We start from the raw sequence: 57,671 nt of genomic DNA on the forward strand, positions 1-57,671 counted from the left end.
ATATTTTATAGCGATTTTCATAAAAGCACTCGATTATTTAAAGCGCCTAGATTTTTTACTATTGATCTAAAGGTGGTAATTTTTTTGCTTTACCAGGATGATAATTATTTCGACGTTTACCAGTCATATCACTTACTGTAAGTTTAAATACGGATGTGGATTTCATCATATTTGTATTAAATTGAAAGTCTTCACTATGATATTGTCTCATTAATATTTTTAGTGCTTCGTATTTTTTATCTGCTTCAATAAATTCAATTGTTCCATGACCAATTACGCTTTCATATCCCATTGTACAGCTCATTCTTTCTTCATACAGAATAAATTGATGATTACAATCCATTTCAAATGTTGCTCGTGGGTCTTGTTTCATTAATTCAATCTTTTTTCCTTCTAATGCTCCATGAAAATAGAGGACAAGTTGATTGTTTTCAATGTTCATACCAAAGTTTAAAGGAATGATGTAGGGTAAATCATCATCTTTTAATGCTAGTCTACAGACATCACATTTTTTTACTATTTCAATTATTTCATTAAAATCTGTTATTTCTCGATCTTTTCTACGCATAATTTCTTCTTCTAAAAGAAACAGTCTATATGAGAATTGATAAAAACTTGCTGGTAATCTTTTAAATCTTCTTTATAGAGTGCTTTTTTATTTTTTAATGTATAAGGACGATGAAGTAAATTATATTTTTTTTCGCCAAATTGATGAAATGGAAGTAATTGTACTTTTTTGATTCCTATATCATTGAATAACTGACAAAATCCTTTAGCATCTTGCAATGTACAATTAAATTCTGGAATAACCGGAATACGAACTAGAATATTCAACCCTTTCTTAGTTGCCCATGTTAAGTTTTCAATAATCATTTCATTATAAACACCGGTTCCTATAAAATGTCTTTTACTATCGTAATGTTTGCAATCAAATAGTAATAAATCAAACATTGGCGCTAATTCTTTAAATAATTTAGGTTCAATGTATCCTGTTGTTTCAATAGCTACATGAAGATGATGCTGTTTTAACTCAGTGACTAATTGCTTTAAAAATGCAGGTTGACTCATACCTTCGCCACCAGAAATTGTGATACCACCTTGTGATTCTTCATAAAAATCATAATCTTGCATACAGGTTTCAACAATTTCCTTAATAGATTTATATTCACCTTCAAATGATAAAGCTTGGAAAGGACAAGCATGGACACATTCAAGACAACCCATACATTTACTATTGTCTATTTCAATCATATCATTTTTTAATGACAGGGCATTGTTTTTACAAGTGTGGATGCATTGGAGACAATGTTGACATTTGATTTGATCATGTAAAATTTGAATTGATGTAAATTGTGATTCAGGATTAGAACACCATTTACACTTTAAAGGACATCCTTTAAAAAAGACAGTGGTTCTGATTCCAGGACCATCATGTAAACTGAATTTTTGAATATTAAATATGATACCTTTCATTATTATTTCTCCTTATTGTCATCTTATCATAGTTATTATTAAATGTAAAATTTTAAATTACGAACGAAAGTTAATCTTATTACAAAAGCAATAAAACAATTGACATTATACTAACTATTCTTATAATAGAAACTGTAAATAAGTAAAAATACTTACGAATGAAATAAAGGAGAATTCAAAATGAAAAATGTTGAACATTTTGGTGATTTAACACCACGTATGAATCATTTTAGAGATGCAGTCTTAGAAAAAAAACCATATATTGACAGTCAAAGAGCAATGCTTGTTACAGAAGCGTACCAAGAAAATCAAAATCAGCCTGCAGTTATGAAAAGGGCTTTAATGTTAAAAAAAATACTTGAAAAAATGAATATTTATATTGAAGAGGATACGCTTATTGTTGGTAATCAAGCATCATCTAATAGAGATGCACCTATTTTTCCTGAGTATACAATGAAATTTGTTTTGGATGAATTAGATACTTTTGAAAAAAGAGATGGCGATGTATTTTATATTACAGAACAAACCAAAAAAGATTTACGTTCAATTGCTCCTTTTTGGGAAAATAATAATTTAAGAGCAAAAGGCGAAGCCTTATTACCAGAATGTGTTCAAGTCTTTATGGAAACTGGCTTTTTTGGGATGGAAGGTAAACTTAATTCTGGAGATGCGCATTTAGCTGTAGATTACGATACTTTATTAAAACAAGGTTTAGTAGGTTATCAAAAAAGAGTTTTAAAATTAAAAGATGAATTAGATTTATGTGTGAGCGAAAATATTGATAAATATGTATTTTATAAAGCAGTATTGATTGTTATTGAAGCTGTTAAAACATTTGCAACACGCTTTAGTCAATTAGCCAAAGAAAAAGCGCAATACGCTAATGAACAAAGAAAAAAAGAATTATTAGAAATAAGTGAAATTTGTTCAAAAGTTCCTTTTGAACCTGCTACTTCATTTAAAGAAGCAATTCAATCAGTATGGTTTATTCAACTTATTTTACAAATCGAATCTAATGGGCATTCTTTATCTTATGGTCGTTTTGATCAATATATGTATCCTTATTTAGAAAAAGACTTACGTCTAAATAAATTGACTGAAGATCAGGCAATCGAATTATTAGATAACTTATGGATTAAAACACTTACAATTAATAAAGTAAGAAGTCAAGCTCATACATTTAGTAGTGCCGGAAGTCCAATGTATCAAAATGTAACAATTGGAGGACAGACACCTGACAAAAAGGATGCTGTTAATAAATTGTCATTTTTAGTATTAAAATCAATAGCTCAAACACGTTTACCACAACCTAATTTAACAGTGCGTTATTATAATGGTTTGAATCCTCAATTTTTTGATGAGTGTATTGAGGTAATGAAATTAGGAACGGGAATGCCAGCGTTTAATAATGATGAAATCATTATCCCTTCTTTTATTGATTTAGGTGTTAAGGAAGAAGATGCTTATAATTATTCAGCTATTGGATGTGTTGAAACTGCTGTTCCTGGTAAATGGGGCTATCGTTGTACGGGAATGTCATATCATAATTTCCCACGTATTTTACTTGCGGTCATGAACGATGGAGTCGATGTGACCTCAGGTAAAAGATTTGTAAAAGGGTCAGGACATTTTAAAGATATGACAAGTTATGAACAATTACAAAAGGCTTGGGATCAAGCTATTCGAGAAATAACAAGGTTATCAGTTATTGTAGAGAATGCAGTTGATTTAGCTTCAGAACGTGATGTACCAGATATTTTGTGTTCAACATTAACTCAAGATTGCATTGGTCGAGGTAAGACAATTAAACAAGGTGGAGCTGTTTATGATTTTATTTCTGGATTACAGATTGGTATTGCTAATATGGCAGATAGTTTAGCTGCAATTAAAAAGCTGGTATTTGAAGAAAAAAGAATCACACCAGCTCAATTATGGAAAGCTATGCAAGATAACTACACAAGTGAAGAAAGCAAACGTATTCAAAATATGCTTATTTATGATGCACCTAAATATGGTAATGATAATGATGAGGTAGATTTATTAGTAGTTGATGCATATAACAGTTACATTGATGAAATGAAAAAATATCCTAATACACGTTATGGTCGTGGACCAATAGGAGGTATCCGTTATGCCGGTACATCAAGTATTTCTGCTAATGTTGGTCAAGGTTATGGAACAATGGCTACCCCTGATGGTAGAAAAGCGAAAACTCCTTTAGCTGAAGGATGTTCTCCAGTACATGCAATGGATAAAAATGGACCGACAGCAGTATTTAAATCTGTGTCAAAACTTCCAACCCATGAAATTACAGGTGGTGTTTTATTGAATCAAAAAGTGACACCACAAATGTTATCAACAGAGGAAAATAAGCAAAAATTAGAGATGGTGATAAAAACATTCTTTAATCGTTTAAAAGGATATCATGTTCAATACAATGTGGTTTCAAAAGAAACCCTCATTGATGCTCAAATTCATCCTGAAAAACACCGTGATTTAATAGTCCGTGTAGCGGGTTATTCAGCATTCTTTAATGTCTTATCAAAAGCAACACAAGATGATATTATTGGTAGAACTGAACAGACTTTATAAGATGATCATTGATCATCTTTTTATTTCTTAATTTTGGAAATCAATAGTTTCTTATAATGAAGAGGGTTATTGTATTTTTGAAAGGGTGGAATGAATATGAAAAAAGTTGCAGTAATTATTGCTCCAGGTTTTGAGGAAGGAGAAGCATTAACGATTGTAGATATTTTACGTAGGGGTCATATCCAATGTGATACCATTGGCTTTGATCAAAATGTTCAAGGTGGACATGAAATTGTCTTACGCTGTGATTCTGTTTTAGACGAATCATTATTAGACTATGACATGGTTGTTTTACCAGGAGGTTATGGTGGTGTCGAAACAATGAAGGAAAATAAACAGTTTCTTTCTTTACTTCATAGAATGAATAATGATCGTAAATATATTTGTGCTATGTGCGCTGCACCGGCTGCTTTAGAAAAAGCAAATCTTTTAATCAATAAAAAATTTACGGCTTATCAAGGGTATGAAAATAAAATTAAGCAGGGAGTTTTTTTACAAGATAAAGTTGTAATTGATGACAATCTTGTAACAAGTAGAGGACCAGCAACGTGTTATGCCTTTGCTTATAAACTCTTAGATTTACTTGGAGGAGATTCTTTAGCTGTTAAAAAGAGAATGGTTTATTTTAATGCATTTGATGTAAAGGAGGACGAATAAAATGAAACGAGTTGCAGTATTGATGGCAGAAGGTTATGAAGAAGGGGAAACTTTAACAATCGTTGATTTACTTCGTCGAGGAGAAATTGAGTGTCATACGTTTAGCTTTAACAGAGAATATGTAAAAGGAATGCATGGAATGAACGTCAAAGCGGATAAAATATTTGGTGAAGAAATTAAAGAATATGATGTCCTGGTTTTACCTGGAGGAAGACCAGGAGGACAAAATTTAAGAGAAAATCCGGAAGTTATTTCAATGATTCGTTATTTTAATGAACATCATAAATATCTAGGAGCTATGTGTTCAGGAACAATAGCTCTAGAAACAGCAGATGTCATTAATGGGAAAAAGGTAACGGGTTATACAGGATATGAAAATAAACTTTTAAGTGGAAATTTTGTTGATGAGGTAGCTGTCTTTGATCAAAATATCATTACGAGCCAAGGACCAGCCACAGCTTATCCCTTTGCTTTTAAAATCTTAGAAGTTTTAGGAAAAGATGTTACTGAAATGAAAGAAAAATTAATGTATACTTTTGCTAGAGGAAAGTAGATGAGATTATGCTTTATGATAAATTACCTATTGTATTTTTAAGTACTTTAGCTAGCGAAAAGAAAGACTCAACGAATAGTCAAATTGCTTCTTATTTATTAGATCATTTAGAAGAGATTAAAGATATTGGAATTCGGGATATGGCAAAAGAATGTCATGTAGCGATGAGTTCTATTTCAAGATTTTGTAAGGAAATTGGGCTTCATGATTTTAATGAATTAAGAGAATTATTGGTTTCTACAAATATGAATTTCGAACAAAATTCGTTGTCTTCATCTTGTGATGAGAGATTAAAAGCCTATAGTTCAAAAGTCAAAGAAAGTATTGAAATGGTTGAAAATTCTATTGATATAAAACAAATTGGTTTATTATGCAAAGAAATCAAACATTATGAAAAGGTGGCTGCTTTTGGCTTGCTTAAAGCAGGAACAGTGGCCTTTAATTTACAAACAGACTTATTGATGCTGGGAAAACAAATTTATTCAAATATTTCCTATAAACAACAATTGCAATACATTTTATCAGCAACAAAAGACGATTTAATTATTATCTTTTCTTATACAGGATGTTACTTTGATTATCCTGATTTAAGAGCTTTAAAAAATAAACTTAATGCTCCACAAATTTGGTTGATTTCAAGCAAGCAGGAAACATATCCTAAATTTATTGATCATGTAATTACTTTTGATTCTTTACAAGACCAAAATAGTCATCCTTATCAACTTCAATTTATTGCAGGACTTATTGGTCAAGAGTATGCAAGGATAGTCTAAAAGGCTATTCTTTTTTCTTAATTTAAGAAATCAAATGCTTTTAATTAAAGAATGATTTATGTTTTTATCAGGAGGTAAAAATATGGTTAATAAAAGTTATAAACATTGGCTTATTGTTTTATTAATGTGTTGTTTAGCAGCAAGTTCGATAGGTTTATGCACTAATGCAATTGGTGTTTTTTATGTACCTGTTTCAAATAGTTTACATGTATTGAAAGGAACATTTGCTTTGCATGCGACACTTTCTACATTAACAACTGCTTTGACATCTTTAAAAATGTCAAAAATCATAAAAAAATATAATTATAAAAGTGTTTTATTGATAGGTGTATTAATGACAAGTATATCTACGTGGTTGATGTCTTATAGTTCATCTATTTATTTGTTTTATATTTTAGGAATTGTAAGAGGAATAGGAGTAGGAATTTATGGGATGGTGCCTCTTACGATAGTCATTACTAATTGGTTTGATGAAAAACATGGACTAGCAACTAGTCTTGCACTAAGTTTTAGTGGACTTGCAGGAGCTATCTTTTCTCCTTTGTTAAGTTTTTGGATTGATAGTTATGGCTGGCAAACGACCTATCGATTTATGGCAATTATTATTTTTGTTTTGGTTCTTCCTGCTTTAAGTGTCTCTTGGAAAATAATGCCACAAGATGAAGGAATGTTACCTTATGGTTATCAAAAGAAAGAGACAGTCACTGTATCAAAAAATAAAATTAATCTTTTAACTCTTAGTTTTGTATATATGTGTTTATTTACTATTTTACATACATCCATCACAGGTATCTCTCAACATTTATCAGGTATTGCCTTAAGTATTCAACTTTCTACAAACATAGGAGCAACTTTTATGTCACTTACCATGATTGGTAATATTTGTACAAAGTTGTTGATTGGTTTATTAAGTGATTTGTTTACACCGGTTAAGGCTGTAGTCATTATGATTTTAACAAATTGTTTTTCTTTGATTTTATTATTTGTTGGTGTTTTACAACAACAAGTTCTTTTGTTAACTATCGGTTCATTTATTTTTGGCTCTATTTATTCGGTAGGAGCAGTAGGAATACCAATGTTGACACGGTATTTTTTTGGAAGTGAAAACTATGGTCAAACGTATGCTGTAATTGGTTTTTTAACGAATGTAGGGAGTGCAAGTTCTTTAACTTTGATTGGTTATTTATATGATTTTACTAAGAGTTATCAAATTGTCTTTATCATTGCCTTGTTATTTCATCTTATTAATTTAATATTATTATTGGTGATTTGTTCACGCCATAATAACAAAGATGATAGAAATGGAATGTTGTAGGGAATGTGGTATTGATGGAGAGGTTCTTTATTGTTCAACATGTAAACAATTTTGCTTTCCAATGTTTAATAGTACTATTTCCACAATTATCTTTAATCTAACAAAAAGATCAGATTTTAATGTATTAGTTACTGGACATATTACAAATGATGATAAATGACGTTTAGCAATGTTGGGTATCATCCTTTTCAATTATAATTTATCTCTAGTCTTATTTGTTAGAATATGTATACAGGCATAAGCTATAAAGCTTATGCCTTTTTTATTTTTTCTATTTCCTCTTTAATTTTATCAATGCTTTTTTCTAATAAATCATAGTCATCTTCTTTATTTTCAATCTTTTCATTTTGATCTTTAATAAAGGAACAATAGGTGCTGTTTAAAGAAATCATATCTCCTAATGTTGTTAGATAAGCACCTATAACAGCAAGTTGTTCCTCACTAAAACAATCTATTAAAGAACAACTAATAAGAACGAGACTTTGATTTAATAAAAGAGGATGGATGCAAGGTTCATTCATATGATCACCAATGTATTTTATGTATCATATATATGATAGTGATATATATTCATATATTTAAAAAATAAACTTGCTTGACACATTAAATAACAGTGTTATAATAACGCTGTTATTTAATGGTGGAGGTTATAAATGAGACAAGAATCAGCAGGGGTAACTGAAGCCCTTTTAAAAAGTGCAACAAATGAATTTTTAAAAGAAGGTTTCTTAAAAGCAAGTCTTCGTAAGATTTCTGCTGATAGTGGTGTCAGCACGAATTCAATTTATACACGTTTTAAAAATAAAGCGGGTTTATTTGATGCTATTGTGGGTAAGTGTGCTCAAGGATTGATGGATATTTACTTGGATTGTATAAAAAAAGCTTCATTGAGTGATGATTTATCTTTAGCCAATCAAGAAGGAGGACAAGGAACAAATCTAGTTCTGGAATATGTTTATCAACATTTAACAGAGTTTAAATTGATTTTTTGTTGTTCTTCAGGAACAAAGTACGAGCATTTTCTTGATCAATTAGGGGAAATTGAAGAAGCGTATTATCGTGAGTTTGTAAAAAAATACGGAAAAGAAGGGTATCGAGTTGATGATTTTTTTATCCATGTTTTTTGTCGAAGTGGTTGGCAACTCGTGTATGAAGTTGTTGCACATGAACGTACGTATGAAGAAGCGCAATCATTTATGAATAGCACCATTTTATTTAATATTGCTGGCTGGAAAGCTGTTATGGGAATTGATTAAAATATGAGGCAGTGGAAACTGCCTTTAATAAAAGTCAACAGTTAGCGATATCTAACCAAAAGGAGGGTATCTATGAAAGAAAAGAAAAAAAGTACATTATCTAAATTAATGCAATATGCAGGCAATCATAAATACTATGTTTATGCTTCATGTGTTTTAGCAGCGTTAAGTGCTGTTGTTGCATTAATTCCTTTTTATGATATTTGGCGTATTATTAAAGAGGTATTAGAAGTAAGACAAAATTTTAATGAAGCTATCCATATTAAAAGTTATGGCTGGCAAGCTGTTTTCTTTGCTTTACTAGCAATGGTATTTTACATTGCTGCTTTAATGTGTTCGCATAAAGCGGCATTTAGAGTGCAAGCAACAATGAGAACGAAAATGATGGAACATATTATGAAACTTCCACTTGGTTATGTTGAAAGCCAAGGGAGTGGAAAAATAAGAAAAGTTGTTATGGAATCAAGTGCAGCGACCGAAACGTTTTTAGCACATAATGTGCCAGATAAAGTAGTTTCTAAAGCAACACCAATTGGTTTACTTATTATGATGGCTGTTTTCGATTGGCGTTTAGGTTTAATGAGTTTAATTCCTGCAGTTATTGCTTTTGTTTTGATGTTTACAGCAATGATGGGACCTAAAATGGCTCAGGATATGAAACAATATCAAAATGCTTTAGAAGATATGTCAAATGAAGCAGTAGAATATGTAAGAGGAATACCGGTAGTTAAAACATTTGGACAAACTATTTTCTCTTTTAAAAGATTTAAAGAAGCTATTGATGAATATGAAAAATGGACTTTGGATTATACGGAAAGTATGATGAAACCAATGGTTTGTTTTACAACTTTTGCGAATGCAATCTTTGCGGCATTGATTATTGCAGCTTATTTATTTGCAGGAAGTCAAGTTACTGATCAATTTGTTTTAAACTTATTTTTCTATATTTTAATTACAGCTATTCTAACAACAACTTTAATGAAAGTAGCTTATGCAGGTGAATCACAAATGCTTGTTGAAGATGCTTTAAATCGTATGGATTCGATTATGAATGTTCAACCATTACCTGAAAGTCAACAAACACAATTACCAAGTGATGCTTCTATTGATTTAGAAAATATCAGTTTCACTTATCAAGATGCTTCTACTAAAGCAATTGATAATTTAAGCATGCATATTAATGCAGGAGAACATATTGCATTAGTAGGACCAAGTGGTGGTGGTAAAACAACAGTTGCATCGCTTATCTCTCGTTTTTGGGATGTTAATGAAGGAAGTATTAAAATCGGTCATGTTAATATTAAAGATATTGAACAAATTGAATTAATGAATCAAGTATCTTATGTTTTTCAAGACAGTCATTTACTTAAAATGAGTATTTTAGAAAATATCCGTATGTCTAGACCGAACGCATCAGATGAAGAGGTTATACAAGCTTTAAAAAATGCACAGTGCCAAGATATTATTGATAAATTCCCTGATGGAGTTAATACTATTATTGGCTCAAAAGGAGTTTATGTTTCGGGTGGAGAAAGTCAAAGATTATCTATTGCTAGAGCCTTTTTAAAGAATGCACAAATTCTTATTTTAGATGAAGCAACAGCTTTCGCAGATCCTGATAATGAAGTTCTTGTACAAAAAGCTTTTGAAAAACTTTCAAAAAATAAAACTGTCATTATGATTGCTCATCGTTTATCAACAGTAAGAGATGCTGATTGTATTTATGTATTAGAAAACGGTCGTATCGTTGAAAGTGGTAAACATGAAGACTTGTTAGAAGCAAAGGGTGTTTATGAACATATGTGGAGTCAATACAATCAGTCAGTTAAATGGAAAGTACAAAAGGGGGAAGAAGAATAATGATAGAAAGATTAAAACATAAATATGCTTTATCTAATCAAGGGGCAAAAGATATGGTAAGAGCATTTGTAGCAGTCACACTTTCTAATCTTGTTTTAATGTTTCCGGTAGGATTACTTTATTTGCTAGCATCTTATTTGTTAGATCAACGATTACCTAAGGGAAAATTGATGTTTTTTATGATTGCGATTGTGACAATTTTAATTTGTATTGCGCTCACAACAATCTTTCAATATCGTTCTACTTTTTTATCAACATATGTTGAAAGTGGTGTTAGACGAAGAACTTTAGCTGAAAAACTGAGAAAATTACCTTTGTCTTATTTTGGTAAAAAAGATTTAGCAGACCTTACAAATACAATTATGTCCGACTGTGCTCTTTTAGAAACAGCAAGTTCACACTGGATTCCTGAATTAATTGGAGCTATGATTTCAACGACAATTATTGTTGTCAGTTTATTCTTTTTTGATTTTAGAATGGCGCTGGCGGCTATTTGGGTTATGCCAATTGCTTTTGCAATTGTTCTTTATTCAAGAAAAGCATTACGTCATACTTATGAAAAAACAAATCAATATCGTATTGATTGTTTAGACGGTATTCAAGAAGGCTTAGAAACATTGAGAGATTTAAGATCAAATAATATGTGTGATACTTATATGGGATCTCTTAATAAAAAAATTAAAGCAGTTGAAAACCATGCTATCTTTGCTGAATTTACAAATGCAGCATTTGTATGCAGTGCACAAATGATTTTAAAACTTGGTATGGGTACAGTAGCAGTAGTAGGAAGTTACTTACTTGTAAAAGGAGAAATAAGCGTTCTTACATTCTTTATGTTTTTATTTGTTGTGACACGTATGTATGAACCTTTACAAATTTCTTTACAAAACTTATCAGCGATGATTAGTTTAGATACAAACTGTAAACGTATGGATGAAATTTTATCTCATGATGAACAAACGAGTGTCGATACGCTTACAAATGAAGGCTATGATATTGTTTTTGATCATGTGGCTTTCTCTTATAATCAAAAAGAAAAAGTATTATTGGATGTTTCATTTACTGCTAAACAAGGTGAAGTGACAGCTTTAATTGGTCCAAGTGGTGGCGGTAAAACAACAATTTCTCGACTTGCTGCTCGTTTTTATGATATCGATAGTGGAAAAATCACAGTGGGTGGCATGGATATTTCTAAGATTGATCCTGAAAAATTATTAGAACTTTATTCAATTGTTTTCCAAGATGTAACATTATTTAATAATACAGTAATGGAAAATATTCGTATTGGTAAAAAGGATGCCACTGATGAAGAAGTTATTGCTGCAGCAAAATTAGCACACTGTGATGAATTTGTTGAAAAAATGCCTGATCAATGGAATACAATGATTGGTGAAAATGGTTCGGAATTATCAGGAGGACAAAGACAAAGAATTTCTATTGCTAGAGCATTTCTTAAAGATGCACCAATTATTTTAATGGATGAAGCAACTGCTTCTTTGGATGTTGATAATGAATCTATGATTCAAGAAGCTATTTCTAAATTGATTAAAAATAAGACAGTTATCATTATTGCTCATAGAATGAGAACAGTAGATGGCGTTGATAAAATTGTTGTTTTAAAGGATGGTGTTGTATCTGAACAAGGTAAACCACAAAAACTTAAACAACAAAATGGAATTTATAAACATATGGTAGATATGCAAATGTTATCAAGTCAATGGAAATATGAGTAGATCCTATATAAATAATGATTTTAAAGCACAAATTCAATTTTGTGCTTTTTTTGTACAATCATGAGGTTTACCTCTTATTACTACGTTGAAGCACCTATTCATGGTGCTCCAGAAGTAATTAAATTTTTAAAGGAAGACACAAAAGACACATTTAATTTGAATAAACTGTAAAAATATTTAATTATAATAATAAAATACTTGCATGATAATAAAATATAAACTACAATAAATGCACATTCATGTAAAAGAAGGGGGGAAATAACATGATTGATACGGGTGATACAGGATTTATGATAATCTGTGCTGCCTTGGTGTTACTGATGACGCCAGGTTTAGCTTTTTTCTATGGCGGTATGGTTCGTAGAAAAAACGTTGTTAATACGATGATGACATCAATTTTTATTATTGGTATTGCAACGGTGATGTGGGTATTGTTTGGTTACTCACTAGCTTTTGGTAAAGATCATTTTGGAATTATCGGGGATTTAAGTCATCTTGGTCTTGCTGGAGTAACAGGAGCAGTAGGTGAGTATGCCGATTCTATTCCAGGACTAGGATTTGCTATGTTTCAAATGATGTTTGCGATTATTACTCCGGCATTAATAACTGGAGCAGTAGCGGGTAGAATGAAATTTAAAGCTTTATTTTTATTTATTATTTTATGGTCGACAATTGTTTATTATCCAATGGCACACATGGTATGGGGACTTGGAGGTTTTCTAGCAAAGATTGGTTCTGTTGATTTTGCAGGAGGAAATGTTGTTCATATAAGTTCTGGAATCAGTGCTTTGGTTTTATGTATTGTTTTAGGAAAAAGAAATGGGTATGGTAAAGCAAACTATCGTATTCATAATATTCCATTTGTTGTTTTAGGGGCAAGTCTTTTATTATTTGGTTGGTTTGGATTTAATGCTGGTAGTGCTTTAAAAGCAAATGATCTTGCCGTTCATGCCTTTGTAACAACAGCGGTTTCTGCGGCTGCCGGGATGTTATCTTGGATGTTAATGGATGTTGTGATGGCAGAAAAGCCAACTTTAGTAGGCTGTGTTACAGGTCTTGTTGTAGGTTTGGTGGCTATTACGCCAGGCGCAGGTTTTGTTCCAATTTGGGCTTCATTAATTATAGGTTTTGTAGGGAGTCCAATTTGTTATTTCATGATTTCAAAAGTCAAACAAAAATTTGGTTATGATGATGCTTTAGATGCATTTGGATGTCATGGTGTCGGTGGTATCTGGGGTGGCATTGCTACTGGATTATTTGGGCAAACTTCTATTAATAGTGTAGCAAAATGGAACGGATTGTTTTTTGGTGATACGAGATTATTTATTGCACAAGTGATAAGTATTATTGTTACAATTGTTATTGCAATCGTTGGAACATTGATTTGCTTAAGTATTATTCGTTTGTTTACACCATTACGAGTGGAAAAACGTGAAGAACAAATTGGATTAGATTTAGCAGAACATAATGAAACAGCTTATCCATCATTTAATGGTTTAGATTAAGGAGGATGACAAATGATTAAAATAGAAGCAATTGTTCGTGAAGAAAAATTAGAGGACGTTAAAGCTGCGCTTTCAGCTATTGAAGTTCATGGTATCACTGTTTATCAAGTGATGGGATGTGGAATCCAAAAAGGGTATCTTGAAATCGTTCGTGGACAAGAAGTAGAAATAAATATGTTGCCTAAAATTAAATTTGAAATTATTGTCAGTGACGAAAAGTGGGAACAAAAAACAATTGAAGCCATTCGCAAGGCTGCTTATACGGGGCATCCTGGTGATGGGAAAATTATTAGTTATGATTTAAAAAGCGCACTTCGCATTAGAACTGGTGAAACAGGAAAAGAAGCCATTAACTAAAATGGCTTCTTTTTTTATAAAGAAAAAAAGGCAATATTAATTGCCATATAACCAAAAGTAAAAATGTCATTAAAATTAGGGAATGTGTACATTAAATATAAGGAAAGTTATTCGATTTTTACTTTCATGTTAATTTTTTCCTTCACCTACGATTTTTGTTGTGTGTGTTAGTGTGATTGATAAAAATCGAGGTTTGTTTTCGTTAGCCTTAACTAACTATCTATATGTTAGCATATGCTAACTGATGTGTCAACTATCTTGAATAAAAAAATGTAAAAATGAGACGAAATTTCATATTTTGACGGTGATGTTTCATTGACTTTTAAAAACATTTATTCTATACTTGCCATAGGTGATTTCCTTCACCTAGAAGGAAGAAATCTTGTAGTAATACGATATTTCTTTTTTTCAGTGTTAGTGATCATTAATTGATGAAAGGAGAAAATAAAAAATGATTTATTCACAAGAAGTTGAAGAAATGTGCACTGTAAATCGTGGTGCATCACATGGATGTGCTCCAATTCCAGAAGAAGGAAAATGGGTATATTCAAGAGAAATCAAAGATATTTCTGGATTAACACATGGTATTGGTTGGTGTGCTCCTCAACAAGGTGCTTGTAAACTAACTTTAAATGTTAAAGAAGGTATTATTGAAGAAGCATTAATTGAAACTGTTGGATGTTCAGGTATGACTCACTCTGCTGCAATGGCTAGTGAAGCATTAGTTGGTAAAACTTTATTAGAAGGTTTAAATACTGACTTAGTTTGTGACGCTATCAACACAGCTATGAGAGAATTATTCTTACAAATCGTTTATGGACGTACTCAATCAGCATTCTCTGAAGGAGGATTAGTTGTTGGAGCTGGTCTTGAAGATTTAGGTAAAGGTTTAAGATCAATGGTAGGTACATCTTACTCTACTAAATTAAAAGGACCTCGTTACTTAGAATTAACTGAAGGTTATATTACTCGTATTGCTTTAGATGATAACAACGAAATCATCGGTTACGAATTCGTTAACTTAGGTAGAATGATGGAAATGATTAAAGATGGAAAAGATGCTAATGAAGCTTTAGAAGCTGCTAAAGGAAACTATGGTAGATTCGATGATGCTGCTAAATACATCGATCCAAGAAAAGAATAATAGGAGGATACGAAAAAATGGCATTATTTGAAGGTTATGAAAGAAGAATTGATCAAATTAACGCTGCATTAGCTAAGTGTGATATCAAATCAATCGAAGAAGCAAAAGCTATTTGTGATGAAAAAGGTATCAACGTTTATGATATCGTAAAATCTACACAACCAATTTGTTTCGAAAACGCTTGTTGGGCATATACAGTTGGTGCTGCTATGGCAATTAAAAATGGTGATAAAAAAGCAGAAGATGCTGCTAAAACAATCGGTGTTGGTTTACAATCATTCTGTATTCCAGGATCAGTTGCTGATGATCGTAAAGTAGGTTTAGGTCATGGTAACTTAGGAGCTATGTTATTAAATGAAAATACTCAATGTTTCGCATTCTTAGCTGGACATGAATCTTTCGCTGCTGCTGAAGGAGCTATTAAAATTGCTGAAAAAGCTAACAAAGTTAGAAAAAATCCATTAAGAGTTATCTTAAATGGTTTAGGAAAAGATGCTGCTAAAATCATCTCAAGAATTAATGGTTTCACTTACGTAGAAACTCAATTTGATTATTTCACTGGAGAAGTTAAAGAAGTATCAAGAACTGCTTATAGTAATGGTCCACGTGCTAAAGTTAACTGCTATGGTGCAGATGACGTACGTGAAGGTGTTGCTATCATGCATAAAGAAGGTGTAGATGTATCAATCACTGGTAACTCTACTAACCCAACTCGTTTCCAACATCCAGTTGCTGGAACATATAAAAAAGAATGTATCGAACAAGGTAAAAAATATTTCTCAGTTGCTTCAGGTGGTGGAACTGGACGTACATTACATCCTGATAATATGGCTGCTGGTCCTGCTTCATATGGTATGACTGATACTATGGGACGTATGCACAGTGATGCACAATTCGCTGGATCTTCATCAGTTCCTGCTCACGTAGAAATGATGGGATTAATCGGTATGGGTAATAACCCAATGGTTGGTGCTACTGTTGCTGTTGCTGTTGCAATTGAAGAAGCTTGTAAATAATTAAAAGCTGGTTTAGACTAGTTAAAATTATATTAAAAAAGTCTTGATATAAATCAAGGCTTTTTTTGTTTATAAAAAAATGAGCTTTACAAAAAGCTCATTTTATCTTTAGTTTAAGCCTACTAATGATTTTTTAAAATAAAGTAAATCAACGGCTTGTAAACCATTTTCATAAATTTCTTGAGGATAGTATTTAATAAAAAACTCTTCGATACGATGACTATAATGGTAACCCAATTTAGTATAAAAGGCAATATTAATCATACTTGAATTTGCTGTCGATACATAAATTGTAGGAATATTTTGATACATTTTTTCAATATATTGAATTAAACTTTTTGCATATCCGTGTCCACGATGTTCTTGTAAGGTAAGAATATTTTTAATTTCTACTTCACTATCTGATTTTTTTATAACCGCAATAAAAGAGACAGGTTCTTCATTTATGAAGTATCCATATAATTGACCTTTTTCTAAATAATCTTCAACTAAATTAATGTTAGGATCGCTTTCTGTTAATAACAGAGCATAATCCATTTTGCTTGATATTTCTTGAATCATGATTGACCACCTTTATTTTTACAATGTAATAAATATGAAAAAAGAAATAGTTTTTTTACTATTTCTTTTGTTATTTTCAACATTATAATACCACAAATTAGGTGATTTTTCAAGACTGGTCATTTTTATGGAATAGGTGTATTAAGAATAACAGGAGGTCAAATATGGGAAAAAATTTAACGTCATTAGTTAGTTGTTTTGCTAGAGGATATCATTATTTAAATAATGATAGTTGGGTGTTTGAGGATGCTTTAGCTCATTGTTTACTAACAAAACAAGAATATCAAGAAATAAGTCAATCAATGATAGAAGGGATTCATTTTTTTAATCCGCAATTTGAAGGAACAAAAGAAGAAGCGTTGAAATGGATTGTCAATCATCAACTTGCTCCAACTGTTCTTGCTAGAAGTGCTTTTTATCAAGATTGTCTAAAACAAAAAATGGAAAGGGAAAGACAATATCTTATTTTTGGTTCTGGTTTAGATAGTTTTGCCTATTCTTTATTAAAAGGATTGAATGTCTTTGAAATTGATCGACCAGATGTTATCAAAGACAAATTACAAAGATTAAAAAATGCACATATTGATTATGATCATGTTCATTTTATTGGGTGCCAGCTAGAAGATGATGATTGGATCAGTCAATTATATAAAAATAATTATTGTCAGGACGTTATTTCGTTTAGTAGTTTATTGGGGCTTTGCTATTATTTAAGCAAAGATGATTTTTCTAAACTATTATGTATTTTAAATAAAAACGTGAAGGAAGGAAGTTATTTGGTATTTGATTATCCTTGTGATCATCAAAGCAGAGAAAGTTTAAAAAATAAGCAGCTTGCTAGTGGAGCAGGTGATTCAATGAAAGCAAAATATCAACATGATGAAATAGAAAAATTATTATTATCTCATGGCTTTGAGATTGAAAAACATCTAGACTATGATGTAATAACGCATTTGTATTTTGATGAATACAATCAATGTCATTATGATAGTCCAATTATTCCGTTTCAGGATATCAGTTATGTTTTTGCTAGAAAAAGATAAATCAAAAATCATTTACAATTATTCGTCGTTTGGTGTTGATTTAGTATGAGATTTTTGGTATTATGCAATTAGTTATACGACTGACGGAAGTGGAATTAACCACATGGAGTATAATCATAGAGAGCCGACCGTCTGGGCAAAGAGTCCGGACGACTAGGCTCTTTTTTAGTTTTATAGATTTGTTTATGTAATTATACGTAATTTCAAACAGTCATTGATTGTTTGCCTTAACTAATTGCGATATAATATAGTCGGATTTTTAAAAGCAAATCTATTATAAAAGAAAGGATAAATTGATATGTTAACAGATGTAGAAATTGCACAAAATGCAACGATGGAACCGATTAGTCAAGTTGCAAAAAAAGTAGGTCTTAATGAAGATGATTTAGAATTATATGGTAAATATAAAGCTAAGATTTCATTAGATGCGATTAAAAAATTAGAAAATAACAAAGATGGGAAGTTAGTCTTGGTTACAGCAATCAATCCTACACCAGCCGGTGAAGGAAAGACAACGACAATGATTGGTTTATCTCAAGCTTTAAATAAGTTAGGAAAGAAATCAGTTGTAGCGATGCGTGAACCATCTCTTGGACCATGTTTTGGTATTAAAGGTGGTGCTGCTGGTGGAGGATATGCTCAAGTTGTTCCAATGGAAGACATTAACCTTCATTTTACAGGTGATATTCATGCAATTACTGCAGCTAATAACCTTATTGCTACTATGCTTGATAATTCTATTCACCAAGGTAATCCTTTAAATATTGATACCCGTCAAATCGTATGGAAAAGAGTTGTTGATTTAAATGATCGTGCTTTACGTCATACTGTTTGTGGTCTTGGAGGAAAAGTTAATGGGGTTCCTCGTGAAGATGGCTTTGATATTACAGTAGCAAGTGAAGTAATGGCTATTTTATGTTTAGCTACTTCATTAACAGATTTAAAACAAAGAGCTGCAAAAATGATTGTTGCTTATACATATGATGGAAAACCAGTAACAGTTGATGATATTCAAGCAACAGGAGCAGTTACATTATTATTAAAAGATGCAATTAAACCAAACTTGGTACAAACTTTAGATCATAATCCAGTATTTGTTCATGGTGGTCCATTTGCTAATATTGCTCATGGTTGTAATTCGGTTATGGCAACTAAACTTGCTATTAAATTAGGTGATTATGCCATTACTGAAGCTGGATTTGGAGCTGATCTAGGTGCTGAAAAATTCTTGGATATTAAATGTCGTCAAGCTGGATTAAATCCTGAAGCTGTTGTGATTGTAGCAACGGTAAGAGCTTTAAAAATGCATGGCGGTGTTGCTAAAAAAGATTTAGCAATTGAAAACTTAGAAGCCTTAAAAGCAGGATTAGGTAATTTAGAAAAACACATTGAAAATATTGCTAAATTTGATATTCCTAGTGTTGTTGCTATTAATGCTTTCCCAACAGATACTGAAGCTGAATTACAATTATTAAATGAATGTTGTCAAAAATTAGGTGTTGAAGTTGCAATTAGTAAAGTATGGGAAAAAGGTGCAGATGGTGGTATTGAACTTGCTGAAAAATTATTAGATATTTTAGAAAATGAAGAAGCTCATTATCATCCTTTATATAATTTAGACATGTCAATTGAAGATAAAATCGAAACAATCGTTAAAGAAATTTACGGTGGAGACGGTGTTGAATTTACAAAGAAAGCAAAAAATAAGATTAAAAAATATAATGAACAAGGGTTAGCTGATTTACCTATCTGTGTTGCTAAAACACAATACTCATTATCAGATCAAGCATCTTTACTTGGAAGACCAACAGGATTTACAGTAAAGATTAATGATATTATTCCTTCTGCTGGAGCAGGATTTTTAGTTGCTATTTCTGGTGATATTATGCGTATGCCAGGTTTACCTAAAAAGCCAGCAGCAGTCAATATGGATATTGATGAAGATGGAAAAATTATTGGTTTATTCTAAAAGGAGAGAAAAATGAAAGTTGCAATTATCATGGGGTCAACAAGTGATTTACCTAAAATGGAAGCATGCGTTGACATTTTGAAAAATTATGGTGTTGAAGTAAATGTTCGTTGTTTATCGGCACATCGTGCTCATGCAGGATTAAGTGCTTTTATTGAGGAAACTGCTCATGATGGTACTGAAGTTATTATTACAGCTGCGGGAATGGCTGCTGCGCTTCCTGGAGTTGTGGCGAGTCAAACAGTTTTACCAGTTATTGGAGTTCCTTTAAGTGGGGCAACACTTGATGGTATGGATGCCTTATTATCTATCGTACAGATGCCTTCTGGTATCCCAGTTGCTACGGTAGCAATCAATGGCGGTAAAAATGCTGCTTATCTTGCTATGCAAATTATGGCAATTAAACACGATGAATTAAAAGATAAACTTTTAGCTTATCGACAAGATATGGAAAAACAAGCAATGAAAGCCAATGAAGAAGTTATTGAAAAATTTAAATAGGGGGTAATGAAAAATGGCTGAATTATTATATGAAGGAAAAGCAAAACAAGTTTATAAAACAGAAAAGGAAGATGAATATTTAATTCATTATAAAGATGATGCAACTGCAGGAAACGGAGCAAAACATGATCAATTTGAAGGGAAAGGTGTTTTAAATAACACAATTTCTTGTATTATTTTTGATATGTTGGAAGAAGCAGGAATTAAAACACACATGATTAAAAAATTAAATGATCGTGATATTTTAGTTAAAAAAGTAGATATCTTTCCATTAGAAGTTATTGTTAGAAATATTACAACTGGTTCATTCTGCAAAAGATTAGGTGCACCAGAAGGTGTTGTATTAGATGAACCAATCTTTGAAATGTCTTACAAAAATGATGAATATGGGGATCCATTAATTAATGATGATCATGCAGTTGCTTTAAAATTAGCGACTCGTGAAGAATTAGCTTATATTAAAAAAACAACTTTAAAAATTAATGAATTATTGAAAGAATTCTTCTTATCAATGAATTTAAAATTAGTAGATTTTAAAATTGAATTCGGTAAAACTGCAGATGGTGAAATTTTATTAGCTGATGAAATCTCTCCAGATTCATGCCGTTTATGGGATGTTGATACAAATCAAAAATATGATAAAGATGTATTTAGACAAGATATCGGAGATTTAATTGAAACTTATAAAGCAGTACTTGCTAGAATGGAAAATAAATAGACTAAGGAGAGAATAAGATGGATTACAAAAAAGCTGGTGTTGATATTGAAGCAGGATATAAATCCGTTGAATTAATGAAAAAACATGTTAAACAAACAATGCGTCCTGAAGTATTAGGAGGCATTGGTGGGTTTGCTGGTGCTTTTGATTTAAGTGGCATTAAAAATATGGAAGAACCTGTTCTTTTATCTGGTACAGATGGATGCGGAACAAAGGTTAAACTTGCTTTTGTAATGGATAAACATGACACAATAGGTATTGATGCTGTTGCTATGTGTGTAAATGATATTGCTTGTTCAGGAGGAGAACCATTATTTTTCTTAGATTATATTGCTTGTGGTAAAAATTATCCTGAAAAAATTGCAACAATTGTCTCTGGTGTAGCTGAGGGATGTAAGCAATCAGGTTGTGCTTTAGTAGGTGGGGAAACTGCTGAACATCCTGGTTTAATGCCTGAAAATGATTATGATTTAGCTGGTTTTGCTGTTGGTGTTGTTGATAAAAAAGACATTATTGATGGTAGTACAGTTAAAGATGGGGATGTTTTAGTTGGTATTGCTTCAAGTGGTGTTCATAGTAACGGTTTTTCACTTGTTCGTAAAGTATTTGATATGACTCAAGAATCTTTAAATACATATTATGATGAATTAGGAAAAACTTTAGGAGAAGCTTTAATTGAACCAACACGCATTTATGTTAAAGCATTAAAAAATGTGAAAGATGCGGGCGTGACAATTAAAGGATGTAGTCATATTACTGGTGGCGGATTCTATGAAAATGTTCCTAGAATGTTACCAGAAGGTGCTAAGGCAATGATTAAAAAGAATAGTTATCCGATACCACCTATCTTTGATTTAATTGCTAAAGAAGGAAATATTGAAAGTCATATGATGTATAATACGTTTAATATGGGATTAGGTATGGTGATTGCTTTAGATAAAAATGATGTAGATACGGCTTTAAAAGCAATTGAAGCTGCTGGAGATCAATGCTATGTTGTTGGTTCAATTGTATCTGGTGATAAAGGTGTAGAATTATGCTAAAGATGGCTGTCTTTGTTTCTGGGGGAGGAACAGATTTACAATCAGTTATAGATGCTTGTCAAAGCGGTCAAATTAATGGGGAAATAAAACTTGTTGTTTCAAATCGTAAAAATGCTTATGGTTTAACACGTGCCAGCAATGCTGGTATTGAAACAGCAATTGTAAAAAATAATGATCATTTATTGGTGGAAATGCTAAAAGAAAGAGAAATTGATTTAATTGTGTTAGCAGGATATTTAGCTATTTTAACTGATGAGTTAATTGACGCTTATCCTTGTAAGATTATCAATATTCATCCTTCTTTAATTCCATCATTTTGTGGACCCGGATTTTATGGAATGCATGTTCATGAAGCTGTACTTAAAAGAGGGGTTAAAGTGTCAGGAGCGACTGTTCATTTTGTAAGTAGTGAGGTTGATGGGGGACCTATTATTTTACAAGAGGCATGTGATATTTCCGATTTAGATAAAGCAGAAGATATTCAAGCAAGAGTGTTAGAAATAGAACATCGTATTTTACCTCAAGCGGTTGCTTTATATTGCGATGGAAAAATAAAAGTTGAAAATGAAAGGGCAAAGGTGATTTAAATGAGCAAAAGAGCATTGATGAGTGTTACTAATAAAGATGGTATTGTGGATTTTGCTAAGGGGTTAGTTGAACTTGGCTTTGAAATTGTTTCGACTGGGGGAACAATGAAAGTATTAGAAACAGCAGGAGTAAAATGTATTGCTATTGATGATGTGACTGGTTTTCCAGAAATGTTAGATGGTCGTGTAAAGACATTACATCCTAAAGTTCATGGGGGATTATTATTTAGAAGAGATTTACCTGAACATGTTGAAACAGTAAAAAAATATGGAATTCAACCTATTGATTTAGTTTGTGTTAATTTATATGAATTTGAAAAAGCTTTAAAAGAAGGAAAACCAATGGCTGATATGATTGAAAATATTGATATCGGTGGTCCATCAATGATTCGTTCAGCTGCTAAAAACTTTAAAGATGTTTTAATTGTCACTGATCCTCGTGATTATCAAAATGTTTTAGATGCGATTAAAGATCAAAAAGATGATTATGATTTTAGATTAAATTTAGCGTATAAAGCATTTAGTTTAACAGGAAGCTATGATGCTATGATTTCTCGTTATTTTGCAGGTGTTGTTGGTGATGAATTCCCAGAAATTTTAAATATGTCTTATAAAAAAGTAGAACACTTACGATATGGTGAAAACTCACAACAAGCTGCTAATAAATATGAAGACTCTTTTGTTCAAAAATCATTATTAGACTATGAACAATTACATGGTAAAGAAATTTCATTTAATAATGTTAATGATTTATATGGAGCTGTTGCTGTTGTTAGAGAATTTAAAGATCAAATTGTAACAGCTGCGATTAAGCACTCTACACCTTGTGGTGTTGCTATTGGAAATACAGGCTATGATTCTTATATGAAAGCTTATGAAGCTGATCCTCAATCTATCTTTGGCGGAATTGTAGCAGTAAACTATAAAATTGATAAAGCAACAGCAGAGCAAATGCATAAGATTTTCTTAGAAATTGTTGCTGCACCAGACTATGATGATGATGCTTTAGAAATTTTAAAGAAAAAGAAAAATTTACGTATTTTAAAACTAAAGAACTTGGATGCAAGAGAAGCTAAATATGATATTAAATATCTTGAAGGAAAAGTTTTAGTTCAAAAATTAAATACTGAAATGATTAAAGAGATGAATGTTGTCACAAAAGCTCAACCTACTCCAGAACAATTAAGTGATATGGAATTTGGTATGAAGGTTGTTAAATATGTAAAATCTAATGCGATTTGTATTGTTAAAGATGGTGTGACTTTAGCTATTGGTGGAGGACAAACATCAAGAGTATGGGCTTTAGAAAACGCAATTCATAATAATCCTGATAAAGATTTTAAAGGAGCCGTTCTTGCTAGTGATGCCTTCTTCCCATTTAGTGACTGTGCCGAAGTTGCATATAAAGCTGGTATTGGTGCTATTATTCAACCAGGTGGATCTATTCGTGATCAAGAATCTATTGATTTTTGTGATGAACATGATATTCCAATGGTATTTAGTGGATATAGACATTTTAGACATTAAGAGAAAGGAATTTGAAAATGAAAGTTCTTGTTATTGGTAGCGGTGGTCGTGAACATGCGATTGCTTATAAATTGAATCAAAGTCCTCAAGTAGATCAAATCTATGCAATTCCTGGTAATCCAGGAATTGCTCAAATTGGTACATGTGTTGATGGTAGTGTTGAAGATAATGATATGATTGTTTCTTTTGTTAAAGAACATCAAATTGATTTAACGGTCATTGGACCTGAAGTTCCTTTATGTAATGGTTTAGCTGATGATTTAGAAGCAGCTGGATTCCTTGCTTTTGGACCTACACGTCATGCAGCTACTTTAGAAGGAAGTAAAGCTTTCTCTAAAGATTTTATGATTAGACATCATATTCCTACAGCACGTTATGTAGAAGTAACGGATTATCAAGATGCAGTGAATCAAATTGATCATTTTGATTTTCCTTTAGTAATTAAAGCAGATGGTCTTGCTGCTGGTAAAGGTGTCGTCATTGTTGATAACAAAGATGATGCTATTAAGACTTTAAAGGAAATGATGGTTGATGGAGCATTAGATGGTGCTGGAAGTAAAGTTGTTTTAGAAGAATTTTTAACTGGATTCGAATGTTCTTTACTTTGCTTTACAGATGGTAAAACAATTGTTCCTATGGTTTCAGCAAAAGATCATAAACAAATTTTCGATGGTAATAAAGGACCTAATACAGGTGGTATGGGAACCGTCTCACCAAATCCCTTTATGCCAGATAACATGGATGAAGTTTTAAAGGAAACTGTATTAGATCCATTTATGAAAGGTTTAAAAGAAGATCATATGGATTACCGAGGGGTTGTCTTTATTGGTTTAATGATTGAAAATGGACAAGCTAAAGTATTAGAATTTAATGTTCGCTTTGGAGATCCAGAAACACAATCTATCTTACTTCGATTAGATAGTGATTTATACGAAATTATGGTGGCTTGTGCTAAAAGAGAACTTGACCAAGTTGAAGTGAAGTGGTCTAATAATCATGTAGCTTGTCTTGTTCTTGCTAGTGGCGGTTATCCAGGAAAATATGAAAAAGGAATTGAAATTAGTCATGTAGAAGATGTGACTGATGATATTGTTGTTTTCCATGCAGGGACAGCTTTAAAAGATGGAAAATTAGTTACAAATGGAGGACGTGTTTTAAATATTTGTGCTAAAGGACAATCTTTAAAAGAAGCACTTGATAAAGTATATCAAGCTGCAAATATCATCGATTTTGATGGTAAATATTATCGTAAAGACATCGGTCTTAGATAGGGGGAGCATTCATGAGTCATGTAAGAAGAATTTATGTAGAAAAAAAGAAACAATACGCTACTGAAGCTAATGAAATTAAACACAATTTAACAGAACAATTAGGACTTACAATTCATTCATTACGTATTATTAATCGTTATGATGTTCAAGGAATTAATGAAGAAATATTACAACAAGGAATTAATACAATTCTAGCAGAACCAATGGTTGATAATGTTTATGATGAAGATTATCCAAAATCAGATAAAGAATCAGTATTTGCTTTGGAATTTTTACCAGGTCAATATGATCAAAGAGCTGATTCATGTGAACAATGTTTTGCAATTTTAACAGGGAATACTTCCTCTAAAGTTAAATGTGCACGCTTATTTGTTATTGATGTTGATCATAATGAAGAAACAATCGAAAAAATTAAACATTTCTTAATCAACCCTGTTGATCAAAGAATTGCTAGTTTAGATAAACCTGATGATTTAACAGATAAAGCTCCTGTTATTAAACCTGTTCCTGTATTAGAAGGTTTTAATCAATTAGATGAAACAGGACTAAAACAATTCTTAAAAGATAATGGAATGGCTATGAATCTTGCAGATTTACAAGTAACACAAGATTATTTTAAGAATGAAGAAAAAAGAGATCCTACTGAAACAGAAATTAAAGTATTAGATACATATTGGTCAGATCATTGTCGTCATACAACTTTTGCGACAATTATTACTGATTTAGATATTGAAAGTGGTGCTTTCAAAGAAATACTAGAAAAAGACGTAGAAGACTATAAGACTAGCCGTCATTTAGTTTACGGTATTGATACAAAACGTCCGCTTACTTTAATGGATTTAGCAACTATTTCCATGAAAGAATTAAGAAAAACAGGATATTTAGATGATATGGAAGTATCTGAAGAAATTAATGCATGTTCTGTAGAAATAACTGTTCATACTAATGAAGGTGACGAACAATGGTTGTTAATGTTTAAAAACGAAACACATAACCATCCTACAGAAATTGAACCATTTGGGGGAGCTGCTACTTGTTTAGGTGGGGCTATTCGTGATCCACTTTCAGGAAGAGCTTATGTTTATCAATCAATGCGTATCACTGGAGCAGGAGATCCTCGCCAAGCTTTAGCAGATACAATGCCTGGTAAATTACCACAACGTAAATTATGCCAAGAATCAGCACATGGTTTTTCTAGTTATGGTAACCAAATTGGTTTAACTACAGGTTATGTTCATGAAATTTATGATGAAGGTTATGTAGCTAAAAGAATGGAACTTGGAGCTGTTGTTGCGGCTGCGCCTAAAGAACAAGTTAAACGTCTTGAACCATTAAAAGATCATATTGTTTTATTAATTGGTGGTCGTACTGGTCGTGATGGTATTGGTGGGGCTACTGGATCTTCTAAATCACACGATGTAAAATCAATTGAAACTGCTGGGGCTGAAGTACAAAAAGGTAATCCAGTAGAAGAAAGAAAAATTCAAAGATTATTTAGAAACAAAGAGGTTAGTGAAAAAGTTGTTAGATGTAATGACTTTGGAGCTGGCGGTGTTTGTGTTGCTGTTGGTGAACTTGCACCTGGTCTTGTTATTGATTTAGATGCTGTCTTGAAAAAATATGAAGGTTTAACAGGTACTGAACTTGCTATCAGTGAATCTCAAGAACGTATGGCTATTGTTATTGATGAAAAAGATGAAGCCTTCATTAAAAATGAATGTGCTAAAGAAAACTTAGAGGTTGTACGTGTTGCTGTTGTTACTGATGATAATCGTTTAGTGATGAAGCATATGGGAAAAGATATTGTTAACATTTCTCGTGATTTCTTAGATGCTGCTGGTGCTAAGCGTTACCAAGATGTTAAAGTAACATTACCTGATTTTACACAAACTCCGTTTGATGAAGTAAAACAAAATAATTTTGTTGATACAACAAAAGAAGTTTTATCTCGTTTATCAGTAGCAAGTCAAAAGGGATTAGTAGAACGATTTGATTCTTCAATTGGTAATGGTACTGTATTATCTCCTTATGGAGGACGTACATATCATACTGAAACAGAAGGTATGGCTGCTTTAATTCCTGTTTTAGGAAAAGAAACAACAACTGCTTCATTAATGGCTTATGGTTATAATCCTAAGATTGCAAAATGGTCTCCATATCATGGTGCTATGTATGCTATTGTTGAATCAGTAGCTAAGATTGTAGCTATGGGTGGCGATTATCATACAATTCGTTTCTCTTTCCAAGAATATTTTGAAAAACTATTAGATGATCCTTATAAATGGGGTAAACCAATGGCAGCTTTATTAGGTGCTTATCGTGTTCAAAAAGAATTATGTTTACCTTCAATTGGTGGTAAAGATTCTATGTCAGGATCATTTGAAAATATTCATGTTCCACCAACACTTGTTTCATTTGCGATTACTTCTAGTGATGTAAGTGATGTGATGACACCAGAAGCAAAAGAAGCAGGACATATTTTAGCTGAAGTTATGATTAATAAAGATCAATTTAAAGTATTTGATTTTGATCATTTAAAGAAACAATATGATGCTATTCATAAACTTATGCAAGAAGGTAAAGTATATAGTGCCTATACTGTTAAAGATGGTGGAGTTATTGAAGCAGTAAGTAAGATGGCTTTTGGTAATCATATTGGAGCTGCTTTTAATGTTGATTATTCATTAAAAAGTTATGTATCAAAGGATTATGGAAATATCGTTATTGAAGTTAAATCAGAAGAAGATTTAGCAGTCTTTGATCAATATCGTGTTGTAGCTACTTTAAATGATGCAGATACTTTATCATATGGTAGTGACGCAATTACTTTAACTGAAGCGTATGCTATTAATAAAGCACCATTAGAAAGTGTTTATCCTACTAGAGAAAAAGCACCAACTACTCAAATTAAAGTAGCAGAATGTAAAACAAGATCTACATTACAACCAAAACAATATGTAGAAACACCTTTAGTTGTTATTCCTGTATTTCCTGGAACAAACTGTGAATATGATTCAAAACGCGCTTTTGAAAAAGCAGGAGCAAAAGTTGAACTTGTGTTAATTAGAAATAAAACAGAAGCCATGTTAGAAGAATCAATTAATGCTTTGGAATTAGCTATTAAACGTGCTAATATAGTGATGTTACCTGGTGGATTCTCAGCTGGTGATGAACCTGAAGGATCTGGTAAGTTTATCGCTACTGTACTTAGAAACCCTAAGTTAAAGACAGCAATTCAAGATTTATTAGATCATCGTGATGGTTTAATGATTGGTATTTGTAATGGATTCCAAGCTTTAATTAAATTAGGTTTATTACCTTATGGAGAAATTAGAGATATGTCTAGTGATGATCCAACATTAACATTTAATACAATCGGACGTCACTTATCTCAATTTGTAGATACACGTATTGGTAGTGTAAAATCACCATGGCTTGCTAATGTACAAGTTGGAGATGTTCATGTTATTCCTATTTCTCATGGTGAAGGACGTTTTGTTGCTCCTGAACCAGTGATTGAAGAATTATTTGCTAATGGACAAGTATTCTCACAATATGTTGATCCTAATAGAAAAGTAACAATGCAAACACCATATAATCCAAATGGTTCAATGTATGCTATTGAAGGAATTATTTCTAAGGATGGACGTGTTATTGGTAAAATGGGACATAGTGAACGTCAAGGTGAAAATCGCTTTAAAAATGTTTATGGTGAAATGGACCAAAAATTATTTGAAGCAGGTGTAAATTATTTTAAAGGTGGAAAATAGAATGGAAAAACAAGAATTTGAATGTTTAACTCTTTGTCCTTTAGATGGACGTTATTCAGGAGTAAAAGATGCACTAGGAGAATATTTTTCTGAATATGCATTAGTTAAATATCGTGTTTTTGTTGAAATTCAATGGTTAAAGTTCTTAATTGAAAATGTTGAAAGTGATATCTTAGCTAAGTTTGATAAACAAGACTTAGCTAAGATTGAAGCTATTTCTAAAGAATTCAATTATGATTCATTTAAGGCTATTAAAGACATTGAAGCAACAACACGACATGATGTTAAAGCAGTAGAATATTTTATTGGTCATCAATTAAAAGATATGGGGTATGACTATTTAATTAGTTTTGTTCATATTGGATGTACTTCGGAAGATATTAATAATACATCTTATGCTTGTATGTTAAAACATGGTTTAAAAGATGTGTGGTTAAAAAAAGCTAAAGAATTTGCTGATATGATTAATGGTTGGGCTGAAGAACATAAAGATGATGCCATGCTTGCTCATACTCATGGTCAACCAGCAACACCAACAACAATTGGTAAAGAATTTAAAGTATATGCTTATCGTTTTTATTCAAGTATTGAAAATGTTGAAAACATTAAAATCAAAGCTAAATTTAATGGAGCAACAGGAAACTATAGTGCTATTTTAACTGCTTTCCCTAATTATGATTGGCAAGCATTAGCTAAAAAGTTTGTTGAAGAATATTTAGGACTTACTTTTAATCCACTTACAACACAAATAGAAAGTCATGATTATACATGTCATATATTAGACGGTATTCGTCATTTTAATAATGTGTTAGTTGATTTTGATGTTGATATGTGGTTATACATTTCAATGGAATACTTCAAACAAATCCCTGTAAAAGGAGAAGTAGGAAGTAGTACAATGCCTCATAAAGTTAATCCAATTCGATTTGAAAATAGTGAAGCAAATATTGATATGTCTAATAATATTTGTGTAGGATTATCTAATAAATTACCTAAATCTCGTATGCAAAGAGATTTATCTGATTCTTCAAGTCAAAGAAATATTGGTTTAGCATTTGGATATTCAATTCAAGCTATTAGCGAAACAACAAATGGTTTAGCTAAATGTGTTGTTAATAAAGAAAAACTAGCTCATGATTTAAATGAAAAATGGGAAGTTTTAGCAGAACCAATTCAAACAATGCTTAGAAAATATGGTATTTCTGATGCTTATGATCAATTAAAAGAACTAACTAGAGGAAAAAATATTTCTCAAGAAGCAATTATGGAATTTGCAAAAGGATTAGAAGTCTTATCTGATGAAGATCGTCAAACTTTACTTGATATGACACCTGCAAGTTATATTGGTCTTGCTAATCAATTAGCTACATTAAAATTAAAATAATAATTAAAAAAGCTATCGACTCATTGGAGTTAATAGCTTTTTATTTGCTTTTTTAATTCATTTAAAAAGTATTGCGCTGGTTTAGATAAGACTTTATACTTTTTCCAGATGACATCAAGTCCTGCTTCTAATTGTGGAAAAAGAGGAATAAATTTAAAACTTTCATGATTAATGAGGTCTTTAAGACCAATTATAATAGCGTTGTTTTCTTTTGCAAGTAAGGAAGCATTATAAATAAGATTGTAAGTAGAAGATATATGGTAGTGTTTAAATTCTTGTTGTGCCCAGTTTTCAAATTGTTTATATTTTAATTCTTGAGTTGAGCAAATTAAAGGGTAGGGACTAAGATCGTAGGAAGTGATTTTGTTATGCAAAGCTAAAGGATGAGTAGCAGTAACATAAATTCCCCAAATATCTTTATAAGGTAAGGTCAAATAATTATATTTATAGATGTTTGCAGGTTGAATGACTAACCCAAAATCAAGTAATCCTTTTTCAAGACGATCGACGACATCTTGTTCATTTCCACTATATAAATGAAATTGAATGTGAGGATAGGCATCCTGACATTTTTTAATTGCTTTAGCAATGATTTGCATACCGATTGTTTCACCACTACCGATATAAACATCGCCACTTATTTCTTCGTCTAGAAGCATGATTTCATTTTCCGTTTTTTCAACTAAACTAATGATTTCTTCTGCTCTTTGTCTAAGAATAATGCCTTCCTCTGTTAAACTGATTTTACGACTTCCTCTAATAAATAATGGTTTTCCTAAATAATCTTCAAGTTCTTTCATTTGTCTAGAGAGAGTAGGCTGAGTTATATGTAAGCTTTCTGCAGCTTTTAAAATTGTTTCTTCTCTTGCAATGGCGAGAAAGTATTGTAATAAACGTAATTCCATAATGATCACTCCTAGAGATATTTTAATACTTTTATATATGCCTTACAAGCATAAAAAACTATGAAATATAAGTATTGGATTATATGTTTAATGCTTATTAAAATAAAGTAGTAAGGAAGTGATAAAAAGATGAATCAAAAAGTTCAAGACATTTTACTTAATTTACAAGCTGCAGATTGTAACGATGAATTAATTCAAGAATGTCTTTTAAGATATGAAATGCAGGATTTAAAAAAACTGATTAAATTATTGCAATGTCATCGTTGTGGTCTAATAGAAAAGTTACACCAACAACAAAGAAAAATAGAATGTTTGGATTATTTGATTTATTGTTTAAAAAAGGAGTATGAAGAAAATGAATAATACAGTTGTAAAACAACAAAAGTTAATAGGAGAAAGAGCTTTATTTCAAAGTCATCATATACAAATAGAAGATAGTGTTTTTGAAGATGGAGAATCTCCATTAAAAGAAAGCCAAAATATTGATATTAAAGATACTATATTTAAATGGAAGTATCCATTATGGTACTGCCAAAATGTATCCGTAAATAACAGTACATTATTAGAAACAGCACGTTCAGGTATTTGGTATACGCATCATATTGATATTAAAGATAGTGTTATTGACGCACCTAAAACATTTAGAAGAAGTACATATATTTCATTAGATCATGTTAACTTGTTAAACAGTCAAGAAACATTATGGAATTGTCAAAACATTAAGATAAATGCAGTTCAAGCAAAGGGCGATTATTTTGGAATGAACAGTGAAAATATAGAAATTAATGATTTACGTTTATCAGGTAATTATTGTTTTGATGGTGGTAAGAATATTGTTGTCAGAAATTCTAAATTGATATCAAAAGATGCTTTTTGGAACTGTGAAAATATCACAATTTATGACTCTGTTATTATTGGCGAATATTTGGCTTGGAATACTAAAAATATTACTTTTATTAATTGTACAATAGAGAGTTTACAAGGATTATGCTATATTGAAGGATTAAAAATGATTAATTGTAAACTGATTAATACAAATCTAGCGTTTGAATTTTGCAAAGATATCGACGTTGAAATTAATAGTCATATTGACAGTATTACTCATCCTCTTTCTGGCACAATTAGAGCTAAAAGTATTGGTGAAATCATCATGGATGAAAAAGATAATTCAGATGTAAATATTATTGTAGAGGAGGAATAAAGAAAATGTATGATTTTTCTAAAATGACAAACCGTAGAGGAAGTGATAGTTATAAATGGGATGTTGGCGAAAACGAACTTCCTATGTGGGTAGCGGACATGGATTTTGAAACAGCTCCAGCTATTATTGATGCTTTACATCAACGGGTGGACCATAAAATATTTGGGTATAATGTAATAGGCGATGATTACTTTGCAGCTTATCAAAGCTGGTGGGAAAGAAGGCATCATTTTCATATTGAAAAAGAATGGATGATGTTTGTAACCGGCGTTGTTCCAGCCATTTCTTCAATTGTTAGAAAAGTGACAACAGTCGGTGAAAATGTATTGATTATGTCACCAGTATACAATATTTTTTATAATTCTATTTTAAATAATGGGAGACATGTTATATCGAGTGATCTTGTCTATGATGGTAATGAGTATCATATTGATTTTGAGGATTTAGAAGCAAAATTAGTTTTAAAACAAACATCATTAATGATTTTCTGTAATCCACATAATCCAATTGGAAAAATATGGAATCGTAAGACACTAGATCGTATAGGTCAGCTTTGTAAAAAACATCATGTTATTGTATTGAGTGATGAGATTCATTGTGATATCGTTCGCCCGGGCAAAGAATATATTCCCTTTGCTTCTGTATCAAAAACAAATTTAGAAAATAGTATAACGTGTATTGCTCCAACTAAAGCTTTTAATATGGCAGGTTTACATAGTGCTTGTATTGTTGTTTATGATGAAGTATTGCGTCATAAAGTGAATCGAGGTATTAATATTGATGAAGTTGCCGAAGCTAACAGTTTTGCAATTTGTGCTACTAAAGCTGCATTTAATGAAAGTGAAACATGGCTTAATGAATTAAATGAATATATTCAACATAATAAGGATTATGCTAAAAAATTTATTGAAAAAGAATTAAAGAATATTCATTTAGTAGAAGGGGATGCAACTTATTTATTATGGATTGATTGTCATCGTATTTGTCATGATAGTGTTGAATTAACCCAATTTATTCGTTTGCATACTGGTTTATATGTAAGTGATGGCTTAGAGTATGGTAAAAATGGACAAGCATTTATCCGAATGAATGTAGCTTGTCCATTTGAGAGATTAAAAGATGGACTTCATCGTTTTAAAGAGGGAATAGAATTATATATGAAAGAAAAAAGTGTTCGTTAGAACACTTTTTATAGTAAATAAATTTTATGTTTTTTACATTCATCAATCATTTCTTGAGGCCATATACTTGCTTGGACTTCACCGATATGTGCACGTTTGAGTAATAACATACATAATCTTGATTGACCAATACCGCCACCAATAGTGTAAGGTAATTCTTTATTAATAATAGCTTGATGATATGGCAATGAAAGACGATCTTGGAAATTTTCTAATTCAAGTTGTTCTACAAGTGATTTTTCATCAACACGAATTCCCATACTAGAAATTTCTAATGCACATTGTAATGGTTCGTACCAGAATAAGATATCACCATTTAAGTTCCAATCATCATAGTCAGGTGCACGCCCATCATGTTTTTGTCCGCTTTTTAAAGTGTGTCCAATTTTCATGATAAAAACACAACCATATTTTTTAGTAATTTCATTTTCTCTTTCTTTTGCAGAAAGGTTAGGGTATAAGTCTTCTAATTCTTGGCTGGTAATAAAATGAATATCATCAGGTAAATGATTAACAGCTTGAGGATATTTATACCATACCTCATGTTCCATATGTTTGATAACTTTAAATATTTCTTTAACATGAGTTTTTAAAGTTTCTTCATTTCTTTCATCTTTAGAAATAACTTTTTCCCAGTCCCATTGGTCTACATAATATGAATGAAGATTATCAACTGTTTCATCTTTTCTAATGGCATTCATATTTGTATAAAGACCTTCATGTAAGTTAAATTCATATTTTTTTAATGCCATTCTTTTCCATTTAGCAAGTGAATGAACAACTTCAATAGGATCATTTTCTAATTCTACAATATTAAATGATACAGGTGTTTCTACACCATTTAGGTTATCATTTAAACCACTGCTTTTTGGTACAAACAATGGCGCAGAAATTCTTTCTAAATGAAGAGCTTTACCAAATTCTTTTTGGAAAGTATCTCTTATATATTTAATAGCTTCTTGTGTTTGTCTTAAAGATAAGACAGGATCATAGTTTTTAGGTATAATTAAATTCATGTATTGTCCCCCTCAATAATTTATTACTATTTTAACATTTTATTGATAATGTAAAAGGGAATAATAAAAAATTATAATATGTATAAATAGTTATTATATATTATTCGCTCTGTTTATTGTCAAAAATGGTGTGATAAGGTATAATTGATTGAAAATACGGGGGAAATTTAAATGCGTAATTTACAACATATTGATAATATCATTATTAAAATTGGATCTTCTTCTTTATGTAATGAAAGTGGGACTTTAGATAAAGAAAGAATTTTAAATCTTATTAGTCAAATAGCTATATTAAAAAGAAAAGGAATCAAAGTAACTTTAGTTTCTTCGGGTGCAATAAATGCAGGAATGCAAGTTCTTCAACTTGAAAAGCGTCCTCAAGATATCGCTAAAAAGCAAGCTTTAGCTGCTGTTGGGCAAGCTCATTTAATGCAAATTTATGAAGAATTATTTAATTTATATCATTTAAAGTGTGCTCAAATTTTGTTAAATCATGATGATTTTGATGATCGTAAACGTTTAATGAATCTTCATTATGCAATGAAATCGGTTATTGATTATGATGTGATTCCAATTATTAATGAAAACGATACTTTAGCAGTAGAGGAAATTAAAGTAGGTGATAATGACACTTTAGCTTCTTTATTAGTACCCATTATTGATGCTCAATTATTAGTTTTAGTAAGTGATATAGATGGATTATATAACGATAATCCACATACTAATAAAAATGCAAAGCTTATTGAAAACGTTGAGGGGATCACACGTGAAATTATGGATTTTGCTAAAGATGCAACGAGCGCTGTAGGTACTGGGGGAATGATTACTAAAATTAGAGCTGCTAAAATTGTTAATGATTATGGTTGTGATATGGCTATTGTTAATGGAAATCAAGAACATGTTTTAGTTGACTTATTAGAAGGTAAAAATGTTGGAACTTATTTTGATGGTAAACCAGGAAGAACATTAAGTTCTCGTGATCACTGGATTATGTATCGTTCCTCACCTAAAGGTAAAATCATCGTTGATAATGGGGCAAGACAGGCTATTAAAATGCATCATACATCTTTACTTCCTAAAGGAATTAAAGATGTTGAAGGTTCTTTTGTACTTGGCAGTGTAGTGGATATCGTTGATGAGACGGGACATCTTGTTGCTAGGGGAATGACAAACTATTCTAGTGATGAAATTAAGTTGATTAAAGGACTAAATAGTGATCAAATAGAGGATGTTTTACATTATAAAGATTATGATGAAGTTGTTCATGCTGATAATTTAGTGATTTATAAGGAGGTTGTTCATGGATAATAGAATTCAAATGCAATTAAGACAAGCAAAAGAGGCGAGTCGTTATATGCAAAATATAAAACCAGAGGTAAAAGAAAAAGCGCTAAAGAAAATAAGTGATGCTTTATTAACTCATGTTAATTTAATTATTCAAGAGAATCAAAAAGATATTTTAGATGCTAAAAATAATGGTATTAAAGAATCAATGGTCGATCGTTTATTACTTACTCGTGAACGGATTGAAGCTATGGCTCAAGATATTTTAAAAGTAGTAGAACTAAATGATCCTATTGGTGAAGTTGTGAGAACAATCAATAGACCTAATGGTTTGTTGATTAAACAAGTACGTGTTCCTTTAGGAGTGATTGGTATCATTTATGAATCACGTCCTAATGTAACCGTTGATATTGCTTCTTTGTGTATCAAAACAAATAATGTTTGTGTTTTAAAAGGGGGTAAAGAAGCAATACATTCTAATCGTATTTTAGTTAAAATCATGAATGAGGCTATTAAAGATTTATTACCTGAAAACTGTATTGTTTTAATAGAAACGACACAAAGAGAACAAATTAATGAGCTTATTCAGGCTCATGATTATGTCGATGTGATTATTCCTCGTGGCAGTGCTGGTTTAATACAATATGTTGTAAAAAATGCCACTGTTCCTATTATTGAAACGGGTGCCGGAAGATGTCATTTATATGTAGATAAAGAAGCTAACTTGAATATGGCTTTAGAAATTGCAATTAATGCTAAAATACAAAGACCTTCAGTATGTAATGCCATTGAAACAATTATTGTTCATCAAGATGTAGCACCTACTTTTTTACCAATGTTGCAAGATGCATTTAATCAAAAAGTAACACTCTATGGTGATGAAAGAACACAACAAATTATTTCGTGTTTAAAAGCAACAAGTCAAAATTATGCTACTGAATATGATGATTATATTTGTAATATAAAAGTTGTTGAAGATATCAATGAGGCAATTAGCCATATTTATCAATATTCTACAAAACATTCAGAATCAATTGTTACTGAAAATAAAGAAACAGCTCAATATTTCATGGATGCATTAGACTCTGCATGTCTTTATCATAACGCTTCAACTCGTTTTACTGATGGAGGACAATTTGGTTTTGGTGCCGAAGTGGGCATTTCTACCCAAAAATTACACGCCAGAGGACCATTAGGATTACCAGAGATTACATCAACAAAATATCTTATTTATGGAAATGGACAAATAAGAAAATAATTATAAAACTACCTTTACTTAAGTGAGGGTAGTTTTATTACTTTCAATTGTTTTTTATTGATGTGATGATATAATGAAATTATACTTGTGTTTTTTATATGAGGAGGGTAAAGATGAAAAATATATTTGAAGTAGACCCTGAAAGTCATTATCAATTTGAATGGAAAAAGTTAGGTGATATCAAAAAAGGAAGAGAAAATCTTGGTGAAGAAATGCCGGTTCTTGTTTATAGAATTTTAGAATACAGTATGAATCATGTCTTATTCAATAATTTTGGAAAAGAAAAAACAGACGAGATTTTTAGACAGGCAGGTTATTTGGCAGGGATGGAGTTTGCTAAAAATATTTTGCCTTTAGATCAAGATGAGAGCACTTTTGTAAGTACATTAGCTAAAACTTTAGAAAGTTTAAAAGTGGGTATTTTAAGAATGGAAGAAGCTGATTTTGAAAAGGGGGAATTTATCATTACAGTTCATGAAGATCTTGATTGTAGTGGTTTGCCTCCTACTGGTGAAGTGGTATGTAAATATGATGAAGGTTTTTTAGCGGGTATATTAGAAGCTTATGCTAATAAACCATTTAGGGTAAGAGAAGTTGATTGTTGGTCTAGTGGTAGCCGTGTATGTCGCTTCAAGGGTACTGTAGATGATGGAAAATAATGATCAAGAAATCTTTTTAGAATATATTAAACAACTTTTATATAATACTGATGAAGCATCTCTTCATCGTGAAAAACTGTCAAATAGTGTAAGTCAACTTGCTGATGGTTTAGAATACTTAGGGGAGATTATTAAAGATGAAAAAAATGTGCTAACAAAGATGGCACAGGGAAAGATTGATGCAGACTTTCAATATTCTCATCATTATTTAGCTGCACCTGTTAAAAGTATACAAAGTAATTTAAAACATTTATCTTGGGTAGCTAAAAGAGTTGCAGCAGGGGATTACCAACAGTCTGTTTCTAATTTGGGAAGTTTTTCTGACTCTTTTAATGAAATGATTAAGCAATTAGATCAATATCGAGATCAAATGGAACAAATGAGTAATACAGATGTATTAACAGGTGTAGGCAATCGACGTGCTTTTAATATTCTCATTGAGAAATTATGGGATCAAGATATAAATTGTTCGGTTTCTTTTATTGATATTGATGGCTTAAAGTATTGTAATGATCATTATGGACATTCTCAAGGGGACTATTACATTCAATCAGTATGTCAGATTTTAAAAGAAAACTTAAAAGAAAATGAATTTATTTTTAGATTTGGCGGGGATGAATTTTTGGTTTTATCACAAAGAGATTGTGCTGAAGATTGTCAAATTCGTCTTGTACAAATTCAAAATGAATTGGTTGAAAAAATGGAACATACTGTTAGTTATCCTTGTGGATTTAGTTTTGGCTGTATTGATGTTAAAAAAATCCCTAACAAAACAATTAGTGAATATTTAAGTTTAGCTGATAAAAAAATGTATCATTCTAAAATGCAACATTATAAGGCCCATTATAAAGAATTTAAATAATGAATTAATAGAAAGCAGATAAAAGGTGGTAACACCTTTTTTATTTTTTTATATAGTTAGTACACTAAATGTATTGACATTGTTTAGTGTGCTAACTATAATGATTAGCGTACTAACTAAGGAGGTGTATCATGAAAGATCAACTTTGCTTTGAAGATATAAAAGGACTTTTTTTACAATTTAAATCATTACATAAAAAAATACATGAATTAACGACAAAAAAAAGTAATATGGAAGGATTATCTGCTGATCAGTGTTATTTATTATTTTTAATTGAACATAGTGATCATCCTAATCAAAAGATGTTGGCAGAACGATTAAAGATTACGCCAGCAACATTATCGGTAAGACTACAACGTTTACAAAAAGCTGGTTACATTGAAAAAATTGTCAGTGTTCAAGATAAACGCAATGTAACTTTACATACGACTGATAAAGGAAAAAAAGAAAGCAGTGAATGTAAAGAAGGAATGAAATCTTTTACAGTGCGTTTATTTGATGGTATTTCTAAAGAGGATATTGAAAAAATGAAAGAGTACTGTGAAATCTTTGAACGAAATATGAATGTAATGAAGGAGGAGTTAGATGTTAAAGATTAGAAAATATTTAAAGAAATTCTGGTTTTTTATTTTAGCTTGTATTTGTTTGTTATTCGTACAAGCGCAATCTGAATTAACTTTACCTGATTATATGAGTGATATTGTATCTGTTGGTATTCAAGCTGGTGGTTTTGCATCACCTGTAAGTGATATCTTAACGGAAGATACGTATCAACATTTAATGTTGTTTGTTGATAAGAAAGATCAACAAAAGGTAAAAGATGCTTATCAGCTTAAAACAGTTAACGCTGATATTAAAGATACTTTTCCTAAGGCTAAAGGCAAAGTATATAAATTAAAAGATTTATCGGATAAAAAAGAAAGTCAATTAGAAGATATTTTAATGAAACCGATGTTAATGGTTACTTCAATTGATAGTATGGACCCAGCGAGTAAAGAATATCAAGAAAAGTTTGGTCAGTTACCACCACAAATGTCAGTTTATGATGTCATTGGGATGATGAATGATGAACAAAAAGATAAAATGTTTAATGACATTGATAAAAAGATGGATACGATGGGTGAAAGTACTTTAAAGATTGCTGCTGGTAATGGTGTAAAAGCTGAATATAAACGTTTAGGTGGCGATATTGATAAAGTTCAAACTGATTATATTTTTCGTGCAGGATTAAAGATGCTAGGGATTGCTTTAATTGGTACATTGGCTGCGATTACTGTTGCTTTTTTCTCATCAAGAGTAGGAGCAGGGGTAGCCCGTGCTTTAAGAAAAGATGTTTTCAAGAAAGTTGAAAGCTTTTCTAATGAGGAATTTAATCATTTTTCTACTGCTTCTTTAATTACGCGTACAACAAATGATATTACACAAGTTCAAATGGTAACGATGATGTTACTAAGAATTGTATGTTTTGCACCTATCATGGGGGTAGGAGCATTGATTAAAGCTCTCACAAATTCACCTTCTATGACATGGATTATCGGTATTGTTTTAATTGTTATCTTTGGAGTAATGGCTATTGCTTTTGCAGTTGTTATGCCTAAGTTCAAAATTATTCAAAATTTAATTGATAAATTAAATTTAACAATGAGAGAAAACTTATCAGGAATGCTTGTTATTCGTGCTTTTGGTAATGAAAAACACAGTGAAGATCGTTTTGACAGGGCTAATCAAGATTTAACAAAAGTTAATTTATTTGTTAATCGATCAATGGCATCTATTATGCCAATTATGATGTTTATTTTTAATGTTGTTACTTTAATTATTGTTTATTATGGTGCTAAACAAATTGATTTAGGAAATCTAGCCATTGGACAAATGATGGCTTTTATGCAATATGCAATGCAAATTATTATGTCATTTTTAATGATTGCCATGATTGCCATTATGTTACCTCGTGCGAGTGTTGCAGCAAATCGTGTATATGAGATCATTGATACCAAACCTTCAATTGAAGATCCTAAAAACCCAATTGCTTTTGATGAAAATAAAAAAGGATTAGTTGAATTTAATGATGTTTCATTCTGTTACCCAGGAGCACATGAACCAGTATTATCACATATTAGCTTTACTGCTAAACCTGGTCAAACAACTGCCTTTATAGGTTCTACAGGTTCAGGTAAATCAACATTAATTAATTTAGTTCCTCGTTTCTATGAAGTAAGCGAAGGAAGTATTAAAGTATCGGGTGTTGATATTCGTGATGTAAGTCAACATGATTTACGTCAACATATAGGTTTAGTGCCTCAAAAAGGAAATTTATTTTCAGGTACAATTCGTTCTAATTTAAAATATGGAGCACCTGATTTAAGTGATGAAGATTTAGAAGAAGTGATTCGTGTAGCGCAAGCCAAAGAATTTATTGATCAAAAAGAAGAACGATTAGATACTGAAATATCACAAGGTGGTACAAATGTTTCTGGTGGACAAAAACAAAGATTAGCGATTGCAAGAGCGATAGCTAAAAATCCTGATATTTATATTTTTGATGATAGTTTTTCAGCATTAGATTTCAAAACTGATGCTAAGTTACGTCAAAAATTAAATAAATTGGTCAAAAAGACAAAGAGTACAGTTTTATTAGTTGGTCAAAGAATCGCTTCAATTATGGATGCAGATCAGATTATTGTATTAGATCAAGGTAAAATTGTTGGTCAAGGAACACATGATCAATTAATGGAATCATGTCAGGTTTATCAAGAAATTGCCTATTCACAATTATCAAAGGAGGAACTAAGTCATGAGTAATGAAAATAGAAGACGTGGACCTCGAGGACCTATGGGTGGCATGAGAGGTAATGGTGAAAAAGCAAAGAATTTTAAAGGAACTTTAAAGAAGTTATTTGTTTATTTAAGACCTTATTATTTTAAATTAGCAGTTGTTGTTGTTTTTGCTATTGGTTCGACGATCTTTACTATTGTGGGGCCTAAGATCTTAGCTAAAGCAACAGATAAATTATCTGAAGGTATTATGGCTAAAGTCAATAATACTGGAAGTATTGATTTTAAATATATTGGTTATATTTGTTTAATATTGGTTGGACTCTATTTAATTAGTGCTTTATTTAGTTTTATTCAAGGATTTATTACATCTTCTATCTCACAAAAAGTGGCTTATGATTTAAGACAGTCATTATCTAAGAAGATGTCAAGAATGCCTTTAAGTTATTTTGATCGTCATTCTAGTGGTGATACTTTAAGTAGGGTGACAAATGATATTGACACGATTGCTCAATCATTGAATCAAAGTCTATCACAGGTCATTACGTCATCAGTGACAGTAGTGGGTATCTTTATTATGATGTTAACGATTTCTGTTAAGATGACGATTGTGGCTGTTTTGGTTTTACCGTTATCACTTATTTTAATTACAACGGTAATGAAACATTCACAAAAATACTTTGCTAGACAACAAAAATCTTTAGGTGATGTTAATGGTCATATTGAAGAAATGTATGGTGCTCATGATGTAGTTAAAGCATTTAATGGAGAAGCTAAATCAGTAGCTACTTTTAATGAATATAATGATGCATTATATGATTCAGCATGGAAATCACAATTTTTATCTGGTTTAATGCAACCATTAAGTAATTTTGTTGGTAACTTAGGTTATGTTGGCGTATGTTTACTAGGTGGTTTCTTAGCCGGTGGTAATACCATTACAATAGGAGATATTCAAGCATTTATCCAGTATGTAAGACAATTTAATCAACCCATAGCCCAACTTGCTCAAACAATGAATATGTTACAAAGTACGGCAGCTGCTGCAGAACGTGTATTTGAATTTTTAGATGAAAAGGAATTAGAGCCTGAAACTGTAAAAGTAACACCAGATGAATTAAGTCAAATTCATGGTTCAGTGACTTTTGATAATGTTAATTTTGGTTATCTTCCTGAAAAGACAATTATTAATGATTTTAATATGCATGTTCATGCCGGACAAACAGTGGCTATTGTTGGACCTACTGGTGCTGGTAAAACAACAATTGTTAAGTTATTGATGCGATTCTATGAACTTAATAAAGGTTCAATTATGATTGATGGTCATGATATTCGTGATTTTTCTCGACATGATTTAAGAAGCTTGTTTGGAATGGTTTTACAAGATACTTGGTTATTTAATGGAACAATTAAAGAAAACTTAATGTATGGTAAACTTGATGCTAGTGAAGAAGATGTCAAAAAAGCATGTTCGATGGCTTATGTTGATCATTTTGTTAATACATTAGAAGATGGATATGAAACTATTCTTGATGAAGAATCATCAAATATTTCTCAAGGACAAAAACAATTGCTTACCATCGCTAGAGCGTTCTTGAAAGATCCAAAGATTTTGATTCTTGATGAAGCTACTTCATCAGTTGATACCAGAACTGAAGTTTTAATTCAAAAAGGAATGGAAAAATTAATGGAAGGTAGAACAAGTTTTGTTATTGCTCATCGTTTATCTACGATTCGTGATGCCAATACAATCATTGTTATGAAAGATGGCGATATTGTTGAAATTGGTAATCATGATGAATTAATTGAAAAAGATGGCTTCTATGCTTCTTTATACCGTTCACAATTTGAAGGTAGCGAAATATAATGAAATGCCCTGTTAGTTGAGTGATCAACTGATGGGGTTTTATTTTTTTTATTTGAAAATAAGTCACTTTTTATTTGAATTATGTTATGATTGTCTTTGTTTTTTGATAGGGGGATATGATGGAAAAGGATTTAACACATGGTTCAACATTAAAGTTGATTATTAGTTTTTGTATTCCTTTAATAGGTGGAGCTATTTTCCAACAGCTTTATAATAATGTCGATTCGATTATTGTAGGACGTTTTGTAGGGGTAGATGCTTTAGCTGCTGTAGGATCTACAGGATCTTTAAATTTCTTGATTATCGGTTTTGCTTTAGGATTAACAGCAGGATGTGGAATTCCTATTGCCCAGGCTTTTGGTGCTAGAAATGAAAAATTAATGTTACAAAATATTGCTAATGCAATTTATGTATGTCTTGTTTTTTCAATTATATTAACTATTGGAACTTATTTTTTAACAGATGATTTTTTACATATGATGAATACACCAAGTAATATTTATCAAGATGCTTATGATTATATTTTTGTTGTCTTTATGGGAATTACTTGTACAATCGCTTATAATATTCTAGCAAGTATTTTAAGAGCTTTAGGTGATAGTAAAACGCCACTTGTATTTTTAGGATTTTCTTCAGTTATTAATATTATTTTAGACTTTATTTTGATTGTTAATTTTAAAATGGGTGTTTCTGGAGCGGCCTATGCGACTGTGATTGCACAAGGTTTATCAGCTTTATTTTGTTTAATTTATATGAAAAAGAAATATCCTATTTTGACTTTTAATGAAGAAACATTACAAGTTAATGCTAAAATTATAAAAAAACAATTGAATATTGCTGTACCAATGGCATTACAATATTCAATTACCGCAGTTGGAACGGTTATCTTACAAACAGCTGTTAATGGTTTAGGTTCTAATAAGGTGGCCGCTATTACAGCAGCTCAAAAGATTCAAATGTTTTTTACACAGCCTATGGATATGATTGGTTCTACGATGGCAACATTCTGTGGACAAAACTTAGGTGCGAGAAAAGCTAAACGTATTTATGTGGGTTTGAAACAAGCTTTAGGTTTAACTCTAGGTTATTCTTTAATTGCTTTAGGTATCAATGTATTCTTTGGTAAATATTTGTTGTTATTGTTTGTTAGTGGTAAAGAAGTGGCTATTATTCGTTCAGCTATTCAATTTCTTACAACTAATGGTATTTTCTATTTCACTTTATCTATTTTATTTCTTACAAGAAATGCTTTACAAGGTTTAGGGTATTCTGCTTTAACGATGTTAGCAGGTTTAGCTGAATTAATTGGTCGTACGATTATTGCGGTATTTTTAGTGGGTATTTTTGGTTTTAATGCAATCTGTTATGCAAATCCTTTAGCTTGGATTTGTGCTGATTTAATCTTGATTCCTACAATTTTAATTAAAATAAAAGGTTTAAAAAATGATACGACTTTAGACCAAATTCATCTTTAAAATCAACTATGTCTATACATAGTTGATTTTTTTATAACATAAACTGATAATTCCTTTGTTTTTTCTTTTCAAACTCCCATTTTGATGTTAAAATCTCTCTCGTGAGGTGTGAATCGTGAAGAAATATGAACAAATAAAACAATATATTATTGATAATATTGAAGCGGGGAAATATCATGAAAATGAACAAATAGAAAGTGAACATACATTATGTGATCTATTTGGTGTAACAAGAATGACAGTAAGACAAGCTCTAAGTGAGTTGGTTAATGAAAATATTATTTATTCTTTACCAAAAATTGGATCTTTTGTTTGTCGTAAATCTAAATTTAAAAACTTTGACGGTTTAAATAGTTTTAGTGAAGATAGTCAACGTAAAAAAGGCGCTGCTTCGTCTATAGTTGTTTTAAATCAATTAGAAGATGCAAGTGATGTTGTAAAAAAAGAAATGCTTTTAGCTGATGATGATAAGGTATGGCATGTTAAAAGAGTACGTATGGTAGATGGTGAAACAGTTGCTTTTGAAGATGATTTCTGTCATTATGGTTTAACAGGAGCTATTTCTAATGAGGTTGTTGAACATTCCTTATTTCATTATTTTGAAGATGATTTAGGATATAATATTGCTTTTTCTGATCAAGAGATTGATGCTTGTTTAGCAGGTGAAGAATTAGGACATTATTTAGGAATTGATCCAGGTTCTCCATTATTACGCGTGTTATCAATTACACGTTTAAATAATGGGAAATGTATAGAATATGGCTATACTTATTATCGTGTTGATAAGTATACTTTTAATCAAGTTGCTTATCGTAGAAAATAAAAACAAAGGAGAAAAAAATGAATTATTTATATATTGCTTTTATTTCAATGTTACCATTAATTGAATTAAGAGGGGCAATTCCAGTATCTCAAGGATTGGGGTTACCAATTATTCCTTCTTATATTGTTTGTATCATTGCTAATATGATTCCAGTACCTTTTATTTATCTATTTGCTAGAAAGATTTTAGTATGGGGTTGTGATAAACCTGTTATTGGAAAATTCTTTACTTGGTGTTTAGAAAAAGGTGAAAAGGGTGGAAAAAAATTACAAGAAAAAGCAGGAAGAAGTACTTTTGTTGCTTTACTTTTATTTGTAGGAATTCCTTTACCAGGGACAGGTGCTTGGACAGGAACATTGGCAGCAAGTATTTTAGATATGGATTTTAAAAAAACATCGATAGCTGTTGTTCTTGGTGTTTTACTTGCTGGGGTCATTATGATGGTTTTCAGTGTTCTTGGATTTTCATTAGTTTAGAAGTATTTATACTTCTTTTTTTATAGGAGGTTATTTTATGAACGTAGAAATTATTAATGTAGGAACCGAACTATTATTAGGTGAAATTGTTAACACAAATGCGACATATCTCCAAAAGATGTGTAAAGAATTAGGATTTAATGTATATTTTCAAACAGTTGTCGGTGATAATCCCCAACGTTTATTGGATTGTTTAGATATAGCTTTTAAAAGAGGTGCTGATTGTATCATTACAACCGGAGGCTTAGGACCGACCCAAGATGATCTAACAAAAGAATTATCAGCTCAGTATTTAGGATTAGAACTTGTTTACGATGAAGCTGAGGCCAAAAAGGTACATGATAAATGTTGTTTTGTGACACAATTAGATGAAGTACCAGATAACAATTATAAACAAGCATATTTTCCAAAAGATTGTTATGTATTAGAAAATGAAGTTGGAACAGCTAATGGCTGTGTGATGAGTAAAGATCAAAAGATGATTATTAATCTTCCAGGTCCACCTAAAGAAATGACTTATGTTGTTGATCATGTATTAAAACCCTATTTAGAACAATATCGTCAAGCTAAAATTTATACTCAAGATATTGTAACAATGGGAATTGGTGAAAGCCTAGTTGATGAAAAATTAAGTGATATCATTAGTCATCAAGATAAAGTAAGTATTGCTTTATATGCTTCAGAAGAAACTGTAAGAGTAAGACTTGGTTGTAAGGCAACGCATCAAGAACAGGCAAATGAGTTAATGAAACCGGTATATGATCAAATTGTTGCCATTCTTCAAGATTATGTATTAGAAACCCACGATTTAAATCATTATATATTAGAACATATTCATGGTTATACTATTATTAATCATTGTCATTTTCATTTAGGTGATCGTTTTCAAGATAATCAAGGTGAAGTAATAATTGAATTAAATGAACAACGCTTAGATATTGGTGATGTTGTTGAAGCGACAGTGACTTATCATCATAAAAAAAGCACCTTTAAAGTACCGTTACTTAAAGATGCAAAATATTCTTTAGCTAGATTAGAGTCTCGTTTGTTGAATCATATTTATTTATTAATTCGATAAATTTTAAAGAAGCAAGTGATAAACTTTTTCTTTTAAGATACGCATAGCCAATATGACGAGAAGGAATGCTTTTTTCTAATGGTATAGGAAAAAGCTTTTTTTGTTCGAGCAAATCTTTAGAAAATTCTTGAATGACACATGATATACCTAAACCTTCTTTAGCAAATTCTAACAATAGTTCATGAGCACCGAGTTCCATTTCAGGATGAAGAATGATACCATGACTAGCAAAGTATTGATCAATGTAGTTTCTCGAGTTAGATGATTTTTCTAATAGAATAAGATTTTCTTTACTCATTTGCTGGTAAGTATAGGGATGTGATGGAGGCGTACTTGAAACAAAGATATCATGGACTTCAAAACAGTTTTTAATTTCTAATGATTCATCATAGACTGGTAAATTAATGAGTCCTAAATCAATCTGACCATTTTTAATGAGTTGAATGGTTTCAAGGGATGTTCGATTAATGACGTTGATTTTAATGTGAGGATACATTTTTCTAAATTGTACTAATAAAGGTAACAAGAAGTTTTCACATAATGTATCACCGGCACCAATAATTAATTCGCCAGTTTCTAATTCTTTTGATGAGATAAGATCATTTTCTGCAGAGGTAATTAAAGATAAAGCTTCATTGATTTTTTTATGAAGTAATGATCCTTCATGGGTTAAAGTGACGCCTTTAGCTTGACGGATAAAGAGTTTAGTATTGAGTTGTTTTTCTAATGATAAAATAGTTTGGGAAACAGCTGATTGAGAAATAAAGAGATTTTTAGCTGCTAATGAAAAAGAAAGTGTAGAAGCAGCTTCATTAAATATTTTATATTGTTCTAGTTTAATGTTCATATTATCACTCCTTATAGCAAATATTAAATATATTAATTTTACTTATATATAAATCTATAATATAATGAGTTATGTAATGAGTCAAGGTAATGACTTTTATTGTTTTAAAAGTGATTATTTTGTATAATGGTCATAGCAAAGAAAGGTGGAAATGAAATGGCTGGAGTCGTAGTTGTTGGAAGTATGTGGGGAGATGAAGGTAAAGGAAAAGTTACTGATTATCTTGCTCAAAAAGCGGATGTTGTCGTTCGTTACTCAGGTGGTAATAATGCTGGGCATACAATCGTTTATGATGGTAAAAAATTTGCTTTAAGATTAATACCTTCTGGTATCTTTAGTGGACATGAAGTGATTATGGCTAATGGAATGGTTGTTAATCCTAAAGCATTCTTAGAAGAAGTAAAATATCTTCAAGAAGCAGGTATTGATACAAGTAAAATTAGAGTAAGTGATCGTTGTCATGTTATTTTACCTTATCATCTTGAAATTGATGAAATTCAAGAAAAAAGAAAAGGTGCTAATAGTATTGGAACAACTAAAAAAGGTATTGGGCCTACTTATATTGATAAATATTCTCGTATTGGTATTCGTATGGGAGAATTTATTGATGAAGAATTATTCTTAGAAAGATTAAAAGAAACTTTCCCAATGAAATTAATGGAATATCCTGAATTAGAAGGAAAATTCACAGTAGAAAGTATTTTTGAAGAATACAAAGAATATGCAAAAGTATTAAAACCTTTAGTTTGTGATACAGGTATTTTATTAGATCAATATTTATCTCAAAATAAAAAAGTATTATTTGAAGGGGCTCAAGGAGCTATGTTAGATATTGATTATGGAACTTATCCTTTTGTTACAAGTTCTCATCCTGGTGCTAATGGTGTATCTGAAGGGGCTGGTATTGGACCTTTATATATTAAAGAAGCAATTGGGATTATTAAAGCTTATACAACACGTGTAGGTGCTGGACCATTCCCAACTGAATTAGATGATGAAATTGGTGATTATATTCGTGAAAAAGGACATGAATATGGTACAGTAACAAAACGTCCAAGAAGAACAGGATGGTTTGATGCTGTTGTTGTTAATCAATCAAGAAGAATGTCTTCTTTAACAGGTATTAGTTTAATGTTATTAGATGTTTTAAGTGGTTTAGATACAATTAAAATTTGTACTGCTTATAAATATAAAGGTGAAATTATTCATGGTTTACCAGCTACTGTAAAAGGAGTAGAAGAAGTAGAACCTGTATATGAAGAAATGCCTGGATGGAAAGAAGATATTACAGGAGTGACTTCTTTTGAAGAATTACCAGTAAATTGTCAAAACTATTTAAAGAGAATTGAAGAATTAATTCATTGTCCAATTGTTATGTTCTCGGTTGGACCTGACCGTAAACAAACAGTTGTTTTAAAAGATATTGAATTTTAAAAAGGAGGTTTTTCATGAAAAGAGAATTAGTCATTGTTATTGACTTTGGTGGTCAATATAATCAATTAGTTGCTCGAAGAGTTCGTGAGTGTAATGTTTATTGTGAAATCTATTCATATAAAACAGATATTTCAAAGATTAAAGAAATGAACCCTAAAGGAATTATTTTAACTGGTGGACCTAATAGTTGTTATTTAGAAGATTCACCTACTTATTCTAAAGAATTATTTGAATTAGGTATTCCAGTATTAGGGCTTTGTTATGGAGCTCAATTAATGCAACATATCTTAGGCGGTAAAGTTGAAAGAGCTGATGTTAGAGAATACGGTAAATCAACTTTATTAGTTGATCAAAAAGATTCTGCCATCTTTAAAGATGTTCCTGAAACATCTACTGTATGGATGAGTCATTTTGACTATATTTCTAAGATTGCGCCAGGATTTACAATCACATCTCATACAAAAGATTGCCCTGTAGCATCATGTGAAAATAGAGAAAAAGGATTATATGCAATTCAATTCCATCCAGAAGTATTACATAGTGAATATGGTAAAAACATGTTATCTAACTTTGTGTTAGATGTATGTGGATGTGCTGGTGATTGGCGTATGGATTCTTTTGTAGAAGAACAAATTAAAGCCATTAGAGAAAAAGTAGGTGATGGTAAAGTATTATGTGCTTTATCTGGTGGTGTTGATTCTTCTGTAGCTGCTGTATTACTTTCTAAGGCTATTGGTAATCAATTAACATGTGTCTTTGTAGATCATGGTTTACTTCGTAAAAACGAAGGGGATGAAGTAGAAGCTGTATTTGGACCTGATGGTAATTATGAATTAAACTTCATTCGTGTTAATGCTCAAGAAAGATATTATGAAAAATTAAAAGGTGTCACTGAACCAGAAGCAAAACGTAAAATTATTGGTGAAGAGTTTATTCGTGTATTTGAAGAAGAAGCGAAAAAGATTGGTGCTGTTGACTTCTTAGTACAAGGAACAATTTATCCAGACGTTGTAGAAAGTGGTTTAGGTGGAGAATCCGCTGTTATTAAATCACATCATAACGTAGGGGGATTACCAGATCATGTTGATTTTAAAGAAATCATTGAACCTTTACGTGACTTATTCAAAGATGAAGTACGTAAGGTAGGTTTAGAATTAGGTATTCCTGAATACTTAGTCTTTAGACAACCTTTCCCAGGACCAGGACTTGGAATTCGTATCATTGGTGAAGTTAATGCAGAAAAAGTAAGAATTGTGCAAGATGCTGATGCTATCTATAGAGAAGAAATCGCAAAAGCAGGACTAGATCGTTCAATCGGTCAATACTTTGCAGCACTTACTAACATGCGTTCAGTAGGTGTTATGGGTGATGAAAGAACTTATGACTACGCTATTGCATTACGTGCCGTTAATACAATTGACTTCATGACTGCAGAAGCAGCTCAAATTCCATACGATGTTTTAAACAAAGTAATGTCTAGAATTATTAATGAAGTTCGTGGGGTAAACAGAGTAATGTATGATATTACAAGTAAGCCACCTGGAACTATTGAGTTTGAATAGTAGAAAAAAAGCTAAAAACTCCGTGTTTATCGGAGTTTTTTTGTATATTAACATGAAAATGATTCTATTTTGATACTACAGATTTTAAGACTGTACTATTCTTTTGATAATTCATTTATATATTTTGTAAGTGGTAAAGAAAGGATTGTAAGTATAAAAAAGCAGGAAAATCCTGCAATTAGTCATCTTGATTGTGTAACCAATCTTCCCGAGGTTGCTTGTTTATGTTTAAAGTTGAATATTTGGGAAAATTATATTTCCATTCTTCATACTGCTGTTGGGTTATTTTACCTTCTCTAAAGTTTTTGGCTTCTTCTAACCAATTTTGCATGTATTCGTACAAAGTATCTTGTTCATGAGGTAATAGCTTGTCAAATCGCAAAATAGGTTGACCATCTAATTCATCAATTTTTAAGCCGTATGAACGTTCTAGTTGAAATAAGGTATAAATAGCTCCTATGTATGTTTCAATATCAGGAATATCAATAGCTTGTGGTGAAACATCTAGTTTATAAGCTAGATTTTCAATAACATTTTCTCTTGGTTTCTTTTTATCGGATTCATATTGAGAAATACGCACATCAGCAGATGAAGTTGAAAAACCTAAAATTTGTCCTAATTCCTTTAAAGTTTTATTTCTAAATAGACGAATTGTTTTTAAATTTGAACCTAATGACATCATTATCACTCCTTTTGTCCCCATTATAACAGAATATATAATATTGGTAAAGAAAAAATAATACTAAATAAGTTAGTCTATAAACTTAAAAAAATAAGTAGACTAACCTAAATAGTATAATTTATTCTTGACAATAGTTGATTTTACTATTATTCTATAATATACAGATTAACTTATTTGGGTTAGTTAATGAAAGGAGGTGAAAATAAGATGGATATGAATACATTTATGGATGCTCACGATATTATTGAAATAACTGGTATGTCAGAAGCGTATGCTTATAAGTTGATCAAGCAACTTAATAAAGAGCTTGAAGAAAAAGGATTTATTACTATTCGTGGACGTGTTAGTAGGCAGTATTTTGAAGAAAGAATTTATGGAGTAAGAAAGGAGGAACAAAACTATGCCAGCATACAAGGATAATAACACTCAAACATGGTATGCTTCATTTTATTATCAAAATTGGAAAGGCGAAAGAATCAAAAAAATGAAACGAGGCTTTCGCACTAAAAGAGAAGCAGATGAGTTTATTGCAAAATTCAAATTGGAACAGGCAAAAGATTTAGATATGAATTTTGAAGAATTTCTCAATATCTATTTAAGAGATTTATCTAATCGTATTAAACAAAATACCATGATAACAAAAACATATGTTATTGAAGATAAAATCAAACCATATTTTAAATTGAAAAAGATAAATGAAATAAGTCCAGCAGATATTATCGAATGGCAAAATGAATTGCTTGCATATCGTGATGAAAATGGTAATCCATATTCTCCATGTTATCTTAAAACAGTTCATAACCAATTAAGTGCAATATTTAATCATGCAGTTAAGTATTACAATCTTAAAAATAATCCTGCTAGAATTGCTGGAAATATGGGAAAAGAAAAAAGTAAAGAAATGAAATTTTGGACAAAGGAGGAGTATTTAAAATTTTCTGAATCAATGATGAGAAAAGATGGTGTATATCAAGCATTTGAAATGCTTTATTGGTGTGGCTTAAGATTAGGTGAAATGTTGGCATTAACACCAGGTGATTTTAATTTTACAAAAGAGACTGTAAGAATTAATAAATATTTTCAAAGAATTAAAGGACATGATGTGATTACAGATCCTAAAACTGAAAAGAGTAATAGAACAGTACAAATGCCACATTTCTTGGCTGAAGAAATACATGATTACATTAGTCGTTTATATGGAATTAAAAGAGATTCAAGAATATTTCATATAACAAAATCAGGATTACATCATGAAATGGATAGAGGATGTAAGGAAACAGGTGTTAAAAGAATCCGTTTGCATGATCTCCGTCACAGTCATGTATCATTATTGATTGAAATGGGATTTAGTGCAGTAGCTATAGCCGATAGAGTAGGACATGAAAGTATTGATATTACTTATCGATATGCACATTTGTTCCCTGCAAAAGGTAAAGAAATAGCTGATAAACTTAATATAGAAAGAGAGGAGATAGTGAATGTCGCATAAAAACAATGATAAACAAGGACGTTTTCGTAGTAAAGTGATTGCATTTAGGGTATCACCTGAAGAAAATAGAGTACTTGAAAGAAAAGTCTTTTTGAGTGGGTTAACCAAGCAGGACTATTTGATACATTGTATGGAAAATCAAGATTATGTTGTATTAGGTAATCCATATGTTTATCGTTCTTTAAAAAGAGAATTAATTCATTTTATTCAGTTGTTTGAAAAGATAGAAAGTTTTAATGATTTGGAATTAGATGAATTAGAAATATTAAAAATGATGTTAGAAATCGTTATATCAATGAAAAGAAAAAAAGAGCAAAAAATCAAAGCATCAAATAGAACTATTTAGCAGTGGATTCTCATTGAATGACTTTCATTTATGCTCATATTCATTTTATTGATTTTAAGGATATAAGTCAATGAAAAGAGGAATATGTATGTTAGATATATTAAATATAAAAACTAAATATCATTTATCAATGAAAGGAAAATATCATTGGATACCTTAAAAAACACTTCAGTTTTTAATGATATAACTTTACTTGATGATAATGAAGATTATCATATGATTTCAATGGATGAAGTTGAAGAAAAAGAAATACAATGGCTTATTCCCAACTATATTCCTAAAGAACAAATAACTTTGATTGTTGGTGATGGAGGGGTTGGTAAGACAACCTCTTGGACCAGCATTATATCAGCATTATCAAAAGGAGAGTTATGTTTCTTTGAAAATCAAGAAGAAGATAAAAGAGAACCTTTAAAAATTGGTTTTTTTAGTTCAGAAGATCCACATGATAGTATCATTAAAAAGAAGTTGCGACTCAATTTAGCAAAACAAAGCAATGTGAAAACAATTCCAATAACAGATAAGAGATTTCATAAAGTGAAATTCAATAGTCAATATCTAGAAGGTTTAATTATAGAAAATAAGTTAGAAGTATTAGTCTTTGATCCATTACAAAGCTTTATTGGTGATAGTGTTAATATGGGCGCAAGAAATACTATGAGAAGTACTCTTAATAACCTTATTGCATTGGGTAAAATATATCATGTCACAATCATCATTATTGTTCACACAAATAAACGAGAAATGGCAGGTGGACGAAATAGAGCATCTGATAGTTCTGATATTTGGGATATTGCAAGAAGTGTTATTTTTGTAGGAGATGCAAGTGATGAGGGTATTCATTATTTTTCGCAGGAAAAAAGTAATTATGGGAAATTGCAACCTACAACCTTATTTAAAATTGAAGATAGTGTGATTGTTAAAGTAGGAACGACTTCTAAAAAGGATTTTGACTTTCAAAAAGAAAAAACAAAAGGTAATAAGAAAAAATCATTGGTTGAAGAAGCTAAAGAAGCAGTTATAAGTTTATTAAATGACCATGATGCTTATTCAGATGAAATCTACAATTTAGCAGAAGAATTAGACATAAGCAAATCGACACTTAAAAGAGCAAGAGCAGAACTTACAAGTGAAGGAATAATCAAACCAAAAAGAACAGGTTCTAATAAAGGTAATGATAAACAAAGAACGATATTTAGTTTAGTAAAAAAAGTATAAATACAGAGGTTCAAAAAATACAGAGGGCCAAAAATACAGTGACTAACAAAGTGATCCTCTGTATTTTGAAAATATTTAAAAAGGTAACTCAAAGTAGTGATTATTGTATTAGCAAGCAGCGTAATTTGGGGGCAAATTACAATTTTAGGGATGACCCTAAGACCCAGAGAAAGGAGTGAAATGTCACATGAAACGAAATAAAGAAGTTAAAGTGAGATTTACTGATGACGAATTAATGCTTTTAAACAGCTATGTTTTGAAAGCAGGTTATACCAGCCGAGAAAATTATATGAGAACAACTTTGTTAAAAAGTGTTCCAAAAGAACAGCCATCAATTGATTATCAAAGGCTAATCAATGAGTTTAATTCTATTGGTAATAATCTCAATCAATTGGTGAAATTAGCTTATTATCAGCCATTAATTGAACAAGAGTCATTATCTGTTCTAACACAGTTAAAATCTCTTATATCATTCACAGAATCAATGATAAGAGGTGTTGTATAATGGCAACAACAGGAATGTGGGCAGTAAAGAATCGTTTAGACCATTTAGTTAATTATGTTTCCAATCCATATAAAACAATTGGATTGGAAACTGTTATCGATTATACGACTAATGGTGAAAAGACTATTGAAAAAAGATATGTCACTTATCTTAACTGTTTATTTGATAATCCAAAATTAAGCATGGTCAATACGAAGAGGCATTTCCATGATGAAAGCGAAATACTAGCATTTCATGGCTACCAGTCATTTGAAGAAGATGAAGTCAATGCAGATTTGGAACATCAGTTAGGTGTGGAGTTTGCAAAAAAGATGTGGGGAGATAGGTTTGAGGTGATTGTTTCAACACATTTGGATACTGATAATATTCATAATCATTTTCTATTAAACTCAACATCATTTGTAGATGGAAAAAGATATTGTAATACCTATAATGATATTCAAAATATGAGAAATATATCTGATGAATTATGCAGAGAACATAATTTATCAGTTGTAGAATTTAAACAATATGTAGGCAAGTCAAGAAAACAGGTTTTCCATAATGATAGACTTAAAGAAATTGTTAGAGAAGCAGTTGATCAGGTAATCAGTGTCAGTTATACAGATAGACAATTCTATAATGAACTTGAACTAGAAGGCTATGAAATCAAAATAACTGAAAGGAATATTTCTGTTAGGCATCCATTACATCGCAAATTTATTCGTTTGAAATCATTAGGTGATGATTATACAAAAGAAAAACTAATTGATAGAATATTAGATTTTAATAAAGATAAATATAATACATCACCATATGGACGATTAGGATTTGATATTAAGCCATATTGTCAGCAATATGAACAACGAAGATTAACAGGATTACAGAGATTGTTCCTTCACTATCAGTACAAATTAAAAATCTTACCACGTAATAATAGATGCAAGTTAAGTCCGTTTGAAAAGGAAGAATTACAAAAAGCAGTACAAAAGATGGAGGAATTTAATCAGCAGACAATCATTCTTTGTAAGAATAAAATTGAAACTTTTGATGATTTATACAGCCATATGGATAAGATTGAAAATGAACTTAACCATCTTATCAAGGAAAGACAAAAAGCAAGAAATCAAGTGAGAAAATATAAAACTAAAGAGCAAAAAGATGAACAAAAGTTAATAGCAAAATCATATACACCAGAGATAGGAAAGTTAAGAAAAGAATTAATGTATTGTCAAAAAATAGAAGAACGTTCATTAGGTATCAATAAATTTTTAAACGAACATGAAAAACAAAAGAGAAGAAAGGAAAGAACAAGATGAAAGAAATTGAATACATTGAAATTAATGGATTATTATATCCAAAATTAACATTACCGCCTCAAAAGGAAATACATTTAACAAGGTTTGGTAGAAAGAGATTGCAGTATCTAAAGCAATATCGACCAATATTTTATACAAATTTATTAACAAGTGGTGAATTAAATGAACATCTGCAAATGATAGATGATGAAGCAAATGTATTATATGATAGATTGATTGAACAATATAAAGTTAAAAGAAATATTACTAAAGAACTTAAAGAAAAAGATCAAATGAAATGGATTCAAGAGATGAATAACATTCAAAACTGTGTTGAAGAGGTTATTAATAAACAAATTATTCATATTTAAGGGAACTTATAGCAGAGTTCCTTTTTATATTTGAAATATAATGACTTTCTTGTAATAAATTTGTATAACATGATTTATTAAATATAAATTTTAAGGTAGCATATACTATGACTGAAAAAGAGAAAATGATTAATATAATCCTGCTAATCCTAAATTGGAGTTATAACTTGCAAAGGTAAATAAAATTTGTACTAAGTATAATAAGAAAGCATTTAATGAAATTAATATGAAATCAAAACTTTTAAGAAAAATAATGAAGACAAAAGGTAATAAGAAAAAATCATTGGTTGAGGAAGCAATCATAAGTTTGTTAAATGACCATGATGCTTATTCAGATGAAATCTATAATTTGGCAGAAGAATTAGATATAAGCAAATCAACACTTAAAAGAGCAAGAGCTGAACTTACAAGTGAAGGAACAATCAAACCAAAAAGAACAGGTTCTAATAAAGGTAATGATAAACAAAGAACG

At 30.9% G+C, this 57,671-nt stretch carries 55 protein-coding genes and 1 riboswitch (1 of these 56 running past the window's edge); of the genes, 47 read left to right on the top strand and 8 right to left on the bottom strand.

Going from position 1 to position 57,671, the window contains the following annotated elements:
- Window positions 1-58: 58 nt before the first annotated feature.
- Both DWZ53_RS00005 and DWZ53_RS00010 read right to left on the bottom strand, forming a co-directional pair.
- Window positions 59-568: a pyridoxamine 5'-phosphate oxidase family protein gene (locus tag DWZ53_RS00005; protein ID WP_118430776.1), complete on the bottom strand. Its 510-nt coding sequence runs from the start codon at window positions 566-568 to the stop codon at window positions 59-61.
- A gap of 11 nt (window positions 569-579) precedes the next feature.
- Window positions 580-1,476: a glycyl-radical enzyme activating protein gene (locus DWZ53_RS00010; protein ID WP_118430778.1), complete on the bottom strand. Its 897-nt coding sequence runs from the start codon at window positions 1,474-1,476 to the stop codon at window positions 580-582.
- A 177-nt stretch (window positions 1,477-1,653) separates the two neighbouring features.
- Here DWZ53_RS00010 and DWZ53_RS00015 point away from each other — a divergent pair, with 177 nt between their 5' ends.
- The 6 genes from DWZ53_RS00015 (at window position 1,654) to DWZ53_RS11090 (ending at window position 7,523) form a co-directional block, all read left to right on the top strand.
- Window positions 1,654-4,065, top strand: a complete 2,412-nt coding sequence (locus DWZ53_RS00015) for a glycyl radical protein (RefSeq protein WP_118430780.1) — start codon at window positions 1,654-1,656, stop codon at window positions 4,063-4,065.
- 96 nt (window positions 4,066-4,161) lie between these two features.
- The gene (locus DWZ53_RS00020) at window positions 4,162-4,722 is read left to right on the top strand and encodes a DJ-1 family glyoxalase III (RefSeq protein ID WP_118430782.1); all 561 of its coding nucleotides are present in this window, start codon (window positions 4,162-4,164) and stop codon (window positions 4,720-4,722) included.
- 1 nt (window position 4,723) lies between these two features.
- Entirely contained in the window at window positions 4,724-5,275 is a 552-nt protein-coding gene (locus DWZ53_RS00025; protein WP_118430784.1) for a DJ-1 family glyoxalase III, read from the top strand.
- An 8-nt stretch (window positions 5,276-5,283) separates the two neighbouring features.
- Window positions 5,284-6,048: a MurR/RpiR family transcriptional regulator gene (locus tag DWZ53_RS00030; protein ID WP_118430786.1), complete on the top strand. Its 765-nt coding sequence runs from the start codon at window positions 5,284-5,286 to the stop codon at window positions 6,046-6,048.
- Window positions 6,049-6,130: 82 nt separating this feature from the next.
- A complete protein-coding gene (locus DWZ53_RS00035) occupies window positions 6,131-7,363 on the top strand; it encodes an MFS transporter (protein WP_158568135.1) in 1,233 nt (410 codons plus the stop codon).
- Window positions 7,350-7,523, top strand: coding sequence for a hypothetical protein (locus DWZ53_RS11090; RefSeq protein WP_158568136.1), 174 nt, complete (start codon window positions 7,350-7,352; stop codon window positions 7,521-7,523). Before DWZ53_RS00035 ends, DWZ53_RS11090 begins: the two co-directional genes overlap by 14 nt.
- A gap of 91 nt (window positions 7,524-7,614) precedes the next feature.
- Here DWZ53_RS11090 and DWZ53_RS00040 read toward each other — a convergent pair whose 3' ends face one another.
- Entirely contained in the window at window positions 7,615-7,884 is a 270-nt protein-coding gene (locus DWZ53_RS00040) for a hypothetical protein (protein ID WP_118430790.1), read from the bottom strand.
- 132 nt (window positions 7,885-8,016) lie between these two features.
- Between DWZ53_RS00040 and DWZ53_RS00045 the strand changes: the two genes are divergently transcribed.
- From DWZ53_RS00045 to DWZ53_RS00075, 7 genes are all read left to right on the top strand, one after another.
- Entirely contained in the window at window positions 8,017-8,619 is a 603-nt protein-coding gene (locus DWZ53_RS00045) for a TetR/AcrR family transcriptional regulator (RefSeq protein WP_118430792.1), read from the top strand.
- A gap of 72 nt (window positions 8,620-8,691) precedes the next feature.
- Window positions 8,692-10,479 (top strand): ABC transporter ATP-binding protein, encoded by a 1,788-nt coding sequence (locus DWZ53_RS00050; RefSeq protein ID WP_118430794.1) that lies wholly within the window; start codon window positions 8,692-8,694, stop codon window positions 10,477-10,479.
- Window positions 10,479-12,212 carry an ABC transporter ATP-binding protein gene (locus tag DWZ53_RS00055; RefSeq protein WP_118430796.1) on the top strand — a complete coding sequence of 578 codons (1,734 nt, stop codon included), beginning with the start codon at window positions 10,479-10,481 and terminating at the stop codon, window positions 12,210-12,212. Before DWZ53_RS00050 ends, DWZ53_RS00055 begins: the two co-directional genes overlap by 1 nt.
- 263 nt (window positions 12,213-12,475) lie before the next feature.
- Entirely contained in the window at window positions 12,476-13,717 is a 1,242-nt protein-coding gene (locus DWZ53_RS00060) for an ammonium transporter (RefSeq protein WP_118430798.1), read from the top strand.
- A gap of 12 nt (window positions 13,718-13,729) precedes the next feature.
- Window positions 13,730-14,074 carry a P-II family nitrogen regulator gene (locus DWZ53_RS00065; RefSeq protein ID WP_118430800.1) on the top strand — a complete coding sequence of 115 codons (345 nt, stop codon included), beginning with the start codon at window positions 13,730-13,732 and terminating at the stop codon, window positions 14,072-14,074.
- A gap of 451 nt (window positions 14,075-14,525) precedes the next feature.
- Window positions 14,526-15,218: an iron-sulfur cluster assembly scaffold protein gene (locus DWZ53_RS00070; RefSeq protein WP_118430802.1), complete on the top strand. Its 693-nt coding sequence runs from the start codon at window positions 14,526-14,528 to the stop codon at window positions 15,216-15,218.
- A 17-nt stretch (window positions 15,219-15,235) separates the two neighbouring features.
- On the top strand, window positions 15,236-16,234 hold the full coding sequence (locus DWZ53_RS00075) for a GGGtGRT protein (RefSeq protein WP_118430804.1): 999 nt from the start codon (window positions 15,236-15,238) through the stop codon (window positions 16,232-16,234).
- Between the two features lie 108 nt (window positions 16,235-16,342).
- Here DWZ53_RS00075 and DWZ53_RS00080 read toward each other — a convergent pair whose 3' ends face one another.
- Window positions 16,343-16,795, bottom strand: coding sequence for a GNAT family N-acetyltransferase (locus DWZ53_RS00080; RefSeq protein ID WP_118430806.1), 453 nt, complete (start codon window positions 16,793-16,795; stop codon window positions 16,343-16,345).
- Window positions 16,796-16,959: 164 nt separating this feature from the next.
- Between DWZ53_RS00080 and DWZ53_RS00085 the strand changes: the two genes are divergently transcribed.
- The 10 genes from DWZ53_RS00085 to purB all read left to right on the top strand — a co-directional run bounded on the left by DWZ53_RS00085 (window position 16,960) and on the right by purB (window position 30,608).
- Window positions 16,960-17,838, top strand: coding sequence for a class I SAM-dependent methyltransferase (locus DWZ53_RS00085; RefSeq protein ID WP_118430808.1), 879 nt, complete (start codon window positions 16,960-16,962; stop codon window positions 17,836-17,838).
- Window positions 17,839-17,904: 66 nt separating this feature from the next.
- Window positions 17,905-17,983, top strand: a riboswitch (ZMP/ZTP riboswitch).
- 153 nt (window positions 17,984-18,136) lie between these two features.
- Window positions 18,137-19,807 (top strand): formate--tetrahydrofolate ligase, encoded by a 1,671-nt coding sequence (locus tag DWZ53_RS00090; RefSeq protein WP_118430810.1) that lies wholly within the window; start codon window positions 18,137-18,139, stop codon window positions 19,805-19,807.
- 12 nt (window positions 19,808-19,819) lie between these two features.
- Window positions 19,820-20,308, top strand: coding sequence for a 5-(carboxyamino)imidazole ribonucleotide mutase (purE, locus tag DWZ53_RS00095; protein ID WP_118430812.1), 489 nt, complete (start codon window positions 19,820-19,822; stop codon window positions 20,306-20,308).
- A 13-nt stretch (window positions 20,309-20,321) separates the two neighbouring features.
- Window positions 20,322-21,026 carry a phosphoribosylaminoimidazolesuccinocarboxamide synthase gene (purC, locus tag DWZ53_RS00100; RefSeq protein WP_118430814.1) on the top strand — a complete coding sequence of 235 codons (705 nt, stop codon included), beginning with the start codon at window positions 20,322-20,324 and terminating at the stop codon, window positions 21,024-21,026.
- Window positions 21,027-21,043: 17 nt separating this feature from the next.
- Complete coding sequence (gene purM / locus DWZ53_RS00105) at window positions 21,044-22,069, top strand: phosphoribosylformylglycinamidine cyclo-ligase (RefSeq protein ID WP_118430816.1); 1,026 nt, start codon at window positions 21,044-21,046, stop codon at window positions 22,067-22,069.
- Window positions 22,063-22,656, top strand: a complete 594-nt coding sequence (purN, locus tag DWZ53_RS00110; RefSeq protein WP_118430818.1) for a phosphoribosylglycinamide formyltransferase — start codon at window positions 22,063-22,065, stop codon at window positions 22,654-22,656. Before purM ends, purN begins: the two co-directional genes overlap by 7 nt.
- Complete coding sequence (purH, locus tag DWZ53_RS00115) at window positions 22,657-24,183, top strand: bifunctional phosphoribosylaminoimidazolecarboxamide formyltransferase/IMP cyclohydrolase (RefSeq protein WP_118430820.1); 1,527 nt, start codon at window positions 22,657-22,659, stop codon at window positions 24,181-24,183.
- A gap of 17 nt (window positions 24,184-24,200) precedes the next feature.
- Window positions 24,201-25,454 carry a phosphoribosylamine--glycine ligase gene (gene purD / locus DWZ53_RS00120; RefSeq protein ID WP_118430822.1) on the top strand — a complete coding sequence of 418 codons (1,254 nt, stop codon included), beginning with the start codon at window positions 24,201-24,203 and terminating at the stop codon, window positions 25,452-25,454.
- Window positions 25,455-25,465: 11 nt separating this feature from the next.
- The gene (locus tag DWZ53_RS00125; RefSeq protein WP_118430824.1) at window positions 25,466-29,224 is read left to right on the top strand and encodes a phosphoribosylformylglycinamidine synthase; all 3,759 of its coding nucleotides are present in this window, start codon (window positions 25,466-25,468) and stop codon (window positions 29,222-29,224) included.
- A 1-nt stretch (window position 29,225) separates the two neighbouring features.
- Window positions 29,226-30,608, top strand: coding sequence for an adenylosuccinate lyase (gene purB, locus DWZ53_RS00130; RefSeq protein WP_118430826.1), 1,383 nt, complete (start codon window positions 29,226-29,228; stop codon window positions 30,606-30,608).
- Window positions 30,609-30,637: 29 nt separating this feature from the next.
- Here purB and DWZ53_RS00135 read toward each other — a convergent pair whose 3' ends face one another.
- Entirely contained in the window at window positions 30,638-31,513 is an 876-nt protein-coding gene (locus tag DWZ53_RS00135) for a LysR family transcriptional regulator (protein WP_118430828.1), read from the bottom strand.
- Between the two features lie 129 nt (window positions 31,514-31,642).
- Between DWZ53_RS00135 and DWZ53_RS00140 the strand changes: the two genes are divergently transcribed.
- Genes DWZ53_RS00140 through DWZ53_RS00150 form a run of 3 tightly spaced genes read left to right on the top strand, consistent with a single transcriptional unit; the run spans window position 31,643 to window position 33,895 of the window.
- Window positions 31,643-31,876 (top strand): hypothetical protein, encoded by a 234-nt coding sequence (locus tag DWZ53_RS00140; RefSeq protein ID WP_118430830.1) that lies wholly within the window; start codon window positions 31,643-31,645, stop codon window positions 31,874-31,876.
- Window positions 31,869-32,714 carry a DUF3737 family protein gene (locus DWZ53_RS00145; protein ID WP_118430832.1) on the top strand — a complete coding sequence of 282 codons (846 nt, stop codon included), beginning with the start codon at window positions 31,869-31,871 and terminating at the stop codon, window positions 32,712-32,714. Before DWZ53_RS00140 ends, DWZ53_RS00145 begins: the two co-directional genes overlap by 8 nt.
- 5 nt (window positions 32,715-32,719) lie before the next feature.
- Window positions 32,720-33,895, top strand: coding sequence for a MalY/PatB family protein (locus DWZ53_RS00150; protein WP_118430834.1), 1,176 nt, complete (start codon window positions 32,720-32,722; stop codon window positions 33,893-33,895).
- A gap of 8 nt (window positions 33,896-33,903) precedes the next feature.
- Here the strand turns inward: DWZ53_RS00150 and asnA are convergent, their stop codons facing one another.
- Window positions 33,904-34,911 (bottom strand): aspartate--ammonia ligase, encoded by a 1,008-nt coding sequence (asnA, locus tag DWZ53_RS00155; RefSeq protein WP_118430836.1) that lies wholly within the window; start codon window positions 34,909-34,911, stop codon window positions 33,904-33,906.
- A 171-nt stretch (window positions 34,912-35,082) separates the two neighbouring features.
- On the opposite strand from asnA, the gene proB reads away from it, so the two are divergent.
- The 11 genes from proB to DWZ53_RS00210 all read left to right on the top strand — a co-directional run bounded on the left by proB (window position 35,083) and on the right by DWZ53_RS00210 (window position 47,468).
- Window positions 35,083-36,219, top strand: coding sequence for a glutamate 5-kinase (proB, locus tag DWZ53_RS00160; RefSeq protein WP_118430838.1), 1,137 nt, complete (start codon window positions 35,083-35,085; stop codon window positions 36,217-36,219).
- Window positions 36,212-37,453 (top strand): glutamate-5-semialdehyde dehydrogenase, encoded by a 1,242-nt coding sequence (locus DWZ53_RS00165; protein WP_118430840.1) that lies wholly within the window; start codon window positions 36,212-36,214, stop codon window positions 37,451-37,453. The genes proB and DWZ53_RS00165 overlap by 8 nt, the downstream gene beginning before the upstream one ends.
- 113 nt (window positions 37,454-37,566) lie before the next feature.
- Window positions 37,567-38,112, top strand: coding sequence for a V4R domain-containing protein (locus DWZ53_RS00170; RefSeq protein ID WP_118430842.1), 546 nt, complete (start codon window positions 37,567-37,569; stop codon window positions 38,110-38,112).
- Complete coding sequence (locus DWZ53_RS00175; RefSeq protein WP_118430844.1) at window positions 38,099-38,974, top strand: GGDEF domain-containing protein; 876 nt, start codon at window positions 38,099-38,101, stop codon at window positions 38,972-38,974. Before DWZ53_RS00170 ends, DWZ53_RS00175 begins: the two co-directional genes overlap by 14 nt.
- 131 nt (window positions 38,975-39,105) lie before the next feature.
- The gene (locus DWZ53_RS00180; protein ID WP_118430846.1) at window positions 39,106-39,573 is read left to right on the top strand and encodes a MarR family winged helix-turn-helix transcriptional regulator; all 468 of its coding nucleotides are present in this window, start codon (window positions 39,106-39,108) and stop codon (window positions 39,571-39,573) included.
- Complete coding sequence (locus DWZ53_RS00185; RefSeq protein WP_118430848.1) at window positions 39,560-41,776, top strand: ABC transporter ATP-binding protein; 2,217 nt, start codon at window positions 39,560-39,562, stop codon at window positions 41,774-41,776. Before DWZ53_RS00180 ends, DWZ53_RS00185 begins: the two co-directional genes overlap by 14 nt.
- Window positions 41,769-43,616, top strand: a complete 1,848-nt coding sequence (locus DWZ53_RS00190; RefSeq protein ID WP_118430850.1) for an ABC transporter ATP-binding protein — start codon at window positions 41,769-41,771, stop codon at window positions 43,614-43,616. Before DWZ53_RS00185 ends, DWZ53_RS00190 begins: the two co-directional genes overlap by 8 nt.
- A 119-nt stretch (window positions 43,617-43,735) precedes the next feature.
- Window positions 43,736-45,091, top strand: a complete 1,356-nt coding sequence (locus DWZ53_RS00195) for an MATE family efflux transporter (RefSeq protein ID WP_199588993.1) — start codon at window positions 43,736-43,738, stop codon at window positions 45,089-45,091.
- 115 nt (window positions 45,092-45,206) lie between these two features.
- Window positions 45,207-45,914, top strand: a complete 708-nt coding sequence (locus DWZ53_RS00200; protein WP_233541796.1) for a GntR family transcriptional regulator — start codon at window positions 45,207-45,209, stop codon at window positions 45,912-45,914.
- Window positions 45,915-45,931: 17 nt separating this feature from the next.
- Window positions 45,932-46,390, top strand: coding sequence for a small multi-drug export protein (locus tag DWZ53_RS00205; RefSeq protein ID WP_118430856.1), 459 nt, complete (start codon window positions 45,932-45,934; stop codon window positions 46,388-46,390).
- Between the two features lie 37 nt (window positions 46,391-46,427).
- Entirely contained in the window at window positions 46,428-47,468 is a 1,041-nt protein-coding gene (locus DWZ53_RS00210; protein WP_118430858.1) for a molybdopterin-binding protein, read from the top strand.
- On the opposite strand, the gene DWZ53_RS00215 is transcribed toward DWZ53_RS00210, so the two are convergent.
- Window positions 47,419-48,315: a LysR family transcriptional regulator gene (locus tag DWZ53_RS00215; protein WP_118430860.1), complete on the bottom strand. Its 897-nt coding sequence runs from the start codon at window positions 48,313-48,315 to the stop codon at window positions 47,419-47,421. The two genes, DWZ53_RS00210 and DWZ53_RS00215, sit on opposite strands and share 50 nt — an antisense overlap.
- A 156-nt stretch (window positions 48,316-48,471) precedes the next feature.
- Here DWZ53_RS00215 and DWZ53_RS00220 point away from each other — a divergent pair, with 156 nt between their 5' ends.
- Together DWZ53_RS00220 and guaA are read left to right on the top strand one after the other, a co-directional pair.
- Complete coding sequence (locus DWZ53_RS00220) at window positions 48,472-49,749, top strand: adenylosuccinate synthase (RefSeq protein WP_118430862.1); 1,278 nt, start codon at window positions 48,472-48,474, stop codon at window positions 49,747-49,749.
- Window positions 49,750-49,763: 14 nt separating this feature from the next.
- Entirely contained in the window at window positions 49,764-51,311 is a 1,548-nt protein-coding gene (gene guaA, locus DWZ53_RS00225) for a glutamine-hydrolyzing GMP synthase (protein WP_118430864.1), read from the top strand.
- Window positions 51,312-51,489: 178 nt separating this feature from the next.
- On the opposite strand, the gene DWZ53_RS00230 is transcribed toward guaA, so the two are convergent.
- Window positions 51,490-51,990, bottom strand: coding sequence for a helix-turn-helix domain-containing protein (locus DWZ53_RS00230; protein WP_017144208.1), 501 nt, complete (start codon window positions 51,988-51,990; stop codon window positions 51,490-51,492).
- 210 nt (window positions 51,991-52,200) lie between these two features.
- Here DWZ53_RS00230 and DWZ53_RS00235 point away from each other — a divergent pair, with 210 nt between their 5' ends.
- From DWZ53_RS00235 to DWZ53_RS00270, 8 genes are all read left to right on the top strand, one after another.
- Entirely contained in the window at window positions 52,201-52,413 is a 213-nt protein-coding gene (locus tag DWZ53_RS00235) for a hypothetical protein (protein WP_008788586.1), read from the top strand.
- On the top strand, window positions 52,394-53,482 hold the full coding sequence (locus DWZ53_RS00240) for a site-specific integrase (RefSeq protein WP_118430866.1): 1,089 nt from the start codon (window positions 52,394-52,396) through the stop codon (window positions 53,480-53,482). The genes DWZ53_RS00235 and DWZ53_RS00240 overlap by 20 nt, the downstream gene beginning before the upstream one ends.
- Entirely contained in the window at window positions 53,472-53,828 is a 357-nt protein-coding gene (locus DWZ53_RS00245; RefSeq protein ID WP_008788588.1) for a hypothetical protein, read from the top strand. Before DWZ53_RS00240 ends, DWZ53_RS00245 begins: the two co-directional genes overlap by 11 nt.
- Before the next feature lie 147 nt (window positions 53,829-53,975).
- Window positions 53,976-55,046, top strand: a complete 1,071-nt coding sequence (locus DWZ53_RS00250) for an AAA family ATPase (protein WP_017144209.1) — start codon at window positions 53,976-53,978, stop codon at window positions 55,044-55,046.
- Between the two features lie 187 nt (window positions 55,047-55,233).
- On the top strand, window positions 55,234-55,551 hold the full coding sequence (locus DWZ53_RS00255) for an MbeCy (RefSeq protein ID WP_017144210.1): 318 nt from the start codon (window positions 55,234-55,236) through the stop codon (window positions 55,549-55,551).
- A complete protein-coding gene (locus tag DWZ53_RS00260) occupies window positions 55,551-56,849 on the top strand; it encodes a relaxase/mobilization nuclease domain-containing protein (protein ID WP_118430868.1) in 1,299 nt (432 codons plus the stop codon). Before DWZ53_RS00255 ends, DWZ53_RS00260 begins: the two co-directional genes overlap by 1 nt.
- Window positions 56,846-57,199, top strand: coding sequence for a TnpV protein (locus tag DWZ53_RS00265; RefSeq protein ID WP_008788592.1), 354 nt, complete (start codon window positions 56,846-56,848; stop codon window positions 57,197-57,199). The genes DWZ53_RS00260 and DWZ53_RS00265 overlap by 4 nt, the downstream gene beginning before the upstream one ends.
- 253 nt (window positions 57,200-57,452) lie before the next feature.
- On the top strand, window positions 57,453-57,671 hold the 5' portion of the coding sequence (locus tag DWZ53_RS00270) for a hypothetical protein (protein ID WP_227158437.1). It continues 57 nt past the right edge of the window; 219 of the gene's 276 nt are visible here — the first part of the coding sequence; its start codon is at window positions 57,453-57,455; its stop codon lies off the right edge, out of view.

The sequence above is a fragment of the Coprobacillus sp. AF33-1AC genome, assembly GCF_003475785.1.
Classification (GTDB): domain Bacteria; phylum Bacillota_I; class Bacilli_A; order Erysipelotrichales; family Coprobacillaceae; genus Faecalibacillus.

Excerpts from the sequence above, each read along its gene's own strand:
- DWZ53_RS00210 (WP_118430858.1), top strand. The coding sequence starts at position 46,428 with ATGAACGTAGAAATTATTAATGTAGGAACCGAACTATTATTAGGTGAA.
- DWZ53_RS00090 (WP_118430810.1), top strand. The coding sequence starts at position 18,137 with ATGTTAACAGATGTAGAAATTGCACAAAATGCAACGATGGAACCGATT.
- DWZ53_RS00145 (WP_118430832.1), top strand. The coding sequence starts at position 31,869 with ATGAATAATACAGTTGTAAAACAACAAAAGTTAATAGGAGAAAGAGCT.
- DWZ53_RS00050 (WP_118430794.1), top strand. The coding sequence starts at position 8,692 with ATGAAAGAAAAGAAAAAAAGTACATTATCTAAATTAATGCAATATGCA.
- DWZ53_RS00065 (WP_118430800.1), top strand. The coding sequence starts at position 13,730 with ATGATTAAAATAGAAGCAATTGTTCGTGAAGAAAAATTAGAGGACGTT.
- DWZ53_RS00125 (WP_118430824.1), top strand. The coding sequence starts at position 25,466 with ATGAGTCATGTAAGAAGAATTTATGTAGAAAAAAAGAAACAATACGCT.
- DWZ53_RS00265 (WP_008788592.1), top strand. The coding sequence starts at position 56,846 with ATGAAAGAAATTGAATACATTGAAATTAATGGATTATTATATCCAAAA.
- DWZ53_RS11090 (WP_158568136.1), top strand. The coding sequence starts at position 7,350 with ATGGAATGTTGTAGGGAATGTGGTATTGATGGAGAGGTTCTTTATTGT.
- DWZ53_RS00085 (WP_118430808.1), top strand. The coding sequence starts at position 16,960 with ATGGGAAAAAATTTAACGTCATTAGTTAGTTGTTTTGCTAGAGGATAT.
- purM (WP_118430816.1), top strand. The coding sequence starts at position 21,044 with ATGGATTACAAAAAAGCTGGTGTTGATATTGAAGCAGGATATAAATCC.
- DWZ53_RS00180 (WP_118430846.1), top strand. The coding sequence starts at position 39,106 with ATGAAAGATCAACTTTGCTTTGAAGATATAAAAGGACTTTTTTTACAA.
- DWZ53_RS00005 (WP_118430776.1), bottom strand. The coding sequence starts at position 568 with ATGCGTAGAAAAGATCGAGAAATAACAGATTTTAATGAAATAATTGAA.
- purE (WP_118430812.1), top strand. The coding sequence starts at position 19,820 with ATGAAAGTTGCAATTATCATGGGGTCAACAAGTGATTTACCTAAAATG.
- DWZ53_RS00240 (WP_118430866.1), top strand. The coding sequence starts at position 52,394 with ATGCCAGCATACAAGGATAATAACACTCAAACATGGTATGCTTCATTT.
- purH (WP_118430820.1), top strand. The coding sequence starts at position 22,657 with ATGAGCAAAAGAGCATTGATGAGTGTTACTAATAAAGATGGTATTGTG.
- purC (WP_118430814.1), top strand. The coding sequence starts at position 20,322 with ATGGCTGAATTATTATATGAAGGAAAAGCAAAACAAGTTTATAAAACA.
- DWZ53_RS00030 (WP_118430786.1), top strand. The coding sequence starts at position 5,284 with ATGCTTTATGATAAATTACCTATTGTATTTTTAAGTACTTTAGCTAGC.
- DWZ53_RS00260 (WP_118430868.1), top strand. The coding sequence starts at position 55,551 with ATGGCAACAACAGGAATGTGGGCAGTAAAGAATCGTTTAGACCATTTA.
- DWZ53_RS00080 (WP_118430806.1), bottom strand. The coding sequence starts at position 16,795 with ATGATTCAAGAAATATCAAGCAAAATGGATTATGCTCTGTTATTAACA.
- DWZ53_RS00230 (WP_017144208.1), bottom strand. The coding sequence starts at position 51,990 with ATGTCATTAGGTTCAAATTTAAAAACAATTCGTCTATTTAGAAATAAA.
- purD (WP_118430822.1), top strand. The coding sequence starts at position 24,201 with ATGAAAGTTCTTGTTATTGGTAGCGGTGGTCGTGAACATGCGATTGCT.
- proB (WP_118430838.1), top strand. The coding sequence starts at position 35,083 with ATGCGTAATTTACAACATATTGATAATATCATTATTAAAATTGGATCT.
- purB (WP_118430826.1), top strand. The coding sequence starts at position 29,226 with ATGGAAAAACAAGAATTTGAATGTTTAACTCTTTGTCCTTTAGATGGA.
- DWZ53_RS00245 (WP_008788588.1), top strand. The coding sequence starts at position 53,472 with ATGTCGCATAAAAACAATGATAAACAAGGACGTTTTCGTAGTAAAGTG.
- DWZ53_RS00015 (WP_118430780.1), top strand. The coding sequence starts at position 1,654 with ATGAAAAATGTTGAACATTTTGGTGATTTAACACCACGTATGAATCAT.
- asnA (WP_118430836.1), bottom strand. The coding sequence starts at position 34,911 with ATGAATTTAATTATACCTAAAAACTATGATCCTGTCTTATCTTTAAGA.
- DWZ53_RS00040 (WP_118430790.1), bottom strand. The coding sequence starts at position 7,884 with ATGAATGAACCTTGCATCCATCCTCTTTTATTAAATCAAAGTCTCGTT.
- DWZ53_RS00150 (WP_118430834.1), top strand. The coding sequence starts at position 32,720 with ATGTATGATTTTTCTAAAATGACAAACCGTAGAGGAAGTGATAGTTAT.
- DWZ53_RS00205 (WP_118430856.1), top strand. The coding sequence starts at position 45,932 with ATGAATTATTTATATATTGCTTTTATTTCAATGTTACCATTAATTGAA.
- DWZ53_RS00165 (WP_118430840.1), top strand. The coding sequence starts at position 36,212 with ATGGATAATAGAATTCAAATGCAATTAAGACAAGCAAAAGAGGCGAGT.
- DWZ53_RS00190 (WP_118430850.1), top strand. The coding sequence starts at position 41,769 with ATGAGTAATGAAAATAGAAGACGTGGACCTCGAGGACCTATGGGTGGC.
- DWZ53_RS00140 (WP_118430830.1), top strand. The coding sequence starts at position 31,643 with ATGAATCAAAAAGTTCAAGACATTTTACTTAATTTACAAGCTGCAGAT.
- DWZ53_RS00185 (WP_118430848.1), top strand. The coding sequence starts at position 39,560 with ATGTTAAAGATTAGAAAATATTTAAAGAAATTCTGGTTTTTTATTTTA.
- DWZ53_RS00070 (WP_118430802.1), top strand. The coding sequence starts at position 14,526 with ATGATTTATTCACAAGAAGTTGAAGAAATGTGCACTGTAAATCGTGGT.
- DWZ53_RS00170 (WP_118430842.1), top strand. The coding sequence starts at position 37,567 with ATGAAAAATATATTTGAAGTAGACCCTGAAAGTCATTATCAATTTGAA.
- DWZ53_RS00135 (WP_118430828.1), bottom strand. The coding sequence starts at position 31,513 with ATGGAATTACGTTTATTACAATACTTTCTCGCCATTGCAAGAGAAGAA.
- DWZ53_RS00060 (WP_118430798.1), top strand. The coding sequence starts at position 12,476 with ATGATTGATACGGGTGATACAGGATTTATGATAATCTGTGCTGCCTTG.
- DWZ53_RS00075 (WP_118430804.1), top strand. The coding sequence starts at position 15,236 with ATGGCATTATTTGAAGGTTATGAAAGAAGAATTGATCAAATTAACGCT.
- guaA (WP_118430864.1), top strand. The coding sequence starts at position 49,764 with ATGAAAAGAGAATTAGTCATTGTTATTGACTTTGGTGGTCAATATAAT.
- DWZ53_RS00035 (WP_158568135.1), top strand. The coding sequence starts at position 6,131 with ATGGTTAATAAAAGTTATAAACATTGGCTTATTGTTTTATTAATGTGT.
- DWZ53_RS00055 (WP_118430796.1), top strand. The coding sequence starts at position 10,479 with ATGATAGAAAGATTAAAACATAAATATGCTTTATCTAATCAAGGGGCA.
- DWZ53_RS00175 (WP_118430844.1), top strand. The coding sequence starts at position 38,099 with ATGATGGAAAATAATGATCAAGAAATCTTTTTAGAATATATTAAACAA.
- DWZ53_RS00020 (WP_118430782.1), top strand. The coding sequence starts at position 4,162 with ATGAAAAAAGTTGCAGTAATTATTGCTCCAGGTTTTGAGGAAGGAGAA.
- DWZ53_RS00045 (WP_118430792.1), top strand. The coding sequence starts at position 8,017 with ATGAGACAAGAATCAGCAGGGGTAACTGAAGCCCTTTTAAAAAGTGCA.
- DWZ53_RS00025 (WP_118430784.1), top strand. The coding sequence starts at position 4,724 with ATGAAACGAGTTGCAGTATTGATGGCAGAAGGTTATGAAGAAGGGGAA.
- DWZ53_RS00235 (WP_008788586.1), top strand. The coding sequence starts at position 52,201 with ATGGATATGAATACATTTATGGATGCTCACGATATTATTGAAATAACT.
- DWZ53_RS00195 (WP_199588993.1), top strand. The coding sequence starts at position 43,736 with ATGGAAAAGGATTTAACACATGGTTCAACATTAAAGTTGATTATTAGT.
- DWZ53_RS00215 (WP_118430860.1), bottom strand. The coding sequence starts at position 48,315 with ATGAACATTAAACTAGAACAATATAAAATATTTAATGAAGCTGCTTCT.
- purN (WP_118430818.1), top strand. The coding sequence starts at position 22,063 with ATGCTAAAGATGGCTGTCTTTGTTTCTGGGGGAGGAACAGATTTACAA.
- DWZ53_RS00220 (WP_118430862.1), top strand. The coding sequence starts at position 48,472 with ATGGCTGGAGTCGTAGTTGTTGGAAGTATGTGGGGAGATGAAGGTAAA.
- DWZ53_RS00255 (WP_017144210.1), top strand. The coding sequence starts at position 55,234 with ATGAAACGAAATAAAGAAGTTAAAGTGAGATTTACTGATGACGAATTA.